The 57,671-nt window shown below is 52.5% G+C and carries 53 protein-coding genes and 1 riboswitch (2 of these 54 running past the window's edge); of the genes, 16 read left to right on the forward strand and 37 right to left on the reverse strand.

Annotated elements, in window-relative coordinates; genetic code table 11:
* From ABNT34_RS14400 to ABNT34_RS14430, 7 genes are all read right to left on the reverse strand, one after another.
* Positions 1 to 8, reverse strand: partial view of a SurA N-terminal domain-containing protein gene (locus tag ABNT34_RS14400; RefSeq protein WP_348732801.1) — the start only. The gene continues 1,915 nt to the left of window position 1, outside the view; only the first 8 of its 1,923 coding nucleotides appear in the window; its start codon is at positions 6 to 8; the stop codon falls past the left edge of the window.
* A gap of 189 nt (positions 9 to 197) precedes the next feature.
* Positions 198 to 470 (reverse strand): nucleoid-associated protein HU-beta, encoded by a 273-nt coding sequence (gene hupB, locus ABNT34_RS14405; RefSeq protein ID WP_031565609.1) that lies wholly within the window; start codon positions 468 to 470, stop codon positions 198 to 200.
* A gap of 210 nt (positions 471 to 680) precedes the next feature.
* Positions 681 to 3,077, reverse strand: a complete 2,397-nt coding sequence (lon, locus tag ABNT34_RS14410; RefSeq protein ID WP_348732804.1) for an endopeptidase La — start codon at positions 3,075 to 3,077, stop codon at positions 681 to 683.
* A gap of 250 nt (positions 3,078 to 3,327) precedes the next feature.
* A complete protein-coding gene (gene clpX / locus ABNT34_RS14415; RefSeq protein ID WP_348732806.1) occupies positions 3,328 to 4,605 on the reverse strand; it encodes an ATP-dependent protease ATP-binding subunit ClpX in 1,278 nt (425 codons plus the stop codon).
* A gap of 70 nt (positions 4,606 to 4,675) precedes the next feature.
* Positions 4,676 to 5,281, reverse strand: a complete 606-nt coding sequence (gene clpP, locus ABNT34_RS14420) for an ATP-dependent Clp endopeptidase proteolytic subunit ClpP (protein ID WP_037045517.1) — start codon at positions 5,279 to 5,281, stop codon at positions 4,676 to 4,678.
* Between the two features lie 110 nt (positions 5,282 to 5,391).
* A complete protein-coding gene (gene tig, locus ABNT34_RS14425; protein WP_348732808.1) occupies positions 5,392 to 6,702 on the reverse strand; it encodes a trigger factor in 1,311 nt (436 codons plus the stop codon).
* Positions 6,703 to 6,909: 207 nt separating this feature from the next.
* On the reverse strand, positions 6,910 to 7,395 hold the full coding sequence (locus tag ABNT34_RS14430) for an N-acetyltransferase (RefSeq protein ID WP_348732810.1): 486 nt from the start codon (positions 7,393 to 7,395) through the stop codon (positions 6,910 to 6,912).
* Positions 7,396 to 7,532: 137 nt separating this feature from the next.
* Between ABNT34_RS14430 and pxpA the strand changes: the two genes are divergently transcribed.
* Genes pxpA through pcp form a run of 4 tightly spaced genes read left to right on the forward strand, consistent with a single transcriptional unit; the run spans position 7,533 to position 10,596 of the window.
* A complete protein-coding gene (gene pxpA / locus ABNT34_RS14435; protein WP_348732812.1) occupies positions 7,533 to 8,285 on the forward strand; it encodes a 5-oxoprolinase subunit PxpA in 753 nt (250 codons plus the stop codon).
* Positions 8,282 to 9,001: a DUF969 domain-containing protein gene (locus ABNT34_RS14440; protein WP_348732814.1), complete on the forward strand. Its 720-nt coding sequence runs from the start codon at positions 8,282 to 8,284 to the stop codon at positions 8,999 to 9,001. Before pxpA ends, ABNT34_RS14440 begins: the two co-directional genes overlap by 4 nt.
* Positions 8,995 to 9,939 (forward strand): DUF979 domain-containing protein, encoded by a 945-nt coding sequence (locus tag ABNT34_RS14445; protein WP_348732816.1) that lies wholly within the window; start codon positions 8,995 to 8,997, stop codon positions 9,937 to 9,939. The genes ABNT34_RS14440 and ABNT34_RS14445 overlap by 7 nt, the downstream gene beginning before the upstream one ends.
* 12 nt (positions 9,940 to 9,951) lie before the next feature.
* Positions 9,952 to 10,596 carry a pyroglutamyl-peptidase I gene (gene pcp / locus ABNT34_RS14450; protein ID WP_348732818.1) on the forward strand — a complete coding sequence of 215 codons (645 nt, stop codon included), beginning with the start codon at positions 9,952 to 9,954 and terminating at the stop codon, positions 10,594 to 10,596.
* Between the two features lie 15 nt (positions 10,597 to 10,611).
* Here the strand turns inward: pcp and ABNT34_RS14455 are convergent, their stop codons facing one another.
* The 3 genes from ABNT34_RS14455 to ABNT34_RS14465 form a co-directional block, all read right to left on the reverse strand.
* Positions 10,612 to 11,337 (reverse strand): polysaccharide deacetylase family protein, encoded by a 726-nt coding sequence (locus tag ABNT34_RS14455; protein WP_348732820.1) that lies wholly within the window; start codon positions 11,335 to 11,337, stop codon positions 10,612 to 10,614.
* 228 nt (positions 11,338 to 11,565) lie between these two features.
* The gene (locus tag ABNT34_RS14460; protein ID WP_348732822.1) at positions 11,566 to 13,113 is read right to left on the reverse strand and encodes a cation:proton antiporter family protein; all 1,548 of its coding nucleotides are present in this window, start codon (positions 13,111 to 13,113) and stop codon (positions 11,566 to 11,568) included.
* 77 nt (positions 13,114 to 13,190) lie between these two features.
* Positions 13,191 to 13,442, reverse strand: coding sequence for a DUF1289 domain-containing protein (locus ABNT34_RS14465; RefSeq protein WP_348732824.1), 252 nt, complete (start codon positions 13,440 to 13,442; stop codon positions 13,191 to 13,193).
* 251 nt (positions 13,443 to 13,693) lie between these two features.
* Here ABNT34_RS14465 and ABNT34_RS14470 point away from each other — a divergent pair, with 251 nt between their 5' ends.
* Positions 13,694 to 16,894: an amidohydrolase family protein gene (locus ABNT34_RS14470; protein ID WP_348732826.1), complete on the forward strand. Its 3,201-nt coding sequence runs from the start codon at positions 13,694 to 13,696 to the stop codon at positions 16,892 to 16,894.
* A 144-nt stretch (positions 16,895 to 17,038) separates the two neighbouring features.
* Positions 17,039 to 17,815: a 4,5-DOPA dioxygenase extradiol gene (ygiD, locus tag ABNT34_RS14475; protein WP_348732827.1), complete on the forward strand. Its 777-nt coding sequence runs from the start codon at positions 17,039 to 17,041 to the stop codon at positions 17,813 to 17,815.
* A 21-nt stretch (positions 17,816 to 17,836) separates the two neighbouring features.
* Here the strand turns inward: ygiD and ABNT34_RS14480 are convergent, their stop codons facing one another.
* From ABNT34_RS14480 to ABNT34_RS14505, 6 genes are all read right to left on the reverse strand, one after another.
* Entirely contained in the window at positions 17,837 to 18,238 is a 402-nt protein-coding gene (locus ABNT34_RS14480; RefSeq protein ID WP_348732829.1) for a hypothetical protein, read from the reverse strand.
* 85 nt (positions 18,239 to 18,323) lie between these two features.
* Positions 18,324 to 18,554: a hypothetical protein gene (locus ABNT34_RS14485; RefSeq protein ID WP_348732831.1), complete on the reverse strand. Its 231-nt coding sequence runs from the start codon at positions 18,552 to 18,554 to the stop codon at positions 18,324 to 18,326.
* Positions 18,521 to 19,174 carry a hypothetical protein gene (locus ABNT34_RS14490; protein WP_348732833.1) on the reverse strand — a complete coding sequence of 218 codons (654 nt, stop codon included), beginning with the start codon at positions 19,172 to 19,174 and terminating at the stop codon, positions 18,521 to 18,523. The genes ABNT34_RS14485 and ABNT34_RS14490 overlap by 34 nt, the downstream gene beginning before the upstream one ends.
* Positions 19,175 to 19,756: a GNAT family N-acetyltransferase gene (locus ABNT34_RS14495; RefSeq protein ID WP_348732835.1), complete on the reverse strand. Its 582-nt coding sequence runs from the start codon at positions 19,754 to 19,756 to the stop codon at positions 19,175 to 19,177.
* A 23-nt stretch (positions 19,757 to 19,779) separates the two neighbouring features.
* Positions 19,780 to 21,981 (reverse strand): YgiQ family radical SAM protein, encoded by a 2,202-nt coding sequence (locus tag ABNT34_RS14500; RefSeq protein ID WP_348733721.1) that lies wholly within the window; start codon positions 21,979 to 21,981, stop codon positions 19,780 to 19,782.
* A 117-nt stretch (positions 21,982 to 22,098) separates the two neighbouring features.
* Entirely contained in the window at positions 22,099 to 22,554 is a 456-nt protein-coding gene (locus ABNT34_RS14505; RefSeq protein WP_348732837.1) for a DUF6265 family protein, read from the reverse strand.
* A 145-nt stretch (positions 22,555 to 22,699) separates the two neighbouring features.
* Here ABNT34_RS14505 and ABNT34_RS14510 point away from each other — a divergent pair, with 145 nt between their 5' ends.
* Positions 22,700 to 23,308, forward strand: a complete 609-nt coding sequence (locus ABNT34_RS14510; RefSeq protein ID WP_348732839.1) for a hypothetical protein — start codon at positions 22,700 to 22,702, stop codon at positions 23,306 to 23,308.
* Here ABNT34_RS14510 and ABNT34_RS14515 read toward each other — a convergent pair.
* The 4 genes from ABNT34_RS14515 to ABNT34_RS14530 all read right to left on the reverse strand — a co-directional run bounded on the left by ABNT34_RS14515 (position 23,305) and on the right by ABNT34_RS14530 (position 31,598).
* Positions 23,305 to 23,874: a TMEM165/GDT1 family protein gene (locus tag ABNT34_RS14515; RefSeq protein ID WP_348732841.1), complete on the reverse strand. Its 570-nt coding sequence runs from the start codon at positions 23,872 to 23,874 to the stop codon at positions 23,305 to 23,307. The genes ABNT34_RS14510 and ABNT34_RS14515 overlap by 4 nt on opposite strands.
* 77 nt (positions 23,875 to 23,951) lie before the next feature.
* A riboswitch (yybP-ykoY riboswitch) is annotated at positions 23,952 to 24,060 on the reverse strand.
* Between the two features lie 88 nt (positions 24,061 to 24,148).
* Positions 24,149 to 27,229, reverse strand: coding sequence for an efflux RND transporter permease subunit (locus ABNT34_RS14520; RefSeq protein ID WP_348732843.1), 3,081 nt, complete (start codon positions 27,227 to 27,229; stop codon positions 24,149 to 24,151).
* A 13-nt stretch (positions 27,230 to 27,242) separates the two neighbouring features.
* Complete coding sequence (locus tag ABNT34_RS14525) at positions 27,243 to 30,464, reverse strand: efflux RND transporter permease subunit (RefSeq protein WP_348732845.1); 3,222 nt, start codon at positions 30,462 to 30,464, stop codon at positions 27,243 to 27,245.
* A 66-nt stretch (positions 30,465 to 30,530) separates the two neighbouring features.
* Complete coding sequence (locus ABNT34_RS14530; protein ID WP_348732847.1) at positions 30,531 to 31,598, reverse strand: efflux RND transporter periplasmic adaptor subunit; 1,068 nt, start codon at positions 31,596 to 31,598, stop codon at positions 30,531 to 30,533.
* Positions 31,599 to 31,933: 335 nt separating this feature from the next.
* Between ABNT34_RS14530 and ABNT34_RS14535 the strand changes: the two genes are divergently transcribed.
* A complete protein-coding gene (locus ABNT34_RS14535) occupies positions 31,934 to 33,397 on the forward strand; it encodes an outer membrane protein transport protein (RefSeq protein ID WP_348732849.1) in 1,464 nt (487 codons plus the stop codon).
* Between the two features lie 107 nt (positions 33,398 to 33,504).
* On the opposite strand, the gene ABNT34_RS14540 is transcribed toward ABNT34_RS14535, so the two are convergent.
* The 7 genes from ABNT34_RS14540 to rppH all read right to left on the reverse strand — a co-directional run bounded on the left by ABNT34_RS14540 (position 33,505) and on the right by rppH (position 40,197).
* Positions 33,505 to 34,464 (reverse strand): DUF4097 family beta strand repeat-containing protein, encoded by a 960-nt coding sequence (locus ABNT34_RS14540; protein ID WP_348732851.1) that lies wholly within the window; start codon positions 34,462 to 34,464, stop codon positions 33,505 to 33,507.
* Between the two features lie 10 nt (positions 34,465 to 34,474).
* Positions 34,475 to 34,990 carry a hypothetical protein gene (locus tag ABNT34_RS14545; protein ID WP_348732853.1) on the reverse strand — a complete coding sequence of 172 codons (516 nt, stop codon included), beginning with the start codon at positions 34,988 to 34,990 and terminating at the stop codon, positions 34,475 to 34,477.
* A complete protein-coding gene (locus tag ABNT34_RS14550; RefSeq protein ID WP_348732855.1) occupies positions 34,980 to 35,492 on the reverse strand; it encodes an RNA polymerase sigma factor in 513 nt (170 codons plus the stop codon). The genes ABNT34_RS14545 and ABNT34_RS14550 overlap by 11 nt, the downstream gene beginning before the upstream one ends.
* Positions 35,493 to 35,659: 167 nt before the next feature.
* The gene (locus ABNT34_RS14555) at positions 35,660 to 36,493 is read right to left on the reverse strand and encodes a thymidylate synthase (RefSeq protein WP_348732857.1); all 834 of its coding nucleotides are present in this window, start codon (positions 36,491 to 36,493) and stop codon (positions 35,660 to 35,662) included.
* A complete protein-coding gene (gene lgt, locus ABNT34_RS14560) occupies positions 36,490 to 37,290 on the reverse strand; it encodes a prolipoprotein diacylglyceryl transferase (RefSeq protein ID WP_348732859.1) in 801 nt (266 codons plus the stop codon). The genes ABNT34_RS14555 and lgt overlap by 4 nt, the downstream gene beginning before the upstream one ends.
* A gap of 94 nt (positions 37,291 to 37,384) precedes the next feature.
* Positions 37,385 to 39,649 carry a phosphoenolpyruvate--protein phosphotransferase gene (gene ptsP, locus ABNT34_RS14565; protein ID WP_348732861.1) on the reverse strand — a complete coding sequence of 755 codons (2,265 nt, stop codon included), beginning with the start codon at positions 39,647 to 39,649 and terminating at the stop codon, positions 37,385 to 37,387.
* Between the two features lie 47 nt (positions 39,650 to 39,696).
* Entirely contained in the window at positions 39,697 to 40,197 is a 501-nt protein-coding gene (rppH, locus tag ABNT34_RS14570; protein WP_348732863.1) for an RNA pyrophosphohydrolase, read from the reverse strand.
* A gap of 376 nt (positions 40,198 to 40,573) precedes the next feature.
* On the opposite strand from rppH, the gene mutH reads away from it, so the two are divergent.
* Positions 40,574 to 41,239, forward strand: a complete 666-nt coding sequence (gene mutH, locus ABNT34_RS14575; RefSeq protein WP_348732865.1) for a DNA mismatch repair endonuclease MutH — start codon at positions 40,574 to 40,576, stop codon at positions 41,237 to 41,239.
* Here the strand turns inward: mutH and ABNT34_RS14580 are convergent.
* From ABNT34_RS14580 to ABNT34_RS14610, 7 genes are all read right to left on the reverse strand, one after another.
* Positions 41,236 to 42,084 (reverse strand): transporter substrate-binding domain-containing protein, encoded by an 849-nt coding sequence (locus tag ABNT34_RS14580; RefSeq protein ID WP_348732867.1) that lies wholly within the window; start codon positions 42,082 to 42,084, stop codon positions 41,236 to 41,238. The two genes, mutH and ABNT34_RS14580, sit on opposite strands and share 4 nt — an antisense overlap.
* Positions 42,085 to 42,231: 147 nt before the next feature.
* The gene (locus tag ABNT34_RS14585) at positions 42,232 to 42,678 is read right to left on the reverse strand and encodes a hypothetical protein (protein ID WP_348732869.1); all 447 of its coding nucleotides are present in this window, start codon (positions 42,676 to 42,678) and stop codon (positions 42,232 to 42,234) included.
* Positions 42,679 to 42,775: 97 nt separating this feature from the next.
* Positions 42,776 to 43,159 (reverse strand): VOC family protein, encoded by a 384-nt coding sequence (locus ABNT34_RS14590; protein ID WP_348732870.1) that lies wholly within the window; start codon positions 43,157 to 43,159, stop codon positions 42,776 to 42,778.
* Positions 43,160 to 43,225: 66 nt separating this feature from the next.
* Positions 43,226 to 44,302, reverse strand: a complete 1,077-nt coding sequence (locus ABNT34_RS14595; RefSeq protein WP_348732872.1) for an acyl-CoA desaturase — start codon at positions 44,300 to 44,302, stop codon at positions 43,226 to 43,228.
* Positions 44,302 to 45,387, reverse strand: coding sequence for an iron-sulfur cluster-binding domain-containing protein (locus ABNT34_RS14600; protein WP_348732874.1), 1,086 nt, complete (start codon positions 45,385 to 45,387; stop codon positions 44,302 to 44,304). The genes ABNT34_RS14595 and ABNT34_RS14600 overlap by 1 nt, the downstream gene beginning before the upstream one ends.
* 242 nt (positions 45,388 to 45,629) lie before the next feature.
* Positions 45,630 to 46,127: a thiol peroxidase gene (gene tpx, locus ABNT34_RS14605; protein ID WP_348732876.1), complete on the reverse strand. Its 498-nt coding sequence runs from the start codon at positions 46,125 to 46,127 to the stop codon at positions 45,630 to 45,632.
* Positions 46,128 to 46,159: 32 nt separating this feature from the next.
* Positions 46,160 to 46,825 carry a methylamine utilization protein gene (locus ABNT34_RS14610; RefSeq protein WP_348732878.1) on the reverse strand — a complete coding sequence of 222 codons (666 nt, stop codon included), beginning with the start codon at positions 46,823 to 46,825 and terminating at the stop codon, positions 46,160 to 46,162.
* Positions 46,826 to 47,047: 222 nt separating this feature from the next.
* Here ABNT34_RS14610 and ABNT34_RS14615 point away from each other — a divergent pair, with 222 nt between their 5' ends.
* Entirely contained in the window at positions 47,048 to 48,292 is a 1,245-nt protein-coding gene (locus tag ABNT34_RS14615; RefSeq protein ID WP_348732880.1) for a hypothetical protein, read from the forward strand.
* Between the two features lie 271 nt (positions 48,293 to 48,563).
* Here ABNT34_RS14615 and ABNT34_RS14620 read toward each other — a convergent pair whose 3' ends face one another.
* Positions 48,564 to 49,184 (reverse strand): LysE family translocator, encoded by a 621-nt coding sequence (locus ABNT34_RS14620; protein WP_348732881.1) that lies wholly within the window; start codon positions 49,182 to 49,184, stop codon positions 48,564 to 48,566.
* The gene (locus tag ABNT34_RS14625) at positions 49,177 to 50,040 is read right to left on the reverse strand and encodes a sterol desaturase family protein (RefSeq protein ID WP_348732883.1); all 864 of its coding nucleotides are present in this window, start codon (positions 50,038 to 50,040) and stop codon (positions 49,177 to 49,179) included. The genes ABNT34_RS14620 and ABNT34_RS14625 overlap by 8 nt, the downstream gene beginning before the upstream one ends.
* Before the next feature lie 256 nt (positions 50,041 to 50,296).
* Between ABNT34_RS14625 and ABNT34_RS14630 the strand changes: the two genes are divergently transcribed.
* Complete coding sequence (locus tag ABNT34_RS14630; protein ID WP_348732885.1) at positions 50,297 to 51,550, forward strand: DUF3422 domain-containing protein; 1,254 nt, start codon at positions 50,297 to 50,299, stop codon at positions 51,548 to 51,550.
* A gap of 13 nt (positions 51,551 to 51,563) precedes the next feature.
* Here ABNT34_RS14630 and upp read toward each other — a convergent pair whose 3' ends face one another.
* Positions 51,564 to 52,217 (reverse strand): uracil phosphoribosyltransferase, encoded by a 654-nt coding sequence (gene upp / locus ABNT34_RS14635; RefSeq protein WP_348732887.1) that lies wholly within the window; start codon positions 52,215 to 52,217, stop codon positions 51,564 to 51,566.
* Positions 52,218 to 52,339: 122 nt separating this feature from the next.
* On the opposite strand from upp, the gene ABNT34_RS14640 reads away from it, so the two are divergent.
* The 5 genes from ABNT34_RS14640 to ABNT34_RS14660 form a co-directional block, all read left to right on the forward strand.
* Positions 52,340 to 53,257, forward strand: a complete 918-nt coding sequence (locus tag ABNT34_RS14640; RefSeq protein WP_348732889.1) for a M90 family metallopeptidase — start codon at positions 52,340 to 52,342, stop codon at positions 53,255 to 53,257.
* A gap of 51 nt (positions 53,258 to 53,308) precedes the next feature.
* A complete protein-coding gene (locus ABNT34_RS14645) occupies positions 53,309 to 53,650 on the forward strand; it encodes a hypothetical protein (RefSeq protein WP_348732891.1) in 342 nt (113 codons plus the stop codon).
* A 63-nt stretch (positions 53,651 to 53,713) separates the two neighbouring features.
* On the forward strand, positions 53,714 to 54,196 hold the full coding sequence (locus tag ABNT34_RS14650; RefSeq protein ID WP_348732893.1) for a peptidylprolyl isomerase: 483 nt from the start codon (positions 53,714 to 53,716) through the stop codon (positions 54,194 to 54,196).
* Positions 54,197 to 54,275: 79 nt separating this feature from the next.
* On the forward strand, positions 54,276 to 55,229 hold the full coding sequence (locus ABNT34_RS14655) for a hypothetical protein (protein ID WP_348732895.1): 954 nt from the start codon (positions 54,276 to 54,278) through the stop codon (positions 55,227 to 55,229).
* Between the two features lie 92 nt (positions 55,230 to 55,321).
* Positions 55,322 to 57,671: the 5' portion of a transglycosylase domain-containing protein gene (locus tag ABNT34_RS14660; protein WP_348732897.1), read on the forward strand. It continues 734 nt past the right edge of the window; only the first 2,350 of its 3,084 coding nucleotides appear in the window; its start codon is at positions 55,322 to 55,324; the stop codon falls past the right edge of the window.

Genomic DNA, 57,671 nt, shown 5'->3' on the forward strand with positions numbered 1-57,671 from the left:
TCTAACATGCTTAGTTTATCTCTATTAGCTGCAATAGCTGGCTTAAAAAAAAAGCGCATCTTATCAGATGCGCCTTTTTTATTGAAGCTGTGAAGGAACTGTTACTACCCTAGCTGATTGTCACTTTACGAGACTTACTACAGGCACGGGTTCCTTCGAGCCCGAATCACTTACCCGGCGCGCCGGATCAGCGTTTCTTAGTTCACGCTGTCTTTTAACGCTTTGCCTGGCTTGAAAGATGGGATCTTCGCAGAAGCGATTTGGATCGTTTCGCCAGTTTGTGGGTTACGGCCAGTACGTGCTGCACGCTCGCGTACTGCGAAAGTACCGAAACCAACCAGCGCAACTGAGTCACCTTCCTTTAAAGCTTCAGTAACGGCTTCGATGAACGCGTCAAGAGAACGACCCGCTGCCGCTTTAGAAATGTCTGCACCAGCAGCAATTTTGTCGATAAGTTGAGACTTGTTCACAATATCATCCCCTTCAATTGTTATTATTTTCTACAACCAGATTTAAAGTACATTCTTGTGTTCGGCCTTTGTTATATCAAGCTGGTTTCCCGCTTGCAAGCACAAATCCAAGGGTCCTGAAAAATTCTTGGTGTCTCGCCAGCCCTTGTCCGACAAGGGCTGCACCGAAACTGCCCCTAAATTAGCACAGCCTGAGCTTTTGAAAAGCCCCTAAACCGGATTTTTTTGGCTTTTTTTGGCTCTTGTGCTCTTTTTTTCTTCAGTGATCACAGACATACCGGTTGGCGGCTCCTGTAAAGCCAGTTCCAGCACCTCATCTATCCACTTCACCGGACAAATTTCGATATCGCCTTTGACGTTATCCGGAATGTCTTTTAAGTCGCGAACGTTATCATGTGGGATCAACACCCGTTTAATACCACCGCGATGCGCAGCAAGCAGTTTTTCTTTCAGGCCGCCAATTGGCAACACCTCACCACGTAAGGTGATTTCACCGGTCATGGCGACATCAGCCCGAACCGGGTTACCGGTTAAGCTCGACACCAATGCCGTCACCATCGCGATACCGGCGCTTGGGCCGTCTTTTGGTGTAGCACCTTCCGGCACGTGGATATGAATGTCGCGTTTTTCGTAGAAGTCTTCGTTGATGCGTAAAGTCTCAGCCCGGCTGCGTACCACTGTCATCGCTGCCTGAATGGATTCTTTCATCACATCACCGAGCGAACCGGTATGTGTCAGCTTGCCTTTGCCAACGACGGCTGCTGCTTCAATCGTCAGCAGGTCGCCGCCGACCGAAGTCCAGGCCAAACCTGTCACCTGGCCGATGCGGTTGCTGTCTTCGGCCTTGCCGTAGTCAAAGCGCTGCACGCCGAGGAATTCCTCGAGGTTTTCCTGATTGATCCGCACCGTTTTTAGGGTCTTACTTAACAAAATCTGCTTCACCGCTTTACGGCACAGTTTAGAGATTTCCCGCTCCAGGCTACGCACGCCCGCTTCGCGGGTGTAATAACGGATAATGCCAATGATGGCGCTGTCTTCGACTTCCAGCTCACCTTTTTTCAGACCATTGCGCTCAATCTGTTTGCTGAGCAGATGTTGCTTGGCAATATTGAGTTTTTCATCTTCGGTGTAACCAGACAAGCGAATCACTTCCATCCGGTCGAGTAAAGCTTCCGGAATATTCAGGCTGTTACTGGTGGCGAAAAACATCACGTCCGACAGGTCGTAATCAACTTCCAGATAATGGTCGCTGAATGCCGAGTTCTGTTCCGGGTCCAGCACTTCTAATAATGCGGCTGCCGGGTCACCACGGAAATCCGATGCCATTTTGTCGATTTCATCGAGTAAAAACAGCGGGTTACGCACGCCAACCTTGGCCATTTTCTGGATGATTTTACCCGGCATAGAACCGATGTAGGTGCGGCGGTGACCACGAATTTCGGCTTCGTCACGTACCCCACCGAGCGCCATCCGCACATACTTGCGACCCGTCGCTTTGGCAACAGATTGACCAAGCGAGGTTTTCCCCACACCCGGTGGGCCGACCAGACACAAAATCGGGCCTTTTAATTTGTTGACGCGCTGCTGCACTGCCAGATATTCCAGAATGCGTTCTTTGACCTTATCGAGGCCATAATGGTCAGCATTGAGAATTTCTTCCGCCAGCGCCAGATTCTTTTTCACTTTCGAGCGGGCTTTCCACGGCACCTGTGTCAGCCAGTCGATGTAAGAACGCACCACTGTGGCTTCTGCTGACATCGGCGACATCATCTTCAGTTTGGACAGCTCTGCACTGGCTTTGTCTTTGGCTTCCGTAGGCATTTGCGCCGCTTCAATTTTGCGGTTGATGGCTTCAAATTCGTCCGGCGCGTCGTCGAGTTCACCCAGCTCACGCTGGATGGCTTTCATCTGTTCATTCAGATAATACTCGCGCTGGCTTTTTTCCATCTGCTTTTTGACACGACTACGAATGCGCCGCTCTACCTGCAGAATGTCGATTTCTGATTCCATCATCGCCATCAGGTATTCAAGCCGTTCGGTGACGTCGATGATTTCCAGCACTTTTTGCTTGTCTTCGACTTTGAGTGGCATGTGCGCGGCCATGGTGTCGGCAAGGCGCGCGGCGTCGTCGATACCTGACAGTGCGGTTAACACTTCCGGCGGGATTTTTTTGTTGAGTTTGATATAACCTTCGAACTGATTCACAGCAGAGCGCAGGAACACTTCCTGTTCACGACTATCCAGCTCTGGCGAGGCGATGACATCAACATAAGCCATGAAGGTTTTATCAGTTTCAGTAAAGCCGGCCAGTCTGGCGCGACGGCCGCCCTCCACCAGTACCTTGACGGTGCCATCCGGTAATTTCAGCAGCTGCAGGATAGTCGCCACAGTACCGACCTGATATAGATCAGACTCAGCCGGGTCGTCCAGCGTGGCGTCTTTTTGCGCCACCAGAAAAATTTGTTTGTCTTTGTCCATCGCCGCATCCAGGCATTTGATGGACTTTGCCCGCCCGACGAATAATGGGATCACCATGTGCGGATAGACGACCACGTCGCGTAATGCCAACACAGGCATATGCAAACGTTCGACTGTTGCTTCTGTCATTAAATTACTCTCGAATTAGTTACTGCAGGCGTGATTAACGAGTATATGGGGTTCAAAAGCTTCAGTTCAACGCTGCGATAAAAAAAATGCCAAAAGCCGCTAATCATTGGTCAAAGCTGCAGCAAGGTATTGAATATGGTGGATTAAACCAGCCTTGTACCGGACAGTTGCACTACGAAGTAAAAAAGGAGCCGAAGCTCCTTTTTAATGCACACTTGCTGATGTTCTCAGCAGCTGGCGATACGCCGCATCAGTGCGATTCAGCAGCGACTTTTTCCGGGCTCTGATACATCAGAATAGGTTGTGACTCACCACGAATGACGGTTTCATCAACCACAACTTTGGCGACATCCTGCATCGATGGCAACTCATACATGGTATCGAGCAAGACACCTTCGACAATTGAACGCAAGCCACGGGCACCGGTTTTGCGCTCCATCGCTTTTTGCGCAATGGCTTTGAGCGCATCTTCGCGGAACTCGAGTTCAACACCTTCCATCTGGAACAAGGCACCAAATTGCTTAATCAGTGCGTTTTTCGGCTGACTCAGAATTTGCATCAGCGCGGCCAAATCCAGTTCCGTCAGGGTAGCAACCACCGGCAAACGACCAATGAATTCCGGGATCAAACCGAATTTCACTAAATCTTCCGGTTCAACGTCGCGGAAACTTTCGGTCAGGCTGCGGCTCGATTCTTTACTTTTGACCTGAGCGCCAAAACCAATACTAGAGCCTTTGGCACTGCGCTGTTCAATGATTTTATCAAGGCCGGCAAAAGCGCCACCACAGATAAACAGGATTTTCGAGGTATCAACCTGCAGGAACTCCTGCTGTGGATGTTTGCGGCCACCTTGTGGTGGTACCGATGCCACTGTGCCTTCAATCAGCTTCAGCAGCGCCTGTTGCACACCTTCACCTGAAACATCACGGGTGATTGACGGGTTTTCAGACTTCCGCGAAATTTTGTCGATTTCATCGATGTACACAATACCACGCTGAGCTTTTTCGACATCGTAATCGCATTTTTGCAGCAGCTTCTGGATGATGTTTTCCACGTCTTCACCGACATAACCGGCTTCGGTTAAGGTGGTGGCATCCGCCATGGTGAATGGCACATCGAGCAGCCGGGCCAGCGTTTCAGCAAGCAAGGTTTTACCGCTACCGGTTGGACCAATCAGCAGAATGTTTGACTTGCCCAGCTCAACATCCTGTTTCTGGCCAACGGTACGCAGGCGTTTGTAGTGATTGTAGACCGCAACCGCCAGCACTTTTTTCGCGTGCTCCTGGCCTATGACATAATCATCGAGGTGCGTGCGGATCTCTTTTGGTGTTGGCAGTTTATTGCCATCACGCTTAGGCGAAATGTCTTTGATTTCTTCGCGGATAATGTCATTGCATAGGTCAACGCATTCATCACAGATATAGACCTGTGGGCCTGCAATCAACTTACGCACTTCGTGCTGTGATTTGCCACAGAAAGAGCAATACAGCAACTTGCTGCTCTTCTCGCCGTCAGTGCGATCAGACATGGAACTACCTCATTCTTGCTAAAGTGACGGCGCTGCCATCACTTTTTAAATTCACTGCCGTCAGGCAGGCTTATTTGGCTTCGCGCTTGGTCAGGATTTGGTCCACCAGACCATAATCCACCGCTTGTTGCGCACTTAAGAAGTTATCACGCTCAGTGTCGCGCACCACTTCTTCCAGCGTTTTGCCACAGTGCTCTGCCATCAGACGATTCAGTTTTTCTTTGATCGTCAGAATTTCGCGGGCATGGATCTCAAAATCGGTGGCCTGGCCCTGGAAACCGCCTAATGGCTGGTGGATCATCACCCGGGCATTCGGCAGTACATAACGTTTGCCTTTAGTCCCGCCAGACAGCAGAAATGCGCCCATACTGGCCGCCTGACCCACACACACTGTCGCGATATCACATTTGATATACCGCATGGTGTCGTAAATGGCGAGGCCGGCAGTCACAGAACCGCCTGGTGAATTGATATAAATGTAGATATCTTTTTCCGGGTTTTCTGATTCAAGGAACAGTAGCTGCGCCACAATCAGGTTGGCCATGTGGTCTTCGACCTGGCCGGTCAGAAAAATAACCCGCTCTTTGAGCAGACGGGAGTAAATATCAAAAGAACGTTCGCCTTTGGCGGTTTGCTCGATGACGATGGGGACTAACGCGTTGACTAATTCATTCATATGAGGTGTTGACACCATAACTGATTCCCTGAAATGCGGCAGCACAAATGAAAATGGCCTGAACACTGCTGCTCAGGCCATTAAAGCTTTCGCCCGGACTAAAGTCAATCTTAGTTCGCAGCAGCCGGATTCATAATTTCGTCGAACTTGGCTGGTTGATCAGTGACTTTGGCTTTCGCCAGTACCAGATCAATCGCCTGCTCTTCCAGCGCGACGTTGCGCATACCTTGCAGCAACTCTTTGTTGCTGTTGTAGTAAGCAACGACTTCTTTTGGATCTTCGTAAGCAGAAGCAACGGTTTCGATCAGCGCTTGAACACGAGCGTCGTCTACTTGCAGGTTGTTCGTTTTGATCACTTCACCCAGTAACAGACCGACTTTAACGCGATCACGGGCTTGTTCAGTGAACAGCGCTGCTGGTAATTCCGGCAGGTTCTTCGCGTTCATGTTCTGACCAAAACGTTGCAGAGCCTGACGGCGCAGTACTTCAACTTCGCTGTCGATCAGCGCTTGTGGCACTTCCAGTTCATGGTTGGCCAGTAAGCCTTTGATCACTTGCTCTTTCACCTTGCCTTTGATGGCCTGGTTCAGCTCGCGTTCCATGTTTTTGCGCACTTCAGTATGCAGCGCTTCAACAGTGTTTTCTGCCAGGCCAAACAGTTTCACGAACTCTTCGTTCACTTCTGGCAGCACTTGTGTTTCAACGCTGTTCAGTGTGATAGCAAACTGAGCCGCTTTGCCTTTCAGGTTCTCAGCGTGGTATTCGGCCGGGAAAGTCACGTCAACAGTGAACTGCTCGCCAGCTTTTTTGCCGATGATGCCGTCTTCAAAGCCTGGGATCATCCGGCCCTGACCTAATTCCAGAGTGAAGCCAGCAGCTTTGCCGCCTTCAAATTCTTCGCCGTCGATAGAACCTGTGAAGTCCATATTGACGCGATCGCCAGCAGCTGCAGCATCAGCTTTAGCAGCCCAGGTAGCGTGTTGTTTACGCAGGGTTTCAATCATTTTTGCCATGTCTTCAGCAACGATTTCAACCACTGGTTTAGTCACTTCAACTTTGTCCAGACCAGTCAGGGCAACTTCCGGATACACTTCGAAAGTAGCAGTAAAAGCCAGATCCTGACCTTCAGCCAGTTGACCTGGTGCGAATGTTGGGTTACCCGCCAGATTCAGCTTGTTGCTGACGATGGCTTGGTAGAAGTGGTTTTGCATCTGACGTGAAGCAACATCTTGCAGCACTGACAGACCGAACATTTTTTTGATGATAGCGACAGGTGCTTTACCTGGGCGGAAACCGTCAACGCGACGATTTTTAGCAATTTGGCGTAATTCTTTCTCGACTTCAGTGCTGATCGCAGCAGCCGGAACTGTAATATTGACGCGGCGCTCTAAACCCTGAGTGGTTTCAACAGAAACTTGCATTTTGTTACCTCAAAATCAAAATCGGGCGTAGCGATACGCCGGCTTACCTGAGCCTGGCTCTGTTGCGTTAAAAGCGATGGCAGCCAGACTGAACGTTTAATAGGACGCGGCATTATAGCGGGGGTTTTCCGAGGCGTCGAGCTTTTGATGAACCCCCAGTATTGACGCGGCTTAGCGCTCAATTTCCAGCAAAAAGCAGCAGGCTTTTTAGCAACTTTTTGCACCGATTTGTGCTGTCAGAACCAGCCGCCGATAATCGCTGCCGTAATAATCAGGCTCTTCAGATGTTTGCACAAATCCATGTTGCTGGTACAGGCGCAGCGCCGCAGCATTGTCCGGATCTGCAGTCAGCCAAACCTCGCTGATTTCTGGCGCAATCTCAGTGAGTTGCTGCATAAAAGCTTTTAATAAAGCTTTGCCGATGCCCTGCCCTTGCGTCTGCGGGTCCACCGCAAAGGACATCAGGCTTAGCCGTTGCCGGTTGGAAAACTCAGGCCCACAAATAAGATAGGCCAGAATATGCCCATCACGACGGGCCACCCAAAACATTTGCGGCCATAAATCAAAGGCCTGCCGGAAAAAAAATACCGGATACACTGGCGGTGGAAAAGCCACGGCTTCCAGCGCTGCAACTGCCGCAAGCTCTTGTTTTAATACGGGACCAAAGCTTAATTCCCCAGATAATTCAGCCATTTGCACTCCTGTTTTTGCAACTGTTCCACCCTGTTCGTGCCGGTCCAGTGTACTGATATGACGCCATGGCAGCCAGCTTTACAGCAAAAAGCCGCGCCTGTTAAGGTGCAACCTGTAATTGAGCTGACGGTGATCTGATGAAGCATATTGATTTAAACGCTGACCTTGGCGAGGGCTGCGGCGATGATCTGGCGATTATCCCGCTACTATCTTCGGCCAACATCAGCTGTGGTGCCCACGCCGGGACTGAAGAGGATATTCTGGCAGCACTTTTAGCCTGTAAACAACATCAGGTCTGTGTCGGTGCTCATCCTGCTTACCCGGACCGGGTCAACTTTGGCCGCCTGCCGCTGGCCCTTAATCCGACAGCACTGACTGAAAGCCTGCAGCAACAACTGCTTTATTTTCAGCAACTCGCCCAAAAAGCCGGGGTCAGGATGAGTTACATCAAACCGCATGGCGCTTTATATAACCAGGCTGCGGTGGACAGCGATTTAGCCGGAATCATCGTCGACCTCATCAGAACACAGCATCCCGATGTCGCCCTACTGACCTTGCCGGACTGTGCGCTGTCTGAGCTGGGCAAAGCTGCCGGTATCGCGGTATTTCACGAGGCATTCGCCGATCGGGCTTACACAGCAACAGGTCAACTGGTACCACGCAGTCAAACCGGTGCAGTGCTCGGTCATCAGGCTGCACTGGCACAAAGTCTGCGGCTGATTCAGACCGGCACTGTTGTCAGTCACGACCAGCAAAACATCCAGCTTCAGGCCGACAGTTTATGTGTACACGGCGACAGTCCGGAAGCGCTGCAACTGGTGCGCGAACTCAGCGCTGCTTTGCAGCAGGCCGGTGTCAGCATCCGGCCTTTTATCAGGAGCACCATATGAACTACTGGCCGCTATTGGGCATCGCTGTGGTGGTCATCGGCTTTGTGCTGCGTTTTAATGCGGTACTGGTGGTGATTTGCGCCGCTATTGTCACTGGGCTTTGCGCCTGGATGCCGCCGCTGCAGTTACTGAGCGCACTGGGTGAAAGTTTCCTGAAAACCCGCACTTTACCGGTGATCCTGCTGTTGCCACTCGCCATTATTGGCCTATTGGAGCGACATGGCCTGAAACAACAGGCGCAGCGTTTTATCGCCGGCGTTAAAGGCGCAACAGTTGGCCGGCTGCTCAGTATTTATCTGCTGGCACGCGAAAGCAGCGCCGCCTTGGGTTTAACCAGCCTTGGCGGTCACCCGCAGATGGTACGGCCGCTGGTCGCACCTATGGCGGAAGCGCTGGCCGAACGGCAGCATCCGGGGCTATCTCAGGCGGTGCGGGACAAAGTCAAAGCGATGGCGGCGGCGACCGACAACATCGGATTGTTTTTTGGCGAAGATGTGTTTGTCGCCTTTGGCGCCATTGTGCTGATGCACACTTTTTTGCGCGAATCCGGCATCGAAACAAACCCGATGCATATTGCGCTCTGGGGCATTCCGACGGCGATTGCAGCCTTTTTGATCCACGCCGTGCGCCTGCGCCGGCTTGACCATTTTCTGCAGGCTGAACAGGCGAGACTGACTAAAAGTCCGCAACACAATGCGGAGCCGCCAACATGTTAACTCTGACGCATTTGTATTGGCTGGTCGGCGCTATTATGGCGCTGGTGGCAGTGCTGACGTTGTTGGACCAGGCGCACCCCCGCCGTTTTCGCAGCGGTTTATTCTGGCTTTGTTATGCCGCTATTTTTATCGCCGGCGATTGGCTGCCAACAGCTTTAGTCGGTGCGCTGGTCATCGGCATGGCACTGCTGGCCGGGCTTGGTGGCATGGCTGCAGGGCCTTATCAGCCGTTGTCTGAAGACAAACAACAGCAGTCCTTACAACGTCTTGGCAAAAAGCTGTTTATCCCGGCGCTGGCTATTCCCGGTGTTACTTTACTGCTGGTGCTGGTTATGGGGCAGTTGCCGGCTTTACATTGGTTTGAGCCGAAAAACTTGACCTTGCTGAGCCTGGGAGTCGCTTGTGTGCTGGCCTTTGCTATCGCCTGTTATCTGACCCGTGAAGCGCCGCGTCAGGGCGGTCTTGAAGCCAAGCGTTTACTCGAAGCCATCGGCTGGGCCTTTTTGTTGCCACATCTGCTGGCGACCTTAGGTTTGTTGTTTAATCAGGCTGGTGTGGGGCAAATTATTGCAACGCTTAGCAACGACTATCTACAGCTCGACAGCCGGCTGGCTGCTGTGACGGCGTACGCGCTGGCTATGGCGGGCTTTACCATCATTATGGGTAATGCCTTTGCTGCTTTTCCGGTCATCACCGCCGGACTTGGCATTCCACTGCTGGTGATGCAGCATCAGGCCAATCCGGCGGTGATGGCCGCGATCGGCATGTTCTGTGGTTATTGCGGTACTTTACTGACGCCAATGGCGGCGAATTTTAATATAGTTCCGGTGGCATTATTAGGCCTGAAAGACCAACATGCCGTGATCAAAGCGCAGGCACCAACGGCCTTAATATTGCTGCTGGTGAATATAGTGCTGCTGGACCAGCTGGCGTTTTAATCTGAGGTAATTATGAAAGTTCTATTAACCGGTTTTGAGCCTTTTGGCGGCGAAAGCAGCAACCCCAGTGCCGAAGCCGTCCTGCAGCTCTGTCGCCAAAGTGCGCCTGAAGGCATCAGCTGGCAGGCGCTGATCCTGCCGGTTGAGTTTAAGCGCAGCGGTGAACTACTACGTGAAGCGATCGGCCGGTTACAACCGGACCTGGTGCTTTGTGTCGGACAAGCCGGCGGCAGAACTGCACTATGTCTGGAACAGGTGGCTATCAATCTGCTCGAGGCGCGTATTCCGGATAACAGCGGCTGGCAACCCAGTGGCGAGTCAGTGGTGAGCGAAGGCCCGGCGGCCTATTTCAGTAATTTGCCGCTAAAAGCCATGCGCGCACAGTTGCAGCAACAAGGCATCCCGGTACAAATTTCTTATAGTGCCGGCACTTATGTCTGCAATGCGCTGATGTACCAGCTCATGCATGCGCTGACTGCGTGGCCACAGTGTCGGGGGGGCTTTATTCACATTCCATATGCACCGACACAGGTGGCGACAAAACCCGATGCCGCCAGTATGTCAGTCGCGACAGTGGTTGCAGGCTTGTTACAGCTGGTCCTGTGTTGTCAGCAGCATCAGACCGACATCAAAGCCACCGCAGGCGCACTGGACTAACTGCGCACAGCCCCGTCAACTTTTCGATGCCTGCTCTTTTTTCAGCAGCTCATGCACAGTGACAAAACGGTAACCCTGCGCCTTGAGCCGGCGAATGATCTCCGGTACCGCCTGCATGGTTGCTGCCCTGCTGTCGTACATCACATGCAGCAGGATAATAGAGCCCGCTTTGGTGTGTTTGACGGTGTGATCCGCCAGCGCCTGAGGGTCTTTGGCAATCTTTGGGAAATTCTCCGGCGCCACATCCCAGGTCACGCTGACCCTATGATGTTTCATCAGATACCAAGGCAACAACAGCAATTTTTTGCCATAAGGCGGGCGGAAATAAATCACGCCATCAACCCCGTGCTGGCGCAATAAGTCGTCGGTTTGCTCTAATTCAGTGCTGATGTAGGACGGCGTTTTAAAAATCAGCCGTTGATGGTGATAGCTGTGATTGCCGACCTGATGGCCGGCGGCAAGAATTTTTCCAACTAAGTCAGGATGTTGTGCAACCTCTTGCCCGGTCAAAAAGAAAGTTGCCGGGATCTGTTCGCTTTGCAGGATTTGCAGGATTTGTTCGGTTTTGCCCGGTGTCGGACCATCATCGAAGGTCAACGCTATCCATTTGTCGTGGATCTCCGCCCGGTGTTTCAGCTCGCCAAACAGCTGAAAATCCGGCATGGCGCTGAGGCGCCAGATGCCGGCAACACTGAATAAAACCAGCACCAAAAAAAACATCAAATGGGTTTGCACACGCATGCCCGTTCCCTCTGCGTCCTGCCCGGACTTCTTGTTGTTTTGTGCTGCTCAGCAGCCAGAAATTGGGCGTATAAATAAGCATAAGTTGTGCCATACAAAGGAAAAAATGCGAACACAACGCCGGGCTGGTGTGATTCAACCTACCCGACCCATTGCAAAAAAAGTATTGATGGGCCCGGACGTCGGAGTTGTATAAAAAACTGACAGCGACCGCTGTGGTCGCTGAGGTCAGCCCGGTAAACTGATGTGCTGGCGCACCCGTTCGGCGAGGCCCAAACCGGCCTCAGACATGGTGAGATAAGTATGGTCAGCGCCCGCCGCCATAATTTTACTGGCTTCATCTTGCTGCATAGAATGCGACACAATCAGGCCCGTAAAGCCGGCGGCACGTAATTTCTGCGTCGCAATCAGCTTGGCTTCGCTGTCGCTCAGGCACAAGATCACCGCTTTAATCCGGCCCAGAGCCAGTCCTTGCCAAAACACCTGATCTTCGGCATCGGCAAACAGTACATTGTCGCCGCGTTCCTGATATTGCCGCACCCGCGCCGGGTCAGAATCGAGCCCAACCAGATGGGTTTTATGTTTCAGATAATCGTAAGCGGCACCGCCGGTGCGGCCCATGCCCATAATCAGCACTTCGGCATCACCCAAGGTAACCGGCTGTTCGTCGGGGTGATGAATGTTGCGTTCCAGCGGGATCAGCCGGTGCGCCAACCGTTCATAAAGCGGGTGAGCGTAGCGGTTCAAAGGAGCCGAGATCACAAAGGACAAGGCGACTGTCAGAGCCAGTGGGATCAGGAACTGCGGCAGCGCCACGCTCGCCACAATCAGCGCAAACTCGCTGTAATTACTCAACGTCAGTCCCGACAAAAAGGCGCTGCGGGCGCGTAATTTAAACAAAACTAACAAGGCAAAAAACATGACCGCTTTCAGTGGTAACATCAGCGACATCACCACAGCAAACCACCAGGCCGACACATCCGGCAAACCACCCAAACCAATTTGCAGGAAAAAACCTACCAGGAAGAATTCTTTTAAACTCCACAGCGTTTTGGACAATTCACCGGCTCTGGGATGTTTGGCCAGCAAAGCACCAAACACCAGCGCGCCGAGTTCTGAACTGAGCCCGACCGCATGAAAGCCCATACCGCCAGCTACCACAGCAAGCAGTACACCAAACAGGATTTGCAAATCATCGTGGCCGGTTAAGTCCAGTAACTTAAACAGCAATGGCCGCAACAGCGGCACCGCCAGCACCGCTAAGGCCCAAATTGATGGTGTCACGCCACTGGAAAAACTTAACATCGCCATGGCGATGAGATCCTGCATGACGAGGATACCGACCGCGACCCGGCCGTGAAAAGCACGGATCTCGCGTTTGCTTTCCAGTACTTTGGCGGCTAATACGGTCGACGAAAATGCCAGTGCTGCGCCCAGCATCAGCGCATGCCACCAGCTGGAATCAAAAGCCAGCCAAATCACCGGCGCATACAACAAAGCCGATAAGGCAAAATGCAGCAAACTGCCACCGAGCACTTCAGGCTTCAACAAACTGCGCACATTCAATTTCAGGCCAACAGTGAATAACAGCAGCAACACGCCTAAATGCGCCACATGTTCAATAATGGCGTGACCTTGCGGCAATTGCAGAGTTTCGGTGCTGGCAGTAATGGCAAAACCTGCAGCGAGATAACCAATCAGCGGCGGCAAACCGCAAAGCCGTACTAACATGCCAAGACTAAAAGCAAACCCAATCCAGACGGCTTCTAAAATCAATGCTATCCCCTTGTTCTCGTTATTCTTTTAGTTTGACAGCCCGCCATGCCGGCAACAAGTTCTGCCATTGCGCCAGATCAACTAAGCCGGCTTTGTTTTTTCAGTGCTAAAGCTTGTTTGGCGCTTTGCCATTCAACTGAGGTGATAGCTGTGGTCGGGCTTTGCTGGGCATCCACTTGCTGGCGCCGCGCCGCGCAGCGCTCAAGGATTTGCAGCTGCTCCGTGTCCGACCTTTTGTTCCAGTCCACTATCTCTTCAATATGACGATAGCAGCCGGTACAGATTTTATCGTTGTTCAGTTTACAACAGGCAACACAAGGTGAATCCATCAACGCCTCCGGCAGGTTTGACTGCAAGTATGCCAAAATTTTGCGCCTTTGACCCGCATCAAACTGCGTTATGCACGGGGCAGAGTATGTGTCACTGTCCCCGAAGCAGCAATGACCTGACGTTTGTCGCTGTACAGTGCCTGACAGGCGCAGTCTCACAGGTCTGCTCTTACATTCCATGGCTGGCTGTGGCAGTTTGGTACTTTACCTCCACAGATCTGCTATAGCAGACAGCAACCCCAGGGACTCCTATGAACAAATGGTGTATGAAAAAATGGCAACCAACTTTACTGGCGCTTTGTGTCAGTGCAGCATTAATTCCGGCAGAGGCCGCTGATAAAAAAGCCGAATGGGACGTTAACGCCCCAAAAGGTAAATTTGAAACGGTACAGATTAATACCGACAGCGGCACCTGGATGAATGTGGATGTCAGTCCCGATGGCAAAACCCTGGTGTTTGATGTGCTGGGTGACATTTACAGCATGCCGGTCAGCGGCGGCACTGCCAAGCGCCTGACCTCTGACATCGGCTGGCAAATGCAGCCAAGCTTCAGCCCGGATGGCAAATTTATCACTTACACCTCGGACGAAGGCGGTGGCGACAATATCTGGCTGATGAACGCCGACGGCAGTAACGCTCATGCAGTGACTGAAGAAACCTTCCGTCTGCTGAACAGCCCGGCCTTTAGCCCGGACGGCGAATTTATCGTCGCCCGCAAACATTTTACCAATACCCGCTCATTGGGCGCCGGTGAAGTCTGGATGTACCACAAATCCGGCGGCAATGGCGTGATGCTGACAGAGAAAGCCAATGATGAGAAAGACTTAGGCGAACCAGCATTTTCGCCCGACGGTAAATATGTCTATTTCTCGCAAGACGACACGCCGGGCAAAACCTTTCACTACAGCAAAGATTCCGAACAAGGCATTTATGTCATCAAACGCTTTGAGCGCGAAACCGGCAAAATCGAGGTGTTGTTAGAAGGCGCCGGTGGTGCAATTCGCCCTACTCCATCGCCAGATGGCAAGTTCCTCGCTTACATCCGTCGGGTCGATTTCCAAACGACACTGATGTTGTATAACCTCGAGTCCGGTGAAACCACTGAGCTGTACGGCAAGCTCGACCGCGACATGCAGGAAACCTGGGCCATCCATGGCGTTTATCCGCAAATGAGCTGGACGCCGGACAACAAAGCCATTGTGTTTTGGGCCGGCGGCAACATTCAAAAACTGGACGTGGCCAGCAAACAAGTGGCGGCTATCCCGTTTAAAGTTGATGTGGAGAAAAAAATCCAGCAAGCCGTAAGGGTCAAACAGGATCTGGACCACAATGACGTCGACGTGAAAATGCTGCGTTTTGTCCAGGCCTCACCCGATGGCAACACTGTGGTGTATTCGGCGCTGGGTCATCTGTACAAAGTGGCGGCCAAAGGCGGTAAACCACAGCGCCTGACTGCGCAAAACGAACATTTTGAACTGTATCCGTCGTTTTCCCGCGATGGCAAAAAACTGGTGTATGTCAGCTGGCATGACCAACAACAGGGTCAAATCAAAGTCATTGATTTAGTTACTAATCAAGTTAGCACTGTGGTCAGCGCGCCGGGCAAATATCTCGAACCTTCGTTCAGCCCGGATGGTAAAACGTTGGTGTTCCGCAAAGGCGGCGCTGGCAGTCTGCTCGACAAACGCTGGTCATTAAACACTGGTATTTACACAGTGCCTGCTGCCGGCGGCGAGCTGAAACTGGTGAGCCGCAACGGTTTTGCACCGCATTTCGCTGAGCGTAACGACCGGATTTTTGCCATGGACTATGGCCAGTCGCCAACTTTATTAGCCATTGACCTGGCCACCGAAACCCAACGCACGTTATACAGCGCCAAATACGGCACTGAGTTTAAAGTGTCGCCGGATGGCAAATACGTGGCTTTTGCCGACCGCTTTAAAGTTTATGTCACGCCTTTCGCCGAGCGCGGCGCATCAATTGATATCAGCGGCAGCGACACCCAGTTCCCGGTGCGCCAGCTCTCTGTACGCGCCGGTGAGAACATCAGCTGGAGCGGCAACAGCAAACAGTTGTACTGGAACTTAGGCCCTGAGCTTTATCACGCCAATTTAAGCAGCGTGTTTGACGTCGGCAGTGACAAAGCGGCGGATAAATTTAAAGTCGCCAATGGCCAGAATATCAGCTTCAGCACCCCAGCTTACCAGGCGCAAGGCCTGGTGGCATTTGTTGGCGGTCAGGTCATCACTATGCAAGGTGACAAAGTGATTCAGGACGGCGTGGTACTGGTTGAAGGCAATAAAATCAAGGCCGTCGGCTCTGCCGGCGAGGTGAAAGTACCGGCGGGAGCCAAAGTCATCGACATCAAAGGTAAAACCCTGATGCCGGGCTTGTTTGATGCGCACGCGCACGGCAGTCAGGGGGTGAATCAAATTATCCCGCAGCAGAACTACGCCAACTACGCGTCATTAGCGCTTGGTGTTACCAGTATTCACGACCCGTCCAACGACACCCAGGAAATTTTCACTGCCAGTGAAATGCAAAAAACCGGGCAGATAGTCGGCCCGCGCATTTTCTCCACCGGCACTATTTTGTACGGCGCTTATGGCGCGGGCTATACCTCGCATGTTGATAGCCTGGACGATGCCAAATTCCATTTAGAACGGTTAAAGAAAGTCGGCGCGTTTTCGGTGAAAAGTTACAACCAGCCGCGGCGTAATCAGCGTCAGCAAGTGATTGAAGCGGCGCGTGAACTCGACATGATGGTGGTACCGGAAGGTGGCTCGCTGCTGCAGCACAACCTCAGCATGGCGGTCGACGGCCACACCACGCTGGAGCATTCGCTGCCGGCAGCCAAGCTGTATGACGATGTGAAACAGCTGTGGCGCGCCACCAAAACCGCTTACACGCCAACGCTGGTGGTGGCTTATGGCGGCATCTGGGGCGAAAACTACTGGTACGACAAAACCGAAGTGTGGAAACACCCACGCCTGTCGAAATATGTACCGATGGACGAGTTACGCCCACGCAGTATGCGCCGTCCAACCGCACCGGACTCACACTACAACCATTTCAGCATTGCCAAAATGGCCAAGGAACTCAGCGATGAGGGCGTCATCACCAATATCGGTGCACATGGCCAGCGTGAAAGTTTAGGTGCGCACTGGGAAATCTGGATGTTCGCCCAAGGCGGCATGAGCCCGTTGCAGGCGCTGAAAACTGCCACCATCAACCCGGCGAAAACCTTTGGTATGGACCATCAGTTAGGTTCGGTGGAAAGCGGCAAACTGGCTGACCTGATTGTCATCGACGGCAACCCGCTGGCGGACATCCGCCAGAGTGACCGGGTGCAATACACCATGGTCAATGGCCGCTTGTTTGATGCGGAATCGATGAATGAACTGAACGGTCAGCAACAACAACGCCTGCCGTTTTACTTCGAAAAACGCTAAGCAAACCCTCTGAGTCATCGTAAAACGCCGGCAATCGTCGGCGTTTTTCTTTCTATTTCCTGCAAGCTTTCAATGCTTTTATTGCACTTTTTTATCGATAGCACCCGATTTATGCTGCGAATCCTTGCTTAAACGGAGCGCTTGATGTCTGCAACCACCCCAATGCCGATGTTTTTTATCGGTCACGGCAGCCCGATGAATGCGCTGGAGTCTAACCGCTGGACAACAGCGTGGCGTCAGCAGATGGCTTTGCTCAAACCCAAAACGATTTTAATGATTTCTGCGCATTGGGATAAACCTGGACTGCGGGTGCTGACCGAGCCACAGCCCCGCACCATTCATGATTTTGGCGGTTTTCCGCAAGAATTGTATCAGCAGCAATACCCGGCACCGGGTTCACCGGCGCTGGCGGCGCTGCTGCTGGAGTTATTAGCGGACGATGGCGCTGTGGCTGACAGTCAGTGGGGTTTTGACCACGGCACCTGGTCGGTACTTTGCCACGCCTTCCCGGCGGCAGATGTGCCTGTGGTACAGCTCTCGATAGACAGTCGCAAAGACGCTGCCTGGCATTTAACGCTTGGCAAAAAATTGGCGGTTTTACGTCAGGAAGGCGTGCTAATTATGGCTTCCGGCAACATAGTGCACAACTTGCGGTTATTGGACTGGCGCGACGGCACGGCGCCAGACTGGGCAGTGCAATTCTTGCAGCAGGTACAGAGTTGCATCGACAGTGGCGACTGGCAGAAGCTGACGGAATACCGCAGTTGGGGGGAGTCGGCCGCGCTGGCCGTGCCGCATCCAGACCACTTGCTGCCGCTGTTTTACCTGCTTGGCGCAGCGAATACCGCAGAGCCACTGCAGTGGTTTAATCAGGACTTTACGTTGGGTAATCTGGCGATGCATAGCTTAAAAATTGGATAACAGCTCACCTCAGACAAAGCGTCACAGCGGAGTCAGATTGAGCCTTTTCATAGTTTCGAGATAGCGCTGATACTCCACAGGCTCACAATAACTGCTGTCTTTGAGCAGACGCAGCGTTTCCTCTGCGTCTTTTTTCATGTGCTCATAGCGCTCAAAGCGATAGCGTGGAAATTGCCACTGATTAATCCCCTGTAAGTTTTCCAGCGAACCACGCAACACCATACATTGGATTCTGCGCATACTGTCAAACTGTGGTTCCAAATGCTGACCCGTTTTTTTTAACAGCTGTATCTCTGCTTTAATCACACTCATTTCAGCGAGCGGTGCAGAAGTCATAAAATAGGCCAACAGCAGATAACCAGGCACTGCCACTGTGGCCGCACCGAGCAAAAAAGTTGCAAGATAACTCAAGAACACTGTCATTGACCGCATCAGGCATAGCACCTCTATCGATAGTTGTTGCAATTTTTGCCACAAAAATCGCTAGCGGTCAATGTTCAGCAACGATCTACAATCGCGCTAATTTGCGTTTTTCTTCCAGTCGCTCAGCAGCATTGCTCCACTGTTCAAGTGTCACATCCTGTTGCAACATGGCTTTGCTCAGCGCCGGCTGGGGTGCCAAAATGGCGGGTTTTGGCAACAGCAGCGTCACTGCAGCATCAAGCAGTGCGACAGTACAAAAACCAGCAATAAAATAGCCGGCCGCTACTTTTTGTTGTTTTGTTGGGTGCCAAGCCATGCTTTTACCTCTGCTAACCATTGTTCACGGGCGGCGGGTTTCAGTGCCCGTTCTTCGAAATAACTATATTGCAGGCGTTTATCTGATTTGAGTTCCAGCAAAATGCGATCCTTGCCTTCTTTCAGATCGTGGAATTCCAGATCGCCGGCTTTCAGCGTCGCCGCATACTTCAACACCAGCGCACGAAACTCTGGGTTCAGACCTTTTGGCGCCGCCAGTTCAATCCGGCATAAATTGTTACGGCACTCGCTGTCATAAATGCGCAGTTCGTTAGCGCCGACATTCTGTGCAACGTGCGCAATCATAAATTCGGTGGCTTCCGCCCAGTTATCATCACGATCCTGGTCGGTAAAATCGGCGTTGGCAGCAATCAGCGCCAGCTCCAAATCACGTAATTTATTCAGCTCCAGCTGCGCATTCAGCGCCGGCAAGGCCGGCTCAGAGTATTTGGTATAAAACGACATTAACGGCGCTAAGGCCGCCGCCGTTTCGGCTTCAGATTGCCATAACGCCTGCCATTGCCACTGCGGCGCATGGGCAAAAGGCCATAACAGGTAAGCGCAGACACCGGCGGCCAGCGCCCGGTATTGCAATGGGATTTGTTCTAGCGACCAGCGCATCTATGCACCTGAATTTGTTGAAAAAGTTGAAGGTATAGTAACAGAGCCCAGCGTCAGTCCGTACTGACGCACCGCCAGATCCGGCAGTAAACTGAACACAATATCCTGCAGATAGACAAAACCAAGTTTCTCCAGCACCCGGATGGAGCCCTGGTTGTCCGGATGAACCAAGCCAAAGATCTGCTGTTGCGCCGAGCCGTGAGGACATTTAAACGGCCGAAGTTTCGTGTCAGCCAGCACGGCAACTGCCGCTTCGAATGCCAGCCCCTGTCCCCAATAAGGTTGCAACAGACGATAACCGAGATCGAAGCCATTGATTTCATCGACCCATTTCAGGCCACAAAAACCAATAATTTCGCCAGTTGCAGGCCACACCATCGCCAGCCGGCCATAACCAGTGCGTTGGTAATCCGCCAGCGGATGACTTTGCAAATAAGCCAGTGCTTCGTCTTCCGATTGCATTGGTGGCGAGCCGATATAGCGCATCACCACCGGGTCGTTGCCAAGCCGGAACATTGCCGGTGCATCTGCCGCGGTAAAAGGCCGCAGATGCAGCCTTGGCGTTTGTAAAACATCAGTCATCACTTTGCATCCTGCAATTGTGCTTAGCCTTTGCCTTTTTTATAAGACGCCTGACCCGATGACTTAGAAGTCTGCTGCTGTTTGCGAATAAGCGCCTCTTTTACCGGATTCATGCCGGTGTGTTTGGTCACCGCAATTTTGCCGCCGGCTTTAGGTTTGAGGCTTTTCTCATCGCGGGTCTCTTCCGGCACCAGACAACCTTTGCCTTTACCAATCAGTTTGCCAAGGCCCATTTTCTGCAGCGCTTCGCGGATCATTGGCCAGCCGGCCGGATCATGGTAACGCAACAACGCTTTGTGCAGCCGGCGCTGACGTTCGCCTTTGGCGACCGCGACTTTCTCGGTGTTACCTTTTAAATTCTTTAGTGAATTTAATTCGGTATGATAAATCGTTGTGGCGTTGGCCATCGGGCTTGGATAGAAGTTTTGCACCTGATCTAAGCGGAAATCGCGCTCTTTCAGCCACAACGCCAGATTGACCATGTCGAGATCCGTGGTGCCGGGATGCGCCGAAATAAAATACGGGATCAAGTACTGTTCTTTACCGGCTTCACGACTGTATTTGTCGAACATCGCTTTAAATTTGTCATAAGCACCCATGCCCGGCTTCATCATCTTCGACAATGGGCCTTCTTCGGTATGCTCAGGTGCAATCTTTAAATAACCACCGACGTGGTGCTGCACCAGCTCGCGGACATAATTCGGGTCTTCGACGGCGAGGTCATAACGTACGCCGGAAGCAACCAGCACTTTTTTCACGCCGGGCAGTTTGCGCGCCGAGCGGTACAAATCAACGGTCGGGCTTTGATCAGTGTCCATGTGCTCACAAATGGTCGGATAAACACAAGACGGCCGACGACAGGTTTGTTCGGCTTTTGGATTTTTACAACGGAGGCGGTACATGTTGGCGGTCGGGCCGCCCAAATCGGAGATCACGCCGGTAAAACCTGGGACTTTGTCACGAATTTCTTCAATTTCGCGCAAAATCGATTCTTTCGAGCGGCTTTGAATAATACGGCCTTCATGTTCGGTAATAGAGCAGAACGAACAACCGCCGAAACAGCCGCGCATAATATTGACCGAGGTTTTAATCATGTCATAAGCCGGGATTTTGGCTTTGCCATACACCGGATGCGGTACACGCTGATAAGGCAGGCCAAACACGCCATCCATTTCTTCAGTCGTTAATGGATACGCCGGCGGATTGAGCCAGACCGAGCGGTCACCGTGGCGCTGCATAATAGCGCGGGCACAGCCTGGGTTGGTTTCCTGGTGCAAAATACGGGAAGCGTGGGCATACAGCGGCTTGTTTACGCTGACCTGCTCAAAAGCCGGCAGCTTCACATAGGTTTTTTCCCAGGGTTTTTGCCGCGGTGGCTGCACCAGAATAGGCTTGGCTTCGACTTCGGCCGGTTTAGACAAATCGATACCGGCCTGAGCGAATTCGGAATAACTGCTGCAACCGACGTCGTCCGCACCATAAGGGTTGGGAATAGGGTCAATTTTGCCGACTTTATCAATGGCAGTGGAATCGACACCGCGCCATTCAGGTAAAGGTTCTTTGCGGATCACCGCAGTGCCGCGGATATCCTGTAAATTGCTGATGGGCTCGCCAGCGGCCAGCCGGTGCGCCACTTCCACCAAGGGGCGTTCAGCGTTGCCGTAAATCAGCAGTTCGGCTTTGGCGTCAAAAATAATGGAGCGGCGGACTTTTTCCTGCCAGTAATCATAATGCGCAATACGACGCAGGCTGGCTTCAATACCGCCGATGATCACCGGCACCTCTTTAAAGGCCTCTTTGCAGCGCTGCGAATAGACAATGACAGCGCGGTCTGGGCGCTTGCCGCCTTCGTTGCCCGGGGTATAAGCATCGTCGTGACGCAATTTTTTGTCGGCGGTGTAGCGGTTGATCATCGAGTCCATGTTGCCGGCTGACACACCGAAAAACAGCTTCGGTTTTCCCAGACGCATAAAATCGTCTTTGCTGTTCCAGTCCGGCTGCGCAATGATACCTACGCGAAACCCCTGGCTTTCCAGCATCCGGCCGACCACCGCCATGCCAAAGCTTGGGTGGTCCACATAAGCATCCCCGACCACCAGAATAATGTCACAGCAATCCCAGCCGAGCTTGGCCATTTCGGCTTTGCTCATCGGTAAAAATGGTGCAGGTTTAAAGTGGTCGCCGCGATACTTTGGGTAGGAAAACAAGCCGCGTTCTGCGGACATACGCTCGACCGGCGCGGATTTTCGGGATGGAACTGTGGTGCTGGTCATAGCGATGTCTCATCAGCGGCAAAAAAGGTTGAGCATTATACTCAAGTATTGCGCTGAATGCGACAGCCGTTACTGATTGCCGGCGCGCTTAAACTGCAGTTCAAAGCCCTTGCCGGCCGCGTCTGAGACCTCTACCCGCAACCCATCTTGCTGATAGTGATACACCAGACGCTTGGGGAAATCATGGGTCGGATTATCAAACTGCAGCCGGCTTGCTGTGCACTCTGTTAAAGCAAATACGACAGGTAATGCGTTGTGACTGACTTTTGCCAGATAAAACCACTGGCCATTCATCCGCATCAGCCGCAGTTCCTCTCTGGCAGTTTCGGTACCAGTGCTGTTAAAGGTCCGACCCAGGCCACGCCAGTTGTCGTTATCTAAGCTGCTCCACTCTTCCTGCCAGTAGACACCTTTTTGATTGACGGAGGTTTGCCACTGCCCCGCCAACAGTACAGTCGGGTTGCATTCTGCGTTAGTGACAGCAGATCCCAGCCCCAAGATGCAGACTAATATGGTACGCAACATCGCTTTTTCCTGACTGAGCCGTTTCCCAGTTTGACTATAGCCTGATCTGTTCTCAGGCTTCAACGGCGCTCATCTCACTATTAAGCCGCTGTTAACTTTCAGGCACTTAGATTGCAATTATCACCATTACTTCCAGGCAAACACTATGCATCTTCAGCTCCGCCCAGCGATTTTCGTCAGTCTTTGTGTCTTATCACTTGCTTTCCATACCCAGGCGCAAACTGTTGTTTATCTCGATGAACCAGATATCGGTTGGGTGGCGCCATATCTGAGCTACGAGGCCAATGACAAAGGCCAAATCAGTACACTCGGCGTGGTATTTCAACCCGACGCCCATTTCCAGCTGGCGGTGGGCCTCGCGTCTTACTACAGCGATAAATATCAGGCCACAGCGTCATATCAGCCGGAGCTTGAATTTCTCAATCTGGATACCTCAGTGCGTTTTGGCACCTTTGACAAAATCAGTTTGTATGGCGAAGTCGGTGTGGCACTGGATGAACTGATTTTTGATGAAGAAGAGCATGATTATTATGACCGTTGGGGCGGTCACTATGAAAAAATGGGGCCTATTGACTGGTTTGCCGGTGTCGGCGCCGGCATTGAACTGAACAACCTGTCGCTGCGTGCTTTTGGCCGCTACCGCTATTTACGCAGTTATGAGCAGGAATATCTGGCGGCGCTGGACCCTTGGGTCCATGGCCAGCCAGAAGATGGTCAGTGGTTTGCCGGTGTTGAGCTTAGCCTGCGGTTTTAGAACCAGGCTAAGCCTTTGGCGATGGTCACTACACCTAACAGCATAAACACGCCGCAGGCGACGCGGCGTGCCCAATCCAGCGGCACCACTTCCAGAATATACTTGCCGAAATACACTACAGGCACATTGGCCGCCAGCATACCCAAAGTCGTACCAATAATGACTAAACTGGTCGCATCATAAGTGGCAGCCAGAATCACAGTGGCAATTTGAGTCTTGTCGCCAATTTCAGCGAGGAAAAACAACACTGTACTGGCAGCAAAAGCGCCGTATTTCAGCATGGCGTTTTCTTCGCTGTCATCTTTATCCGGAATGAGCAACCACAGCGCGACGGCGATAAAAGAACCGCCCAGCAACCAGGCGTGCCACCCCGCCGGAATAAACTGCGCGACCCATGCGCCAAACCAGGCGGACGCGGCATGATTGAGCAGCGTCGCGACTAAAATGCCGGCGACAATAGCCCCGCGCTGGCGAAAACGAGCTGCCAGAAACAAAGAGAGTAATTGGGTTTTGTCACCGATCTCAGCGATAGCCACACCGGTGAAAGAAGAGATAAAAGCGTCCATGGGGATACTCAGCGGGATTGGCCAAAGACAACGCTGTGGCTCCCGCATTGGGCCACGACGCTGTCTCAGGTCTCATCAGAACATTGCCGTTGCAAGTTCCGCTGCCGCCATGTGCACTGGCACAAGTATGTTGACGACAGCCCATAAGCAGCTTGCTTATGGCGATTACTCCCCCAAGTCAGGAAGCAGGCATTGTAGGTAAGCAAAAGGCCGGCAGCAAGAAAAATCTGCGCCGGCCTTGGTTTTTATCGCCATTCAGATCAGTGAACTGACCTTAACTATTTGATTTAACAGGCCGTGCTAACCAGCGATCGGCGCGCTTGCGTGCTGCGCTGTTAAACCGGCCCCAACTGACGCCCATCCGTACCAGTCCCCAGTAAGTCAGCGGCACCAACAACAAGCTGGTCAAGGTCGAAAACACCAGACCGCCGATAATGGCAATCGCCATCGGCGCATAACCAGGCCCGCCGCCGCCAATAGTCGCATCACCAAAAGCCAGCGGTAATAAGCCAAGTACAGTAGTCGACACCGTCATCAGAATGGGCCGCAGCCGCGCTTCACAGGCTTCGACAATCAGCGGCACTAATTCCGCATCTGGTGTTTCTTCCCGCATCTGGTTGATCCGGTCGACCAGCACAATGCCGTTATTCACCACTATGCCCATCAACACCAGCATACCAATCATGCCCATGATGCCCATGTTAGTGCCGGTAAAGAGGAAAGCCCAAAACACACCGACCATCGAGAATAACAAGGAGCCAATGACCGCAGTGGGTAACAACAGACTTTCAAACAGTGCCGCCATCACCAGATAAATCATACAAACCGCCAGTAACATATTGGTCTGCATAATGCCTTGCGCTTCGTCCTGATACTGGAAGCTGCCTTCAAACGACCAGCTGTAACCGGGTGGCAGCTGCAGTTGCTCCATCACCTTTTTGATCTGGTCTTTGGCATCATCCATTTTCAGCTCTTTGTTCAGATTCATGCCAATCGCAAGGCCGGTCTGACGGTTAAAACGGCGGATCTCGCCGAGCCGATCGCTGACCGTCAAGGTTGCCACCTGCGCCAGTCGCACCACTTCAGTGCCTTGTTGTTTCACCGGAATGGATTCGAGCTCCTGCTGCGAATGGCCGACTTTTTCGTCGTACAGCACGCGCAGTTGCACTTCGCCCTGATCGAGCGTGCGGAATGTCCGCAGGTTATTGCCACGTAGTGCCAGACTAATGGCCTGCGCCACATTTTGTGCACTTAAACCCTGACGTTGTAATTCGTCATGTTTTAAACGGATCTGCAGTTCTTTTTGTCCGCCCTGCACTTCTGAGCGCACATCTTCCAGGCCTTTGATTTGACTGAGTACCGGCACCAGGTCCTGCGACAGTTTGGTCAGTTGCTCGGTGGAAGGCCCCAGCAAATGTAATTGCATACCGCCGCCAGAGTCGCCCCAGCCAAACTGTGGTTTGCCACGCACTAACACCGGCCAGTCTTTACGGATAGCGTCTTTCACCTGCTGCAATGGCACTGGCAGCTTGTCGATAAACATAATGGTCGAGACGGCAAAACCCGGCGTGTAATAGCTGTACACCGAATCAATATAGAATTTCTCTTTATTGGCATACAGATAAGACTCCATCCGGCTCACTTCCTGCTCGACTTCCGCTAAAGCGTAATTCGACTGAATGTTGTAATTCAGAAACAGCCGGTTGGTGTCGCCTTCGTTGTCATCACCGCCGGAAATAAACTGCATTGGAATGGCGATACTAAACAGCAACATAAAGGCAATAAAAGTCGACCAGCGTGGATGCGCCATAGTCCAGCGCAGCGTGCGGCCATAGAATTTATCCAGCTTCGAGGGCGCTGCATGTTCCGCCCCGGTGATGCTTTTAATCCGGGTCGACAGCAACGGAATTAACGTCAGTGCCATTAACAAGGACACCGCCAGCGCGATAGTGATGGCAATGGCCACGTGCTCCAGGAACACCGTCACATCGACTTTCTGGCCAATGATATTAGGTAAAAACACAATGGCAGTAGTGGCAGTACCCGCCAGCACCGCCAGACTGACGCGGTAAACGCCGCGCTCTGTAGCCCGGCGTACATCACCATCCAGCGCCCGCTCGCGGAAAATACTCTCGACGACGACAACCGAGTTATCCACCAACATCCCGACTGCCAGCATCAGGCCCATCATACTCAGCACATTCAGGCTGTAATCGAGGAAATACATCATGCCCAGCGTGATGCTGATCGACACCGGTACTGACAACACCACCAGAATAGTGGTCGGGAAATGCCGTAAAAAGATAAACAGCACGCCAAAGGCCAGCAAAGCACCGGTCACACCGGAACTCAGCAGGTTAGACAAACTATCGGTTACGCCTTTGGCTGTGTCATCCATCACATAGATGTTGATGCCATTAAAAGCAGGGTCTTTGCCGGCCTGATCAATCACTTTCATCGCCGCCCGCGACACTTCGACCAGATTAGCATTGGATTCTTTATAGACGTTCATGCCAACAGCATAACGCTGGTCAAGCCGGCGGCCTTCCACCCGTTTTGGCAGTTCCAGTTTGATTTCTGCCACATCACCCAGTTGTAAACCGCGGCCAATTGCCAGTTGTTTGATTTGGTCCAGCGATTCAAATTCACCAATCGGCTTGACCAGAATACTTTCGTCTTTGCTTCTGATCTCACCGGCCGTCATGGCAAAATTCTGCTGGCTTAAGGTTTGCAGCAACACCGCAGCATCTAATTGCAGCGCGCGCAGCCGCTCCGGCAACAACCGGATAGTGACCTGACGTTTATCCACGCCATACAGTTCGACTTTCGACACGCCTTGCACCCGCTCCAGCGGACGTTTCACCTGGCGTTCCAATAAGTCGTACGCCATCGATAAATCGCGTTCGCTTGAGATCCGCACCTGGAAAATCGGCATGTCGTTGGTATTAAACTGGAATACCAGCACGCGTTCGACGTCTTTGGGCAATAAATGCCGGATGCCATCGAGCCGCTCACGCACTTCAATACTTTTGGTATTGATGTTCTCTTCCCAGTTAAATTCCAAGCCAATTTCCGCCGAATCTTCTTTGGAAAACGAGCGCATTTTTTTGATGCCGGTGACCGTCGATAAGGCTTCTTCGACCGGTCTGGTAATGAGCCGTTCTATCTCGGCCGGTGTGGCATTAGGGTATGGCACATTGATGTAAATCTCCGGAATATCAATGCCGGGAAAATTCTCCAGCGGCAACATGCGGCTGGCCAGCAAACCAAACACCAGGAAAGATAAAAACATCATGCACAGGGTGACCGGGCGGCTTAAGGCAAACCGGGTCAGTGCTAAAGGTTTATGTTCCATCAGCCTTTACTCCTCACACCGTTTTACGGGCGGTCAGGTGATAAATCACCGGGATGAAAAACAGTGTCAGCAGGGTCGACAGCGACAAACCGAAAATAACTGTGATCGCCATAGGTGCGCGCAGTTCTGCACCTTCACCGCCAAATACCATTGGCAGTAAACCCAGTACTGTGGTCAGCGTAGTCATCAGTACCGGACGTAAGCGGGTGCCGCCAGATTCGATAATAGCGTCAGTCAAAGCCCAGCCTTCCATGCGCAGCTGATTAATCCGGTCAATCAATACAATGGCGTTATTGACCACAATACCGGCCAGCATAATCAAACCAATGAACACAATCACCGAAATGCGGGTGTCAGTCAGCCAGAGGCCAAGCACTGCACCAGCACCAGCCAGCGGCACTGTGAACAGGATTAACAGCGGCTGCAGCAGGTTTTCAAACTGCGAGGCCATCACCAGATAGACCAGGAATACTGCAAGCGCCAGGGCAATCATTAATGAATTGTACGAGCGCTCCATTTCTTCACTCTGACCGACCAGACTGCTACTCACGCCATAAGGCAGCTGCACACTTTGCAGCACCTGACGGGCGCCCTGCGTGGCCTGCTCTAAATCGCCATACGCCAGGTTCGCGCTGATGACCGCGACACGTTGCTGACCAATGCGGGTAATTTCACTGGGGCCAATTTCCCGGCTGATACGTGCCACCGCAGAAAGCGGTAACGGCGAGGCACTGCCCGGATTGATAATGATCTGGGCCAGTTCCTGTTCAGAATTTCGGTATTGCTCGGCCAGACGCACGCGGATATCAACTTTACGATCCTGAATGCTATATTGGCCGGCCACTTCACCACCGACGTAATTGGCCACCCGTTTAGCGACATCGGAAGCCGTCATACCCAGTTGCGACAACCGTGCATGGTCAAAATGTAAGGTGATTTCCGGCTGGCCACTGCGCAGGCTGGATTTAATGTCGGTAAAGCGGTTCTGCGCTTCGAGCGCCCGTACCACTTGCTCAGATGCAGCTTTGAGATTGCCCAAATCATGGCCGGCCAGTTCAATTTCCAGTGGCGTTGAGAAGCTGAATAACTCCGGCGTATCGATTTTGGCGGTGACTTCCGGCATGCCAGCGACGGCGTCGCGCATCGCCTGCATCACTTGCTGTTCATCAGTTGCGGTCGAACCGGCTTTTAATACAATGTTCAAACGGCCCCAGTGGCTACCACCGATGCTGGGGTCTACCGTCATTTGCTGACCAGTACCGGCCTGTGCATAGGTGCGTTCTACCTGGCTTTGTTTGGCCGCGACTGTCGCCAGCTGTTTCAGCGCTTTGTCAGTATGCTCAATCGCAGTACCAACCGGCAGATGTAATTCGACATAAAATTCGCCCTGGCTCATACTCGGGATCACGTCAAAACCTAAACGCGGGATCAGCGCATAACAGGCTAAGGTCACCGCAATAGTTGCCGCCAACATAGCGCCGCGGGCGCGCAGTACCCAGGCTAAAGTCCGGCGGTAACCACGCTCCATCGCAACAATAAAGCGCTGGATTAAATTCACCAATGGGCCAAACAGCAGGCTGCAAACTTTACACAGCAGGCGCCAAATCAAAGTCCAGATAGTGATGACACCAGAGACCAGCACGGCGACAAAACGAAACACTAAACGCAGTGGTAAAGTCAGCCAATATTTCCAGTTTTTCACCACAGCCACTGGTTCTGCGTCAGTGGCAACAGCAGGACCTGCAGCCGCCACGCGCTCACGTGCTGCCATCGCCGGGATCAGCGTTAAGGCCACTAACAGCGAAGCCAACAAAGCATAAGTGACGGTCAAAGCCTGATCTTTAAACAGCTGGCCAGCCACACCTTCGACAAACACCAGCGGGAAAAACACCGCCACTGTGGTTAACGTCGATGCCGTAATCGCCATAGACACTTCACTGGCGCCTTTTTTCGCCGCTTCCAACGGCGACAGGCCTTGTTCGCGATAACGGGAGATGTTTTCCAGCACCACAATGGCGTTATCCACCAGCATGCCTATCGCCAGCGCAATACCGCCCAGACTCATAATGTTCAGGCTGATATTCTGGCTGTGCATCAGGTTAAAAGTCGCAATAACTGACAGCGGAATAGAGATGGAAATCACCAGCGTGGTCCAGACGTTACGCAGGAACAAGTAAATCACCAGCATCGCCAGTAAACCGCCTTGCCAGGCCGACGATTTCACTTCATTGATGGCATCGCTGATAAAAGTCGACTGGTCGTAGACTAAAGTCAGTTCATAACCAGTCGGCAGGTTCTTTTTCAGGTCATCGAGACGGCTAATCAGCGTTTTGGCCACCTGCACAGTGTTCGCATCGCCTTCTTTATAGATAGCAATTTCAATGGCTTCTTTACCGTTGACGTAAGTAATACTGTTACGGTCAACAAAGGCGTCGCGCACTTCGGCGATGTCGGACAGGCGGACGTGACTGCCGTTTACTGTGGCGATATACAGGTTACGCATTTCATCCAAGCTGGCGAACTGATTGATAGTACGCACCAGATAATCATGCGCAGCAGTTTCCAGCCGGCCACCCGATTGGTTGATATTCTGCTCTGTCAGCCGCGCATTGACCGTTTTGATATCCAGTTTCAGTTGCGCCAGTTTTTCGTTGTCGATCAGCACCTGAATTTCCTGAGTCAGACCACCGTCTGGCCGCACTGCGGCAACGCCGGTCAGCGATTCTAAGCGGCGGCGTAAGTCTTCTTCAGCAAAAGTCCGCAACGCCACTTGCTGTGCACTGGTTAAGCCTTGTGGCGCATCGCTGCGGGTTAAAGCGAGCCGGACTATCGGATCTAAATTCGGATTAAAACGCAGCAGAAGCGGCTTTTTGATATCCAGCGGCAGCAACAGCACATCGAGCTTTTCCCGCACTTCGAGGCCAGCAAGGTCCATATCTGTGCCCCAGTCAAACTCCATGATCACGTCCGAGCGACCGGCGCGTGATACCGATTCCACTTTGCGGATGCCTTTGACGATACCAACGGTTTCCTCAATTGGTTTACTGACCAGCTGCTCGACTTCAGCAGGCGCGGCACCGGCATATTCTGTGCGGATAGTTAAGGTTGGATAAGACAGATCCGGTAACAGATTGACCGCTAACCGTGACATTGCGACCAGGCCAAACAGCATGATCCCGAGGGTAAACATCCAAATAGTGACCGGACGGGCCACGGCAACGTTGACCAGTTTCATAAACACGTTCCTGTTGTAATTTTTTATTGGAAGACGGGAAGCATAGCGCTTCCCGTGCGGTCTGGATTAACTGTTGCTGGCGATCACGGTTACAGCGCTGGCATCTTTCAGGCTGGCCTGACCGGCGGTGACCACTTCATCACCGGCACTGATGCCGTCTGTGATTTCTACCATGGCGTCATTTTCATAGCCGGTTTTCACGGTTTTGCGCGCGACTTTGCCATCTTTGACCACAAACACTGAACTGCTGTTATCCATCGCCAGTACCGCACGTTTTGGTACTAATAAGGCATCAGGTTTAGTGTCGTATTGCAGTTCGATTTGCGCGAACATGCCGGCTTTTAAGGTTAAATCGTCATTCTGCACGCCGATAGTGACGCGGGCTGTGCCTGTGGTTGCGTCCACTACCGGTGAAATCCGGATAATTTTAGCTTGTAACTGTGGTAAACCCGCAAAATTCAGATACGCCGTCTGGCCTACTTTGGCACGGGTTAATTGATGTTCAGGCAGATTAATCACCGCTTCTAAGTACTGCTGTGACACCACGTGAAACAGTGCTTTAGAGGAAAATTCTGTAATTAACTGACCCACTTTGGCATAACGGCGGGCAATGACACCACTGATTGGTGCGATGATTTTAGTATCCCGCAGCGCCAGTTCCTGCATCCGCACTGATGCATCCAGTGATTCGACCTGCCATTTCAGTTTGTCATAAACGTCGGTACTGACCAGTTTACGCTGGTGCATTTTCTCGACTCGCTCCAGCTCACTTTTCAGCTGACCTAAATCAGCTTTGCCTTTGGCGAGCGCGAGTTGCTGACGTTCAGTATCTAAAGTCGCCAGCACCTGGCCGGCCTGGACGTGGTCGCCTTCTTCAACTAACAGCGTTTGGACTATGCCGGTGGCTTTGCTGTTCACTTCAGCATCGGCTTTGGCTTCAAGGGTGGAGGTGGTGCGGTATGTGCTGCTGATTTCGCCGCGGCTGACTTTAGCCGCTTCAACCGGGATACTGACCACAACGTCCTTTTTCTCGGTATCCGGACTGCTGTTAGCAGATTCGCAGCCGCTGAGCAACAAAGTCGAGGTCAGTAATACCAGCGACATTGCTTTGGAAAGTTGAGAGATATTGTTCATGTTAAATTCCTTGCCTGGTGGTCAATTTTTAAAACTGTGGTGCTGACTGGTTGTGCTGAAAGAGTGCAGCTGTCGTGCCATATGCAATAACACAAATTTTATGCTTTAAAATCATTATGATATAGACAATAACCAGTACTCAGTTGCAACAAGATGTTTCTGCGTTTTAGTAAATTTCGCTATTAATTAGCTATTTGAGTCAAACAGGCTTTGCGACTAATCACATTTTTTTGCGACGTCCCCTGCTATCTCCCGGCCACAGATGGCCTTATACTGCGCGGCCTTAAAACTGGTCTGTCCAGAAACATGTTTCATTCATAGAGTTTGATGTCCTGATGAAAAAAACCTGCATTGCTTTAATCATCTCCGCAGTTTGTTACAGTCAGCTTGCGCAGGCTGAAGGTTACAAACTATTCGAACAATCCGTCAGCGCCATGGGCAACGCTTATGCTGGTCGTGGTGCTCAGATCACCGACGCGACTTTAGTGCATTCCAACCCTGCCGCCATTACCCAATTAGACGGCTCACAACTGGCGGGCGGTCTGAATCTGATCCACGCCGAAACCCGTTACAACCAGGTCAGCGCACAAAGTGCCAACGGCGCACCTGTGGTTGGTCGTGCGGACGGTAAAAATAGTTTGAACGAAGCCGTACCTTTTGTGTTTTACAGCACGGCGCTCAATGACAAGTTCAGTGTCGGCACTGGTTTTTATGTGCCATTTGGCTTGTCTTCGGATTATCAGGATGATTGGGCCGGCCGTTATTTTGCTGACGAAACCGCGATTGAAGTACTGGCCGTCACAACAGTGGCGGCTTACCAGCTGACCGAACAATGGTCGGCGGGTGTTGGTATCAACCTGAACCACGCCGAAGGCACACTCTCCAAATTTAAAGACCACAGCGGCCTGTGTGAACTGGGCACTGGCATCAATCAGCTGTACAAAGCCGATGTCTATAACCCGCTGCTGTGTCAAAGCCACTATTCTGTCACCGGCGATGATTTAGCTGTTGGCTATAGCCTCGGCTTGCACGGTCAGCTGACGCCATCACTGCGTGTCGCTGTGGCGTATCACAGTGCAGTGAAGTTTAACCTGCAGGGTGATTCTGAAATCACCAACACCCCTATCACCGGTGCACAAGTGGCCGGCAACAGCAATTTTATTGTGGTGAGCCCAACGCTGCCGGCGATTAGCAAACAAACTGGCAAGCTGGCGACGAATCCACGCACCACTGAAGCCAGTCAATTAGCACTGACCACGCCGGCGAGCCTGGCACTCAGTCTGGATCATCAGCTCAATACAACCTGGTCCTGGCAAGCCAGCCTGAGCTGGACCATGTGGAGTGACTTCCGCTCTATTGACATCATCAGCACCGCCGACACGCCGAGCATTTCCCTGTCGACACAACAGCCACAAAATCTCAACAGCACCGGTTATATTGGCTTTATTCCGGAACATTGGCGCGACAGCGTTTCAGTGGCTGTTGGTTTGAGCTGGCAGCAACAAAGCGACCGGATGTTCAAAACCGGCCTCGCTTATGACGAAAACCCGATTGAACAATCGCATCGCACAGCGCGGGTGCCAACCAACGACCGTATCTGGTGGACTTTGGGCATGAACCAGCAACTGAGCGCCCACTGGAACCTGGACCTCGCCGCCGGCTGGATGTGGATGGACGCACTGAATGTTCGCGAGCGCGAATACAATGTGCAGGAAGTCGCTTTGTATAAATCTGGCCTGAGCGCACATTATCGCAATGATGCCTGGTTACTGGGCGCGCAGCTGAACTACCGGTTCTGACCGGCTAAGAGCGGTCACCACTAAAACAAAAGACCCACTATGCAGTGGGTCGCTTTTTATCCGCGATGCCGTGGCTTGTTAGCACGACACGCAACGTTGCCCTTTAATCAGTGTTTTTTCAGCTCAATTTCACCGGACACGGTCGAAATTTCCACATTGCCCTCACCACTACCGGTACGGAATTCCAAGTGACGGCGTGGACCGTATTTAGCGCGGGTGGCTTTGTCTGCAGTCAAGCCATTATCAATATCTCCACCGGCGCTGGCTTCTAAATCAAAGCGGGCGCTGACATCAGCATCCAGCGCCAGCCGGCTGGCACCGCTGACACTACTGGCAGCGATACGTGGCTTTTTGCTGCCCTTAAGTGCAGCACGGATCTCGCCGTTGACGCTGCTGAACTCCAGACGTTCAGTGCCGGTTAAATCCAGTTGGCCTTCGCCGTTAACCACCGCCAGTTCGACTTCTTTGGCACTGCTTTGACTGCTGATTTCGCCGTTGACAGATTCCAGCTCCAGCGTACCGGCTGAGCCTTTGTCGCTGATTTGGCCATTGACTGTGGTGATATGAATGCGGCCCGAATTATCCCGGCTGCTGATCTCACCATTGACGGTTTCCAGTGCAATATCGCCTTTGAGTTTTTCGGCATCGACTTTGCCGTTGACCGTAGTCAGCCGCGCCCCACCTTCAATGCCGCTGGCCGACACATTCGCATTCACACCGCTGAATTTCAGTTCGCTGCCGACCGGAACTTCGATGGTCAGGTCTGAGCCTTCTTGTTTTTCCGAACTCCAGCCACCGTAATTATTCCGCGGCATTTTTACCGCAAAGCGGGTCACACCGTTTTCAGAAGTCAGCTCATAGCCTTCGGCTTTGTCGTCCAGCGTACCTTTGACACTGAATTTATTCGCTTTTACAGCGACAATCCGCACTTCACCGCGCATGTTTTCGATTTCGATTTTCTCAGATGCCGACACGTTACGGCTTTGATCGATAGCTTCACCGGCTGCCCAGGCTGGCGCCTGCAGCAATGCCAGCATCAGGACTGTCAGTTTAAATGGCTTGGTCATGGTCTTACTCCTAAGTCAGTTCGCTGGTCTCAACCAGTTTGGCAATGTAATTAAGTTGTTGTTGCTGAAGTCTTTGTAATTGCTGAATCAGTTTTTGGTTGTCTGGCTGAAACGCGAGCGCCAGCTCAATTTGTGACTGTGCTTTATTCCAGATGGCGATTTGTTGCGACCAATCGCTGAACCCATCCGGGATTTGTTGTAACGCTTTGAGCTGCCGGGTTTGCTCTTCACCCAGCTGACGGCTCAGTTGCTCGCTAACCGCCAGCAGAGATACATCGGTCCCAACCTGCGATGCTTTTGCCGCTGCGTGCGGTTCACTCGTTGCGAGTTGCGGCTCCTGCGGTAGCTGCTGCGGCCAGAACCACAACGTCAGTACCGCTGCTGCGGCAACACCAAGCCAGGCACCATAACCACGACGCTGACGCGGCTCCAGCCTTGCTGATAACTCAGGCCACAAATCGCGTTGCGGCTCCAAATCGGGTGCTAACTGCGAAATCATCGCATCTAATTGCTGCTCAGTTTTCATCAACCCAACTCCGTAGTAATTGTCTCGCCCGGTGATACTGCGCTTTGCTGCTGCCTTCGGCAATTCCCAGCAAATCGGCGATTTCGTTATGTTGATACCCTTCCAGTGCAAACAGCACAAAAACCGCCCGGGCCTGCGCGGGCAAACGCAATATTGCCTGTTCTAACTGCGGCATTTCAGGGGCGTCGAAATAACCCTGCTCTTCCGGCTCTTCGTCTACCACTAACCGCATCACTTTGTTTTTACGCCAGATATCAACCGCTGTTCGGCTGCTGATGCTATGTAACCAGGTCGAAAAGCTGCTGTCACCACGAAAACCGGGCAGTTGTTGCCAGGCGCGGACAAAAGCTTCTTGTGTCGCATCCTCAGCCTGACCACGGTCGGCCAGCAGCCGCAGGCAAATTGCATAAACCCGCCCTTTAAATTGATGATACAACTGATAAAAAGCTTGTTGATCACCTTTTTTTGCCTGTTGAACCCAGGTTTCCAGCTGTTGCTGCATCCTGATGCAATTTCCGTGATTAAGTTCTGTTGTCAGTGTAGTCGCTTGCTGTACCGGATTGGTTTAAAGCCAAAGTTGAATTTGGATAAAAACTTTTTGGTCGCAACCGCAGACAGAAAAAAGCCGGTGAGATACCGGCTTTAATTTTCTATGTTGCAGTGGCGCAACTAAATCGCCACCGGCGCTTTAATATGCGGATGCGCCTGATAATTCTGCAGTTCAAAATCCTCAAAGCGGAAGGCAAAAATATCTTTCACCGCTGGATTAAGCTTCATCTGCGGCAGCGGATACGGCGTGCGGCTGAGCTGCAGCTCCACCTGCTCCAGGTGATTCAGATACAGATGCGCATCACCAAAGGTATGGACAAAATCACCGGGCGCCAAATCACAGACCTGCGCCACCATCAGCGTTAATAAGGCATAGCTGGCGATATTAAATGGCACACCGAGGAAAATGTCAGCGCTGCGCTGATATAGCTGACAGGACAATTTGCCATCATTAACGTAAAACTGAAACAACGTGTGGCACGGCGGCAATGCCTGCTTGCCCTGCGCGGCGTTTTCGCGCGGCGAGAAGCTGGTGTCCGGCAGTACCGCCGGGTTCCAGGCACTGACAATCAAGCGGCGTGAGTCCGGGGTGCGTTTAATGTCGTTGATGAGCTGGCTGATTTGGTCAACGACCTGGCCATCCGCCCCTTGCCAGCTACGCCACTGCGCACCATAGACGGGCCCAAGTTCGCCATCATCCGTCGCCCAGCCGTCCCAAATCGACACGCCATTGGCCTTTAAGTAAGCAATATTGGTCTCACCCTTTAAAAACCACAGTAATTCGTGAATGATCGATTTGAGGTGGCATTTCTTGGTCGTGACCAGCGGAAAGCCGTCCGCCAGATTAAAGCGCATCTGATAACCAAACACGCTGACGGTACCAGTGCCGGTGCGGTCCGTTTTACGGTGGCCCTGCTCCAGCACATGGCGCATTAAATCCAGATATTGTTTCATGCTTTTGCTCCTTCCCGGCGGTAGCCCCAGACAATCAGCGCAATACCCGTCAGGATCATCGGCATACAGAGCCATTGTCCCATCGACATGCCCAGGCTCAGAATGCCCAGATGCGCATCCGGTTCGCGGAAAAACTCAATGCCAAAGCGGAACACGCCATAACCTAACAGGAACAAACCACCGACGTTGCCGGCCGGCGGATTGCGTTTTTTGTACCAAAGCAGCAGGAAAAACAGCACTATGCCTTCAAAAAAGAATTCGTATAACTGGCTGGGATGGCGCGGTAAAGGCCCGGCGCCAGGGAACAACATGGCCCATGGTACATCCGAAGTCCGGCCCCACAGTTCACCATTGATAAAGTTACCAATGCGGCCAGCGCCTAAACCTAACGGCAGTAACAGCACGACAAAATCGCCCAACTGCAGGTAGCTTTTGTTAAATTTGCGGCTTAACCACCACATCGCCGTCAGCACCCCCAGCACGCCGCCGTGGAACGACATGCCGCCTTCCCAGGTCCGGAACAGATACAGCGGATCGGCGATAAAACCGGAGAAATTGTAAAACAACACGTAGCCAATGCGGCCACCTAGTACCACGCCTAAAAAACCAAAAAACATCAGGTCGCTGACCTGCTCACGGGTCCAGCCGGAACTGGGTTTATCAGCGGCGCGGTTGGCGAGCAGATTCGCCATCACAAACGCAATCAGATACATCAGGCCGTACCAGCGGATGCTGAGCGGCCCCAAACTAAAAATCACCGGGTCAATTTGCGGAAATACCAGATAAGATTGTGACATCAGACAACTCGTGACTATCAATAAACATAAAGGGCCACATCATACGAGATGCGGCGTGAAATCCAAGCAATTTTGCGGTGGGACACAATCAGACTCAGGCACGCAACTGGTTCAGCAGTTGTTTCTGATCGAGGAAACGTTGCACCAGCACCCGCACCTGTTTAGGCGACTGGCAGGCCAGCACGTCCGGTAATAACAACCTGAGTTCGGCCATATCAATCCGGCGCAATAACCATTTGATTTTGGCCAGATTACTGTGGTTCATACTAAAGCTGTTAAAGCCCATCGCTGCCAGCGTCAAGACGCCCAACGGCTCCCCGCCGAGCTCACCGCAGATACTGATCGGAAATTGTAATCCCTGCGCCTGTTGCCCGAGCTGATTCAGCGCGCGCAACACGGCCGGATGCATCGCATCATACAAATTGCCGACCCGAGGGTTATTGCGGTCAACCGCCAGCAGATACTGGGTTAAATCGTTGGTCCCAACCGAACAAAAATCGACTTTACGTGCCAGCTCCGGCAGCTGAAACATAATTGACGGCACTTCAATCATCACACCGACTTTAGGTTTAGCGACAATATTTTCGCCATTAAACTCATCGTCCACTTCAAACCAGGCCTGACGGATCAAGCGTAAAGACTCATCGACTTCGGCCAGATCTGAAATCATCGGCAGTAAAATATGCAGATTGTTATAACCAATATTGGCCTTGAGCATGGCGCGGATTTGCACCAGAAAAATTTCCGGATGGTCCAGCGTCAGACGAATGCCGCGCCAGCCTAAAAACGGATTTTCTTCCGAAATCGGGAAATAAGGCAGCGGTTTATCACCACCGACGTCCAACGTCCGCATCACCACAGGTTTACCTGGATAGCCCTGCAGCACTTTACGGTACAGCTCGACCTGCTCGAGTTCAGTCGGAAAACGACTGCGCATAATAAATGGGAATTCAGTACGGTATAAACCGACACCGTTAGTGAACTCAGACTGCGTCGTCTCCAGCTCAATCGCGAGGCCCGAGTTCACCATCAGGCTGAAATCCTGGCCGCAGCTGCTTTTGGCCGGCAAATGTAATTCCGCCTGATAACGCGCACTAAGCTCGGCGTCTTTACTGATCAGCGTGCGGTATTCCTGACAAATAGCATCAGCCGGCGACACCAGAATATGGCCCTGATAACCATCGACAATCAGCCGTTGACCCTGCCACTGCATCAGCGGCAATTCATCAACACCCATCACCGCCGGAATACCAAGCGCCCGGGCCATAATAGCCGCGTGGGAGTTCACAGAGCCTTTAAGGGAGACAATCGCCACCAGCTGAGCGCGCGGGATCTCCGCCAGCATTGAAGCCGACACATTTTCCGCAACTAACACCACATGCTCTGGCAGCCGATGCTGGCGCTGCTCAGTTTCCAACAGATGGTTCAGCACCCGCTGGCCTAAGTCACGGATGTCTGTGCCCCGCTCACGCAGATATGGGTCGTCCATATCATCAAACTGGCGGGCGAATCGCTCAACCACCAGCTTCAGCGCACTTTTGGCACACCAGCCTTGTTTAATCTGCGCTTCGATTTCATTACCAAGACTGGCCGCATCCAGCAGCTGATGATAAACATCAAAAATCGCCAGCGCGTCAGCCGGTAAATGCCCGCTCATCCGCTCTGCCAGCCGGTTAAATTCGGCTTTGGTGACTTTGACGGCGCGATAAAAACGGTTGAGCTCTTTTTCCGGGTCGTCAGTATGCTTTAAGGAAATCGCGTCAAAATCACTGGCAGGCTGCAACACATAAGCTTCACCAATCGCAATGCCGGGCGCACCAATCAGGCCCTGCATCTGACTGTTTTGCTGTGCCGACGCAGTGCCGCCAGACGACATTTTGCGCATTTCGGCATTCACCAGCACAGACGCCAGCTGCACGCCCAGGGTCACTAAAAAGGATTCTTCGTCTTCGTTAAAAATGCGCGAGTCTGATTGTTGGATGGTCAATACCCCCAACACTTTGCGATGATGAATGATCGGGCAGCCTAAAAAGGCCGAAAAACAATCTTCGGAAACTTCAGGGGTGACTTTAAAACGGGGATGCAGATGGGCTTGCGCCAGATTAATCGGTTCTTCGCGCTGACCGACCCAGCCAATCAGACCTTCGGAGAAGCCAATCGAGACTTTGCCAATGGCTTGCGGGTTCAGACCGTCGGTGGCCATCAGCATAAAATGTTGTTGTTCGTAATCAGCAAGGTAAACGGAACAGCATTCTGTGCGTAACGCCTGTTTGACGTTGCGGACTAATCCGGCCAAAGCGCTTTCCAGCGATGGCTCCTGAGCTACGTCCTGCACGATGCGCCGCAACTGGCTGAGCATTTCCGACCTCACATCAAAACAAATGCCAGCCAGCGGCCGGCATTCATTTATTTCTTTTTAATTTCCCGTCGAACAAAAGGTAAAGCGATTGGGGCAAATTCTTTCATGACCTTGCGGTACACTTCCCGCTTAAAAGCCACTACTTGCCGCACCGGGTACCAATAACTGACCCAACGCCAGTCATCAAATTCAGGATGCGTAGTTTTCAGCAGATTAACGTCTTCATCCCGGCAAGTCAGCCGCAGCAAAAACCATTTTTGCTTTTGGCCGATACACACCGGATTCGAATCACGCCGGATCAGCCGCTTTGGCAGTTTATAGCGCAACCAGTGTTTGGTCGTTGCGACTATTTCTACATCTGCAGCGCTGAGTCCGACTTCTTCGTTGAGTTCCCGATACATGGCTTGTTCAGGCGTTTCGCCATCATCAATGCCACCTTGCGGATACTGCCACGAATGCTGTCCGTATCTGCGAGCCCAAAACACCTGTCCCTGGTGATTACAAATCACTATACCGACGTTGGCACGAAAGCCTTCGGCATCGATCACACAAACCTCTGGCTTGTTTACAACAGCGTTGGATTGATTCTTTCACAAAGTCGCAGGGACAGCAAACTGAATTTATCCGGAGTCACCCCCAAGTTATCCACAACTTAGCATTTATACAGTATCTGCCTGTGCACTTTTACACAGGGACTGTGCATATAACTGTGCATATCCATGTTCTTATCCCTGAATAACTCTGAACTGACAAAATAAATGAAACAACAACAATGGAAATACTTATTTAATTTCATGCATTTAGAACACTTTTTTCAGCCAAAAACCAACTCCCGCACTGTGTATAAGTTGGGTTGCTGATTAATTCGCCAGAAAGTTCAGACTAAAAATGTTAGTGTACTCAGAGTGATAGATGGACTGTATTATGCGACCTGCTTCTCCTGACTCCAGCGCCGAATTGTTGCATCGTGCCCAACAACTGGCCGGCTTCACACTGGCCGAACTGGCCACAGAACTGAATCAACAACTGCCTGCAGATTTGCAAAAAGATAAAGGCACAGTCGGGCAGTTGTTAGAACTGGCGTTAGGCGCCAGCGCGGGTTCTAAGGCCGAACCTGACTTTCCCCATCTCGGCGTCGAATTAAAAACTATCCCCGTCGACAGAACCGGTAAACCGCTGGAAAGTACCTATGTGTGTGTCGCGCCGATGACCGGTGCAGCCCTGCAGCGCTGGGAGGATTCCTGGGTCTGTCGCAAACTGCAACATGTGCTTTGGGTGCCAGTGTTGGCAGAACGTGGTATTCCACTGGCCGACCGCATGATAGGCCGGGCCTTTTTGTGGCAGCCAAGCGCCGAACAGCGACAACTGCTACGTCAGGACTGGGAAGAACTGATGGATTTGCTGGCGCTTGGTGGTTTAGCACAAATCAAAGGCAGCCATGGCAAAGTGCTGCAGCTGCGTCCTAAAGGCGCCAACAGTCAGGCGCTGACCCGTGCCATCGGCGCCGACGGCGAGCCTGTACAGGCTCTGCCGCGCGGCTTTTACCTCAAAACCAGCTTTACCAGCCAAATCCTGCAGCAAAACAGCTAGTGAATATAACGCTGTACTATGGCGTTATATCTGCCGTCGGCTTTAATTGCCGCCAATGCCTGATTAAAGGAGCTGACTTGTTCCGGCTTCACTGTCGCTTTGCTGAACATGACAAACACATCGGTGTTGCCCATTGAAATAGAATGCGCGCCGATTTGTTTGTCCAACCCTTTACGGCGCAGCATGGCATGACCAACGAAGCTGTCTTCCAGCATACCGTCAATGTCCTCGTCCAGCAGTCGAGCCAGATTTAACTCGCCAAGCGAGGCTTCAACAAACTGTTGCTTCAGCGCGTCCTGTTTAAACAGCTCTGCAAATTCAGCACCGTAATAATATTCACTGATGATGCCGACTTTTTTACCGCTGCCAATAAAATCCGCCAGGGTATTTTGCGGATAACCGGCCACATCCTCGGAGCGAACAAACAATACAAACTGCTCCTGACGATAAGGGTCTGAGAAGTAAGCATATTCCTGCCGCGCCGGCGTGACAGAGGCACCAAGCAACAAATCGACACCGCCACTCTTCAGCGCTGCGATTAAATCCATCCAGGTGCCCTGTTGCGCCGCAATCTCACAGCCCATTTGGCCGGCAATAGCCTGAACCAGTTCGATATCAAGTCCGGCGGGTTTGTTGTCGAGTGAAGTGTATTGATACGGTTCCCAGGCTTCAAAGCCGAGTTTCAGCTGACATGTGACTGTTGGTTTAGCAGGTTCTGCGACTGTGGAGGCCACTGCAGGTGTTGCTTCAGGTTGCGCCGAACTGACTGGCGCGGGCGTCTTTGGACCACAGGAGGAAATAAACAGCAAAAGTGGAATTAAGCACAGAAAACTGATGGATTTCATAAGTTGCCCCGTCGACTTGCTCTGTTCTGAGCAAGCTTAGTGCATTTCAGCGTTCTTGGCGGCGGGACAAAGCTTCTGCACAAAATATTTTACAGAGCTGCGTATTTAGCGCAGCGTCGTATGAATTAAACCAGAAGCGTTATTCATTTAATCAACAAGTTGCCAGATTTCTTCTGTCACCCGGCCTTGTTCAGTGCGACGTTGTGTCAGCCGTCCATCAGCCAGACGCCACTGATAAGCCAACCGATGTGCCTGATCGGGTTTAAAACCGTTGTATTCGTGATACAAGTCAGAAGTCAGCTCAATCAGCCCGGCGCTGGTGCTAACAATGCGGCCGTCGGAGGTGGTGTTAATCCGGCTAAAATGCCGGTTGGCGACAATTTTCAGCGTTTCGAGCGCCTGCGCTGGCGCTGATACCGGCACTGCTTTGCCAGAGCCATCAAACTGGTGTACTGCAACCAAACGCCAGGTGCCATCGAGCACTGAACTGTCCTGCTGAAATTTGCGGTCTGAATTGGTTAAAGCCAGCCCATAAAACAAGCTGGAGCAAATCAGCAGCAATCCCAGTAAAAAACCGGAGTATAAGTTTCTCAAGCTAAGCCTCAGATCTATATTATTTTTGTTATTCGATCCCGAGTGTACTCAGTCGGACTGCGGCTTGGCAATCAGAACTTCAGGTTGCTGGAAAATATCAAATTTTCGTCAGTTTTTCTTCCAGCAATGCTAACAAATTCCCTTCCGGGTCGCGGAAAAACGCCAGCCATAAATCATGATCCGGCATAGGTGCTACACACTGCGGTGGTCGCTCCCCACTGACACCTGCATCCAGCAAGCGCTGGTATTGTTGTTCAATTTGCTGGCACTGCAAATACAACACTGAATTTTGGCCACAAATTCCGGCGCCTTGTGGCTGAGTCAGCATCAACCGGACTTCCCCCAGCGCCATAAATGCCAGTTGCGGCGCCGGTTGAAATAACAAAGGTAAACCCAGTTGCTGAAAAAACGCCACAGCGCCCGGTACGTCAGCCACGACGTAGGCAATCTGGCGCAGCCCGCTTACAGGTGAAGTCGTCATTGTTGTTGTCCTGCTGCTGAAAATCACCGCCTTACACTGGCGAATCCAATGCCATAAAGCAACTGTTCATGGCCAGGAATAACGCCAAATTCGCTGCAGAACCGTCAGATACTGCCGGAAGAATGAACCGGTGTTGTAGGCAATGCCGTACTTCTGCGCAATTTGCTGCACTTTCGCCGACAGCGCCGGATATCGCCAGGCCGGTAAGTCCGGGAACAAATGATGTTCAATCTGACAACTCAGATGACCGGTCAGAATATGCAACCAACGCGGGCCACTGAAATTCGACGAGCCTAAAATCTGCCGGTAATACCAATGGCCGCGGCTTTCATTTTGGCAGTGCTCTGGCTGAAACACTTGCGCCTGCTCGGTGAAATGGCCACAAAAAATCACTGTTGATGTCCACCAGTTGCGCAGCAGATTCGCAGCAAAGTTGCCAAGCAGCACTGGCACAGCGACCGGCCAGCACAGCAATGGGTAGACCAGATAGTCTTTGGCAAGCTGACGCCGGGCTTTAGTAAAAAAGGCTTTTTTCAGTTGCGCATCGCTAACCTGACTAAAACGCCCCGGCTTTTTTTTGCCGAAAAATACCCGTTGCGCCGCCAACTCGTGATAGGCAATGCCCCACTGAAATAAGGTGCTTAACAGAAGATACGTCAACAGTTGCCAGCTGTTTTGCAGCCGCCAGCGCAGGTCGTCAGACAGCCGCAACAGGCCATAACCGAAGTCGCGGTCCTCACCGATAATATTGGTATATGTGTGATGCTCAAAATTATGGGTGCGTTGCCAGGACTTGGCATCACAGACAATGTCCCATTCAAAACGCTGTGAATTCAGCGTCGGATGCCGTAAAAAGTCATATTGGCCATGCAACACATTGTGGCCAATCTCCATATTGTCGAGAATTTTGGCCAGCGCCAGCAGCAACACACAAGGCAATAACCACCACCAGCTGAACCAGCATAACAATAAGCCGAGCCGGCCAGTTAAGGCACAGCAGCGTTGCCAAAACACCAGACGTTGCAGGTAGGCCGCATCCGCTTCGCCAAGCGCAACTTTTTCCGTTTGTAACAACTGATCCAGCTCAGCAGCGAGCGCCGCTAACTGCGCAGCATCAGGCTTTAGTGATTGTTGTTTTTCCATCAGGCACTTATCTCCACACTTTTTACTGTGACCGGGCTTACGGCCTCGCTGATACAGAGCTGAATGCGGCCGGGGCCGGCGTCGGACAATTCACCGGTTAGCAGATTTCTGACCACACCGCTGCTTTTTTCACAGAGGCATTGCATACAAACACCACGCCGGCAGCCATAAGGCACCGTCAGCCCGCTCTGCTCTGCGCGCTGTAACAGGCTGCCGTGCCCGCCTAACTGATGGTTTTGTTGACCAAGCTGCAGCACCACTGGCTGAGTGTCGCCGGCAGATGGCGCGGCTACACCAAAACTTTCACTGCGGATTGCAGCTTCGGCCACACCCGCGTTTAACAAAACACGACTGAAATCGGCGGCAAATTGTTGCGGACCACACAAATAGAAATGCGCCCGCAGATCAGGTTGCAGCTCGCCGAGTAGCCGTTCGGGTGTCAGCCGCCCCCGCCTTTCGCTGTCCCACAGCACCAATCGCAGCAAAGGAAACTTCGCCTGTAATGCCGCCCACTCTGCGGCAAACAATTGGCGATCGGTGCCGCGAAAGCTGTAGATAAACGTCAGAGGTTGGGTCAGGCGACTAATGGAACTCAGCATTGAAAACAACGGAGTGACGCCACTGCCGGCGCCAATAAGACAAGCCGCTTGCTGCCGCTCAAAACAAAAGTCACCAACCGGGCGACTCAGGTGCACATACATGCCGGGGCGAAGCTGACCTGGCAAGGCGCCGGTAAAACGGCCTTGTGAGTGGATCTGAACAGCCAGCTCCAGCTCACGTTGCTCAGATAACCGCTGCTCAGCGCTACAAATACTAAAGGTTCGTTCCAGCAAACGGCCGTTCAGCTCTATGTGCAGCTGCAGGTGCTGCCCGGCAATAAATGCCGGAAACAGCCGGCTGACTTTGAGCCGCAGCCGCAAACAACCAGCTTGGGGTGTGATACTGAGGATGCGGGCCCGATGTAACCCGGCACGGTGATGCGGGATTAACTGACGCAACAATGGCTCGGCAGCGGCACTGAAGCCGGATTGGCGGAACAGGGTCTGACATAGTTCCTGATAGATAGTTTGGAAAATCGCTGGCATGGCTCTGGTATTACCTGTTAATTCAGCGCACACTTGTACTCTTAAATTCAGATTTAATCCAGATAAAACAAACAAAAAAATATTAAATTAATGTTTTTATTGTATTTTATATTTTGTTTATCTATATGAAAACTAGGTGTCGCAATGATTTTGAGCTAACAAGTGTGCACACAATTCAAAAAGCTGTGAAATGCAGCGCAAAAAAAAGCAGCCCGCAGGCTGCTTATTCCGACGCTTCAGACTTATGCCAGCGCAGCGATCGCCGCTTCATAAGACGGCTCATCGGCCGTTTCGGCAACCTGCTCTGTGTGTAACACTGTGCCATCAGCGCCAATCACCACCACAGCGCGCGACAATAAACCACGCAGTGGGCCATCGGCGAAAGTCACACCATAATCCTGACCAAAGTTGCTGCGGAAACTAGAGCCGTTCAGCACTGCTTCCAGACCTTCCGCGCCGCAAAAACGGGCCTGAGCAAAAGGTAAGTCGGCAGAAACACACAGCACTTTGGTGTTGTTCAGACTGCTCAGCGCCTGATTAAATTTACGCACAGAAGTCGCACAAGTCGGCGTATCCACGCTTGGGAAAATATTCAGCACTAAACGGCTGCCGGCAAAATCTGCCAGCGATACATCAGCCAGGCCTGCGCCTGTTACGACAAAATTTGGTGCCTTGCTGCCAACGGCCGGTAAATTGCCAACAGTCTGAAACGGATTGCCTTTAAGAGTCACAGTAGCCATATCGATTCCTTTGTTAAAAAACGTTGAAAAGCTCAGTTATACGAATTGCCAAAACCCTTTTTGGGTTTTTGCGGTTTTTCCTGCCGGGTGACCGGCAATTTGATCTCAATAGCGGTCGCGGCTGGGACTGTTACAGCCGTTGTGGGGAGGTCCGCATCCTGCCAAGGATGCCAGACTTTCAGCTGATACTGACCATCCGGCACGCCGCTCAGCTGCAATAGCCCGTCGTTGTTACTGATCGCCAGATAAGGGCTGTCGCCGACATAAATATAGGCTTGCATGTAGTCGTGAATATTGCAGCCTAATGCGACCACGCCGGCTTTTTCAAACAGCACCGGCGCCTCTGGTTTACCGGCGTACAGTTTTAGTTCAAACACTTTGGCTGGTGAAAATGAATATACATGGTGACGGGTCTTGTCCTGATTAGGAAATTCCACTTGAGTGCCTTTTTGCACCGCAGAAACAAAAGGCACAAAAGTCAGGTCTTTTTGTGCAACTTCCGCCGGTTTTCCTGCCGGCAAAGCGGATGCAGCCTGTGGTGTCAATGCTCCCTGTGACGGCTTTGTCAGTTGCAGTTCGGCGACGGCATCAGACAGCGGCACGCCTTGCTGGTCCAAAATACGGATTTGTACCTCCGCGGCAAAGACTGCCGAAGGCAACAAACTGCAACATAACCATATTAAACGAGTAAAAGACATCAGAAAACTCCATTTGCCCGGGGCCGACGCCCACGTGTTACTCAGTCATCAGGCACAAATCAGCTTTGCAGGCATGTACCACGCCAGCAGATCCGGCACGCAGTATAGCAGGCCGCCCGAACGAATAAATGCCACCGCGACGGAAATAAAGCTGCTAAATTAGCATGTAACAGCTGTGAAAAACCTTAGTTTTTAACCATTTATCACTATTGGATTTTATTGATGCCAAAGATTCGTCATGCTGCCGCATTGTTTATGCTGCTTGCCGCCAGCGCGCAAAGCGCAGAACTGACCTCATGGCTGGAACTGCAGGCCAAAGCCGAACTTGGTTGGGTGCAACACAGCGAACAATCCGCGAACCTCGGCCCCTGGTGGCAACACGGCACTGGTCAGCTCGCTATCAGTGATGACCGCCTGACCACAGGGCCAATGTTGGCTGCGCTACAAATCAATACCGACAGTCCATGGTCTGCCCGTTTGCACTTCAGTCAGCAGCAGGCGCTTGACGCCGCCAGCGGCCTGACAGAAGCCTGGCTGCAATATCAGCCGTTGCCGCTCGATGGCTATCGGCTCAAAGTCAGAGCCGGCTGGTTTTATCCGGCCCTGTCACTGGAAAATACCGATTTGGTCTGGAGCTCGCCTTACAGCAGCAGTTTTTCCGCCATCAACAGCTGGTTTGCTGAAGAATTGCGGGCAAAAACACTGGAGCTGAATGTCAGCCGTCCAGGCCGGACATTTAACAGCAATCATAGCTGGCAAGCGGTGCTCGGCGCTTTTCGTAACAACGACCCGCTAGGCAGCTTAATTGCCTGGCGCGGTTTTGCTGTGCATAACCTGCAAACCCGGATTGGCGGCCGCGTGGATTTCGCGCACTACCCGAGCCTGCGTCGCTTTCCACTGGATCGTCAACCTGACTGGGTCGAACTTTTTGCCGAACTGGACGGCCATACCGGCTGGTATAGCGGCCTGCATTACCTGTACCGGCAGGACAGCGAACTGCGTTTTTATCACTATGACAACCGGGCTGATCCGACAGTGCTGGCGCAAGGCCAATACGCCTGGCTGAACAAATTTGATCAGCTGGCCTTCCAGCAGCAATTCAGCGAGCGCTGGCGACTGGTCAGCCAGTATCTGGATGGCCGCACCGAGATGGGCTATGACACTGTGTTAATCGACTACCGCGCCGCTTTTGTTTTGCTGAATTATCAACACGACTTGTGGCAGGCGACGCTGCGGTATGACCACTGGCAACAATGGGACCGCGACGCGACAGCGGGTGACGATAACAGTGGCCGCGGCCATAACTGGACTTTCGCCTGGCAATACCCGCTCAGTGAGCACTGGGCTCTCCTGACGGAATTCAGCCGGATGAACAGCCATCAGGCCAGTCGCGGCCAATGGGCTGGCTGGCCATTACAACGCAACTTTTATCAGAGTCAGTTCAGTCTGATTTGGCGCTTTGACTAGAGCACCGATTAGTTTAAAAAAGCGACAGCAGCGAAACACAGAATGGCCACAGGCAAGGCAGATTTTCAAAGCTTTAGTGGTTCTAAAGCGAGAAATTTTAACGCCGCATGCGGCCATTCTGATTTCGCCCGGACGGGAGCGCCTGAAAAAGACTCACTCTTTGTTGTCACAGCTCGAAAGAGCGCCACTATTCCTTCGCTGTGCCGCCTCGATTGAGCCATTTTCAGGCTGCTCTGCTGTTCGCTTCTTAAACTAATCGGTGCTCTCGATGCTAAGACAACACCAGCCAAATCCCCACGCCGGCCATCAGGCCTGCCGCGATGCGGTTCATCAGTCTGGCATTGCCTTCCTGCATAAACAGCACGCGCAGCGCTTTGCCGCCGCTGGCATAGAGCAACAAAGAGGCAAATTCCAGCAGTAAAATAATCGCCAGCAACACCAGTAATTGCGGCCAAAAAGGTAAGCTGGCATCGATAAATGGCGGCAACAGCGCCATATGAAAAGCCCAGCCTTTAGGGTTCGACACCGCGGTGACAAAACCCTGCGTGAAGAGTTCCCGGCGGGAACTTTGCTGCGCTTGCCCCGGCTCCGGGATCGCCAGTTTGCCTTTGCTTTGCCACATTTGCAGCGCCAGATACCCCAGATAAGCGCCACCGAGCCATTTAAACGCAGTCAAAAGACCTGGCATACTGAGCAGTAGTGCCGACACGCCAAGCACTGCCGCTAACGCCACCAGCCCAACGCCAAGTAGTTCTCCCCACATCATCCACAAAGCCCGGCGCACGCCCTGACTGATGCCGACCGTCAGCGCCAGCGTCATACAAAGACCCGGTGTAATAGACACAAACAAAAAAGTCGGGATAAACAAGCCCATCAGGCTTAAGTTAATCAAGATTCAGCTCCTCTGCGGTAGTGAATTTTTCAGGTCGCGGCGGACCAAACAGTGCGGCACATTTCGCCGCCAAACCGGGTGCCGCAGCGGCATCGGCCAGCATGCGCCGCCACTCATGGAAAGTGATGGTCAGCGGATTGACCGATTCAAAATCGCCGGTGATGCCAAAACGACAGGGAATATGGTCATGTTCAGCTTCAAAAGTGCCAAACAGCCGGTCCCAAATCACCAGCACGCCGGCAAAATTTTTATCGATATACCTGTCATTACAGGCATGGTGCACCCGGTGCCAGGCCGGTGTATTAAACAGATAACCCAAAGCGCCCCAGTGCTTGCCGGCGCGGGTGTGAACAAAAAACTGAAAACCCAGATTGATGGCAACGACTGCCAACACAAGCTTTGGGTCAAAGCCGAGCAACACCAACGGCAACCAGAACAACCACATGCCGGACAACGGATAAGTCAGGCTCTGGCGAAATGCCGTGCTGAAATTCATCAGTCTGGAGCTGTGATGCGCGACATGCGAAGCCCAAAGCCAGCGCACCCGGTGCGAGGCGCGGTGAAACCAGTAATACAAAAAATCCTGCAGCACAAACAACAGCAATAAGTTTAAAAGATTAAACGGCAGGTCAAACAACGCAAACTGCGCCAGCCAGTAAAACAGCGGCATCAGCAACAACAATGACAAAGCGTCACCGGCCTGATGCAGCGCTGCAGTGGCGAAATTTGCCAGCGAATCGCGCCACTGGTAAATGCCAGTCTGCCGCCTCGCGCTTTGATACCATTCAAAAGCAATAAACAGAAAAAACAGTGGACTGAGCAGGATCAGGATCGCTTCTACCGGCACCATCGCCATCTAACCATCATTAAAATCAGAAAGCGTCAATGTAACATGGCCGTTTTGCCGGCTGCACCTTTTTCGCCGGTCGCTGCACCAGACTGGCGCCGGATGTCATACCCGCGCCTATCCGGCAAAATTTTATTGTTAAAAATCAGCAAATTAAAAAATGATTAGATTGGAACATCCCTTGCTGCCACTCTGATTGAACCTGCTGTCGCCAGCCTGACATACAAAACTGGCAGACTGCTGTCGTCGTTGACCAGGAGGTCTTATGCTGAACCTGAAAAATCACCCGCAACGCGATTTACTGGAAAAGGAACTGCAGCAACGGTTTTTCCCGGCGCTGCAAGCCCCTTGCCGGATCTGTCATTGGATGCTGACGGTGGGACTGGCCTCGCGTCCACTCGAATTTCAGCAACTGCAACAGCTGGCCCACCAATATGGCGTGGCATTGCTGGAGGGCGACGTGGACCTGAACCTGGATTTGGGCGAGGTGATGCTGCGCTGGGAGCGACATTCCGAGTTTTCAACTTACAGTTTTATTAAATCCGGTCAGGCCACTGGCTTTGAAGACCCGTTGAGTTTTCTGCCAAGTCTGGACTGGTTTAACCCGCTACCCGGCCAGTTATTCCGCGTCGTGCAGTTGCAGGTATTGCCGGCATCCGAACAAGCCAACGCCGGCGCTTTGTTTGCCGCCGAACATTGCATGTCGAGCCTGCTTGCCGATGGCAAAGCCAGAGTCTGGACCGATTTCCGTAAACACCCGGAAGGTGCCGGCCGTATGTTGCTGCTTGATCACGGTTTATCGCCATCAGCACTGGCACGGCTGGTGCAGCAGCTGTTTGACCTTGGCAATTACCGCAAGCTCAGCCTGCTTGGCTGGCCAACCAGCCGTCAGGCGCTAACGCAATTGCATCTGATGGAACAACAACTGTCGGATATCACCCAGCGCATCGAGCAACAACAGGGCTCGGATGAACAATTACTGCGTGAAATCAGTCAGTTATCGGCACAGACGGAGCATCTGATCGCCAACAATAACGCCCGGCTGGATGCCAGCGCCGCCTATTATCAGCTGACGCTGGACCGGTTAAAGGCGCTGCGTGAGCAGCAGGTCGACGGCATGATGACGTTGCAGGATTTCTCTGAGCGCCGGCTGACACCAGCCTTTCGCACGGCGCAGTCGGTGCAAAACCGCCAGCGCAATTTATCAAACCGGCTCGGCCGCTCCACTGAGCTGCTGCGCACCCGCATCAACCTGCAGCTCGAACGGCAGAACACCGGTTTGCTGGCGTCAATGGACCAGCGGGTGAAGTTGCAGCTAAGCCTGCAACGCGCGGTGGAACGGGTCTCTGTGGTAGCGATCAGTTACTACGCGGTGGCGCTTTGCGACAAACTGCTGGCGTCCGTCCAGCACTGGTGGCCGCAACTGCCGCTGAAAGACGCCCAGAGTCTCAGTCTGCCTGTGGTGGTGCTGGCGGTTTGTATTCTGCTGTATCGTCTGCACCGGCATCATCGGCATTAAGAGCTGTTGATAGTCAGCTCTTTTCGCCAAAACATAAGTCGCCGGCGTCGCCAAGGCCCGGCACTATGTAAGCCTGCTCATTCAGGCGCTCATCGACCGCGCCGAGCCAGAAATGGGTCGAAGTAGCAAATTCGCGTTGCAACAACGCCAGGCCTTCAGGTGCAGCAATAGCCGCCGCAATGTGCAGACTACGCGGCGTGCCGCTTTGCGCCAGTAAACGCCAGACTTTCAGTAGCGACGAGCCAGTGGCGAGCATCGGGTCAATCAGCACCACATCACGGCCGTCAATCGACGGATTGGCGCTGTAGCCAAGAAAAATATCCTGCTCCATCCCCGCTTGTTCGGCCTGGCGGTATGCGCCGATAAAACCGCTGTCAGCCTGATCAAACACATCAACAAAACCCTGATAAAACGGTAAACCGGCGCGCATCACACAAATCAGCAAAGGTTGTTGGTCCAAATCAGCCCCGCGGGCAACGCCCAACGACGTGTGTAACGGAAAGGTTTGATATTGCAGCGTTTTTGATAATTCATAACCAAGCAACATACCCAGGCGCTGTAAGTTGTGGCGAAAACGCCAGCGATCCTGCTGAATGTCCGGGTCGCGCATTTGTGCCAACAGGGTTTGAGCTACGGAAAACTCTTGATTTAATTCGAATATTTTCATAGATAGAGCTCCATATAGTTTAAAAAGCGGCAACAGCGATAAGCAACATCGCCGGCCAGAACTTGAATTCTGCCACAGTCACGCCCATCTCAGCAGAATAAATCCAGCCACTTTGAAGCAAAATGCCCGCTGATTTTTTTCCAAATTTTTTCCACTCCATTTTACAACAGTATGGCCGTGACCTGCTGTTACTGCTGATCCTGTTGCTGGCGCTTGGCGCCGTGTTTTATCCGCTGTATCACCGCCGGCAGCAGCGCCGGCAGCTGGCGCAACAGGCTTTTCCAACCGCCTGGCGTAAAATCCTGCAGCAGCGCTGGCCGCTTTACCGCGCCTTGCCGGCAGACGTGCAGCAGCAAGTCAGAAAGCAAATACAGCGCTTTATTGCTGAAGTGGAATTTGTTGGCTGCGACGGGCTGACCGTGACCGACCAGATGCGGGTGCTGATTGCCGCGCAGGCCAGCCTGCTGACCGCCCGGCTGCCGGTAAATGATTACCCGGGATTACGCCAGATCCTGATATATCCGGACGCCTTTGCTGTCGACCTGAACCAGCCGGACAGCGCCGGTGTGGTGCATGAAAAAACCGAGTGGCGCGAAGGTGAATCCTGGCAACAGGGCCAGGTGATTTTATCCTGGCGCCATACGCTGGCGGGCGCAGCTGTGGCTGACGATGGCCGCAATCTGGTGATCCACGAATTTGCCCATCAGCTGGACCAGCAAACCGGCAGCGTGAACGGCTTCCCGCCGCTGCCAACGCCAGAACTGCAGCAACAGTGGCCACCGCTGATGCAGGCAGCATTTGATCAGCTGCAGCGTGATTTGCAACAAGGAACCCCACCCTGGATAGACCCTTATGCCGCCACCAATCCGGCCGAGTTTTTTGCCGTGCTCAGTGAATTGTTTTTTGAAATGCCGGCCTATCTCGCTGACTGTCAGCCTCAGCTTTACCGGTTAATGCAGTTGTTCTTTCAACTCGACCCGAAAAGCTGGCCGCTGCAGCAGCCACAACTGCCGTCACTGGTTCAGAAACGGTTCAGATGACTTCGCCATATTAGCTGCATCAGCATGTGCTGAAGTAGCGCCGGAGGCATCATGAACAAGTGTTTTCTTTTCGCAGCTGTGTTGTTGGGGGCCACCACAGTCGGCACCGCCACCGCAGCCAGCCAGGTCGAAGTCAATCTTTATGGCCAGGTGTTACCGGGCGTGCATGGCCACGTACGAGTTGCCGATCCCTACCCGATGTATGACCGGGTCATTGTCATTGAAGCCCCTTACGCCCATCAGCGCGACTGGGGCCGTTATTGCCACCACTACGGCGCCTGTGGCCAATCCGTAAGGTTTGTTGAAGTGCGGGAATATCAGGAACAACGCCACTGGCACAAACCCAAACGCCACAAACACCGCCACAGACATCATCATGATTGTGATCATTAAGCCACTTCCGCCGGGCGGCGAACTTGTTATAATCGCCGCCCCCGGAATTTTGGAAAATCAAATATGATCATCACCAAGGACAGCGTTGTCCAATTGCACTACCGCGTATCAGACGCCTCAGGCCTGATTGAAGATTCAGCCAAAGGCGAGCCGATGTTATATCTGCATGGCCATCAGAATATGTTGCCAGCCATTGAACAGGCGCTGGAAGGCAAAGCGGCCGGCGATGCATTGTCACTGGTTGTCGAACCTAAAGACGCGTACGGCGAGCGTGACGACAATGCGATCCAAAGCATTCAGGTCAAACACTTAAAAGGCGCAAAAAAGTGGGCGCCGGGCATGACAGCTGTTGTCGAGACCGAACATGGTCCGCGTCAGGTAAAAATTGTCAAAGTCGGCATGTTTAAAGCCGAAGTGGACGTCAATCACCCACTGGCCGGCAAAACCCTGACGTTTGACCTCAACGTCGTATCAGTGCGGGCAGCCACTGCCGAAGAAATTGCGCATGGCCATGCCCACGGCGCTGGTGGCCATCACCACGACTAATAGGCCCGTTACCACAGTGGCTGGATCTGCCCAGCCACTGTGCTAGTCTAGAAAAATCCCCCGCTTTGCAGTTTGTCGCATGAAAATCCTGTTGTCGTTGTTCGTTGCAACCTTACTGTTATTTAGTCTGAACTTATACAGGCTGCAGTCGGCTACACCTGAGTCGTTTCCGCTGCCAGCTACGCTACAGTCCCCACCGCAGTTGCCGGCATTGCAGCCAGAACAGCACATTTTGCAAATCCAGCAGAACAGTAACAGGCAGTTCCGTATCCAGTGGGGGATGAATCCGGAAGCACCATTTTTTATTCTGGACGGCCCGGATCAGGGCACAGGTTTTTGTGATGTGTTAGTGGAGCGGCTGCAGGTGTATTTACCGGATGTCCGCCATCAGTTTTTGGCCGAACCCCAGGCCCGCATCCGTCAGCGCATCGACGCTAAAGAGAATCTGTGTTACCCCTGCGCCTTGTTTTCTACCGAGCCGGCAGCCCAACAAGGCCGGTTGTTCAGCAAACCCACCCATTATTACCGGCCTCATGGCATTATTACCCGGCCGGAACTGGCCGGCGAAATAAGCCGGCGTTTTGGCCATCCCATCGATTTGGCCAAACTGCTGCAAAGTGAATTACGCTTTGGTTTCCCGGCGCAGCGCCGCTACGGCAAACTGCAGCAACTGCTCGATGAGCATCGCCTGCACAGTCCAAATCATGTCAGTCTGGATACCGGTAAAGATGCCACGATGTTGCATCTGCAGATGCTCAGTCAGCAACAGCTGGATGCCACCATCGATTACGTCAGCAGTCTGAAGTTTTACACCATGCATTCACGGCGCCAGCTGGTGTTCCTGCCGATCAAGGGTTATCAGGACTGGCTGGCTGGTGCCGTCGCTTGTCCTGACAATAATTGGGGGCAACTGGCCGTACTCCGAGTCAATGCCGTGATCAACCGGCTACGCGAAGACCAGAAATTGCAGCAAAATCTACAGTTCTGGTTTGACAAAGGTTTGCCGCCTTTCCCGCCAGAACCGGCGCATTAAGCCGCGGTGTTATTGAAATTTAAGCTGCAATCCGGCGCGCTTCAGGCTAAAATCTGCGGCTGTTTTTTCAGCTCAGCAAATGGACTCAGCCGTTGTCACCGCAACTTCCTCTTGAAAATATTCAGTTTGATAATTACCGGGAACAACCAGCTGCGACGCCTCCGACTGAACCGGCGATGGTGGCGCAGCGCCGCTCCTTAATTCCGGTATTATTACTGCTGTTGCTGGCTGCGCTCGCTGTCCTGGTCGCTTTTGAGATGCGAAGTGCCTATTACAGCGCAAAACCTATCAGCGATTACGCAAAAACCCTGACCTACCAGTTGCAGAATGCACCAGCCAGCCGGGTGATTTACCCAAATGCCGGTCCCTTTGACGAACGTCACGGCTACACCAAACTACCGGATTTATTAGTGCGTTTACAGGAACGCGGTTTTGTCATCCGTGCCCAGGCTGAATTCTCTCCGGCAATGCAAAGTTTCGCGGTACAAGGATTCTTCCCGCCCTATCGCGAAAAAGTCCAAAGTGGCTTGTTTCTGGCTGACTGCCGTAACGAAACCATTTTTGATTTTAATTACCCGCAACGGGTGTATCAGCATCCGCAGCAAATCCCGCTGCTGGTTGCCCATAGCCTGTTATTTATTGAAAACCGCAATCTGCTGACCATCCCGCCACAAGCCAACCCGGTGATGGACTGGCCTCGCTTTGTGATGGCGGCGGTCAGTCAGGTCGGCAAGGTGCTGGCCATTGGCGGTCAGTCAGCCGGCGGCTCGACACTGGCGACCCAGATTGAAAAATTCCGTCACTCGCCGATGGGCCTGACCCAGAGTTTTGAAGACAAAGCAGTGCAGATTATCTCCGGCACCATCCGCGCATACCAGCACGGCCCGAATACCCAAGGCGTACGCACCCGCATTGTGCAGGATTATCTCAATACAGTGCCGCTGTCATCCGCACCGGGGCATGGTGAAGTACATGGTGTCGGCGATGCGTTATATGCCTGGTTTGGCACTGATTTTAACCGTGCAAACTTGCTGCTGGCCCAGCCTGAACAAGCTGAAACTGCAGCCGAACGCGCGCGTTATTTCCGCCAGATGCTGTCGCTGATGATTGCGCAGCGCCGCCCCTCCTATTACCTGCTGCAGGGGCACGCCGATCTGGAGGATTTGACCAACAGCCATATCCGCCTGTTGGCCCGTGCCGGTATTATCGATGCATCCTTGCGTGATAAAGCACTGAACGAACAACTGACTTTTGTCCGGTTGCAGGCGAATAAAGCCAAAGACGAAGCTGACAGCCGCAAAGGCATTAACTCTGCCCGGCTGCGGCTTGGCAACCTGCTGAATCAGCCGATGTACGACCTGGACCGATTGGATTTAAATGCGCACAGTACCTTACACGGCGACGTGCAGCAAAAAGTCAGTGCTTATTTAAAAAGCCTCGCCAATGCCAATACTGCAGCGCAACATGGCCTGATTGGTGAACGTCTGCTCTCCGCTTCCCGCACCGGTGACGTGCTGTATAGCTTCACATTGTTTGAAAAAACCGCTGACGGCAACAGAGTGCGGGTGCAAACCGACAGTACCGACCAGCCATTTGACTTAAACGAACACAGCAAACTGGAGCTGGGTTCAACCGCTAAACTGCGGGTGCTCGCCAGTTATCTGGAAATTATCGCCGAACTGCATCAGGCCTTTGTCGACGAGCTCCCTGACAGCCTGCTGACCATGGACATCGCGCCCAACGACCATATCACGCGCTGGGCCGCCAACTATATGGCCACAACCGCAGACCGCAGTCTGCCGGCGATGTTAGAAGCCTCGCTGGAACGCACTTATTCCGCATCACCGACCGAACGTTTTTTTACCGGTGGCGGCCTGCAGGTATTTAACAACTTCAATAAAGACGAAGACGGCAAAGTGCCGACCATTCGCCAGTCGTTACAGCAATCACATAACCTGCCGTTTGTCCGTCTGCTGCGCGATATCGTCAGCTACGCCAGCAGTTATCAGACGCAAGGCAGCACCTCGTTGTTGTTACGCGCCGACAATGACCCGAAACGCGAAGAATATCTGCGTAAATTTGTCGACAAAGAAGGCAGCGAATTCCTACGTCGTTTCTTCCGTAAGTATCAGCAAAAGCCGATGGAAGAACGGTTGGAAACCTTTTTTGATGGTCTGAAACAAACACCGGACCGTCTTGCTGCGGTACATCGTTATTTGTTACCAGATGCCAGCTTCACCGATTTTGCCGCGTTTTTACGCAACAAATTACCGGACAGCGACAAACTGACCAATAAAAAGCTGCAGGATATGTATGCGCAATATGGCCCGGGAAAATTCAGCCTGCCGGATCAGGGTTATATCGCCGGCGCTCACCCGCTGGAACTTTGGGTGTTGAATTATCTGAACAATCATCCGACGGCGACGATGAAAGAAGTGATCG

The organism is Rheinheimera texasensis, assembly GCF_964031785.1.
GTDB lineage: Bacteria > Pseudomonadota > Gammaproteobacteria > Enterobacterales > Alteromonadaceae > Pararheinheimera > Pararheinheimera texasensis_A.

Bases quoted from the DNA above. Each gene is read 5' to 3' on its own strand.
- ABNT34_RS14515 (WP_348732841.1), bottom strand. From the start codon at position 23,874: ATGGACGCTTTTATCTCTTCTTTCACCGGTGTGGCTATCGCTGAGATC.
- pxpA (WP_348732812.1), top strand. From the start codon at position 7,533: ATGAAGCATATTGATTTAAACGCTGACCTTGGCGAGGGCTGCGGCGAT.
- ABNT34_RS14555 (WP_348732857.1), bottom strand. From the start codon at position 36,493: ATGAAACAATATCTGGATTTAATGCGCCATGTGCTGGAGCAGGGCCAC.
- ABNT34_RS14465 (WP_348732824.1), bottom strand. From the start codon at position 13,442: ATGGATTCACCTTGTGTTGCCTGTTGTAAACTGAACAACGATAAAATC.
- ptsP (WP_348732861.1), bottom strand. From the start codon at position 39,649: ATGCTCAGCCAGTTGCGGCGCATCGTGCAGGACGTAGCTCAGGAGCCA.
- ABNT34_RS14640 (WP_348732889.1), top strand. From the start codon at position 52,340: ATGCCCGCTGATTTTTTTCCAAATTTTTTCCACTCCATTTTACAACAG.
- ABNT34_RS14590 (WP_348732870.1), bottom strand. From the start codon at position 43,159: ATGACGACTTCACCTGTAAGCGGGCTGCGCCAGATTGCCTACGTCGTG.
- tig (WP_348732808.1), bottom strand. From the start codon at position 6,702: ATGCAAGTTTCTGTTGAAACCACTCAGGGTTTAGAGCGCCGCGTCAAT.
- ABNT34_RS14440 (WP_348732814.1), top strand. From the start codon at position 8,282: ATGAACTACTGGCCGCTATTGGGCATCGCTGTGGTGGTCATCGGCTTT.
- ABNT34_RS14540 (WP_348732851.1), bottom strand. From the start codon at position 34,464: ATGACCAAGCCATTTAAACTGACAGTCCTGATGCTGGCATTGCTGCAG.
- ABNT34_RS14535 (WP_348732849.1), top strand. From the start codon at position 31,934: ATGAAAAAAACCTGCATTGCTTTAATCATCTCCGCAGTTTGTTACAGT.
- ABNT34_RS14550 (WP_348732855.1), bottom strand. From the start codon at position 35,492: ATGCAGCAACAGCTGGAAACCTGGGTTCAACAGGCAAAAAAAGGTGAT.
- ABNT34_RS14625 (WP_348732883.1), bottom strand. From the start codon at position 50,040: ATGGCGATGGTGCCGGTAGAAGCGATCCTGATCCTGCTCAGTCCACTG.
- ABNT34_RS14520 (WP_348732843.1), bottom strand. From the start codon at position 27,229: ATGGAACATAAACCTTTAGCACTGACCCGGTTTGCCTTAAGCCGCCCG.
- ABNT34_RS14470 (WP_348732826.1), top strand. From the start codon at position 13,694: ATGAACAAATGGTGTATGAAAAAATGGCAACCAACTTTACTGGCGCTT.
- lgt (WP_348732859.1), bottom strand. From the start codon at position 37,290: ATGTCACAATCTTATCTGGTATTTCCGCAAATTGACCCGGTGATTTTT.
- tpx (WP_348732876.1), bottom strand. From the start codon at position 46,127: ATGGCTACTGTGACTCTTAAAGGCAATCCGTTTCAGACTGTTGGCAAT.
- ABNT34_RS14500 (WP_348733721.1), bottom strand. From the start codon at position 21,981: ATGTCCGCAGAACGCGGCTTGTTTTCCTACCCAAAGTATCGCGGCGAC.
- ABNT34_RS14530 (WP_348732847.1), bottom strand. From the start codon at position 31,598: ATGAACAATATCTCTCAACTTTCCAAAGCAATGTCGCTGGTATTACTG.
- ABNT34_RS14630 (WP_348732885.1), top strand. From the start codon at position 50,297: ATGCTGAACCTGAAAAATCACCCGCAACGCGATTTACTGGAAAAGGAA.
- ABNT34_RS14610 (WP_348732878.1), bottom strand. From the start codon at position 46,825: ATGTCTTTTACTCGTTTAATATGGTTATGTTGCAGTTTGTTGCCTTCG.
- ABNT34_RS14430 (WP_348732810.1), bottom strand. From the start codon at position 7,395: ATGGCTGAATTATCTGGGGAATTAAGCTTTGGTCCCGTATTAAAACAA.
- ABNT34_RS14650 (WP_348732893.1), top strand. From the start codon at position 53,714: ATGATCATCACCAAGGACAGCGTTGTCCAATTGCACTACCGCGTATCA.
- ABNT34_RS14445 (WP_348732816.1), top strand. From the start codon at position 8,995: ATGTTAACTCTGACGCATTTGTATTGGCTGGTCGGCGCTATTATGGCG.
- mutH (WP_348732865.1), top strand. From the start codon at position 40,574: ATGCGACCTGCTTCTCCTGACTCCAGCGCCGAATTGTTGCATCGTGCC.
- ABNT34_RS14455 (WP_348732820.1), bottom strand. From the start codon at position 11,337: ATGCGTGTGCAAACCCATTTGATGTTTTTTTTGGTGCTGGTTTTATTC.
- ABNT34_RS14615 (WP_348732880.1), top strand. From the start codon at position 47,048: ATGCCAAAGATTCGTCATGCTGCCGCATTGTTTATGCTGCTTGCCGCC.
- ABNT34_RS14490 (WP_348732833.1), bottom strand. From the start codon at position 19,174: ATGCGCTGGTCGCTAGAACAAATCCCATTGCAATACCGGGCGCTGGCC.
- ABNT34_RS14545 (WP_348732853.1), bottom strand. From the start codon at position 34,990: ATGAAAACTGAGCAGCAATTAGATGCGATGATTTCGCAGTTAGCACCC.
- upp (WP_348732887.1), bottom strand. From the start codon at position 52,217: ATGAAAATATTCGAATTAAATCAAGAGTTTTCCGTAGCTCAAACCCTG.
- ABNT34_RS14510 (WP_348732839.1), top strand. From the start codon at position 22,700: ATGCATCTTCAGCTCCGCCCAGCGATTTTCGTCAGTCTTTGTGTCTTA.
- ABNT34_RS14525 (WP_348732845.1), bottom strand. From the start codon at position 30,464: ATGAAACTGGTCAACGTTGCCGTGGCCCGTCCGGTCACTATTTGGATG.
- ABNT34_RS14600 (WP_348732874.1), bottom strand. From the start codon at position 45,387: ATGCCAGCGATTTTCCAAACTATCTATCAGGAACTATGTCAGACCCTG.
- clpP (WP_037045517.1), bottom strand. From the start codon at position 5,281: ATGAATGAATTAGTCAACGCGTTAGTCCCCATCGTCATCGAGCAAACC.
- ABNT34_RS14645 (WP_348732891.1), top strand. From the start codon at position 53,309: ATGAACAAGTGTTTTCTTTTCGCAGCTGTGTTGTTGGGGGCCACCACA.
- clpX (WP_348732806.1), bottom strand. From the start codon at position 4,605: ATGTCTGATCGCACTGACGGCGAGAAGAGCAGCAAGTTGCTGTATTGC.
- ABNT34_RS14480 (WP_348732829.1), bottom strand. From the start codon at position 18,238: ATGACAGTGTTCTTGAGTTATCTTGCAACTTTTTTGCTCGGTGCGGCC.
- pcp (WP_348732818.1), top strand. From the start codon at position 9,952: ATGAAAGTTCTATTAACCGGTTTTGAGCCTTTTGGCGGCGAAAGCAGC.
- lon (WP_348732804.1), bottom strand. From the start codon at position 3,077: ATGACAGAAGCAACAGTCGAACGTTTGCATATGCCTGTGTTGGCATTA.
- ABNT34_RS14580 (WP_348732867.1), bottom strand. From the start codon at position 42,084: ATGAAATCCATCAGTTTTCTGTGCTTAATTCCACTTTTGCTGTTTATT.
- ABNT34_RS14495 (WP_348732835.1), bottom strand. From the start codon at position 19,756: ATGACTGATGTTTTACAAACGCCAAGGCTGCATCTGCGGCCTTTTACC.
- ABNT34_RS14485 (WP_348732831.1), bottom strand. From the start codon at position 18,554: ATGGCTTGGCACCCAACAAAACAACAAAAAGTAGCGGCCGGCTATTTT.
- ABNT34_RS14595 (WP_348732872.1), bottom strand. From the start codon at position 44,302: ATGGAAAAACAACAATCACTAAAGCCTGATGCTGCGCAGTTAGCGGCG.
- ABNT34_RS14655 (WP_348732895.1), top strand. From the start codon at position 54,276: ATGAAAATCCTGTTGTCGTTGTTCGTTGCAACCTTACTGTTATTTAGT.
- ABNT34_RS14505 (WP_348732837.1), bottom strand. From the start codon at position 22,554: ATGTTGCGTACCATATTAGTCTGCATCTTGGGGCTGGGATCTGCTGTC.
- ygiD (WP_348732827.1), top strand. From the start codon at position 17,039: ATGTCTGCAACCACCCCAATGCCGATGTTTTTTATCGGTCACGGCAGC.